This window comes from Flavobacterium sp. XS2P24 (assembly GCF_030010285.1).
GTDB classification, from domain to species: domain Bacteria; phylum Bacteroidota; class Bacteroidia; order Flavobacteriales; family Flavobacteriaceae; genus Flavobacterium; species Flavobacterium algoritolerans.
Map to the genome: position 1 here is coordinate 115,343 of NZ_JASCRU010000006.1, position 46,912 is coordinate 162,254.

Sequence of the window (46,912 nt, forward strand, 5' to 3'; positions counted from 1 at the left end):
CACCCAAAATACAGATCGTTGCATAAATTTCCCTTCGAAAAATAACGGGGATTTCAGTACACAAAATATCTCGAATAACACCTCCAAAACAAGCTGTCATGGTTCCTAAAGCCACACAAATAACTGGATGAAGTCCAATATTTATTCCTTTTTCGAGACCTATCAAAGTAAAAACACCCAACCCAATAGTATCAAATAAAAACAAAGAAGTTCGTAATCTGTCGAATTTTTTTCTAAAAATAATGGCCAATATAAATCCGATGATTATTACATAAACGTATTTTAAGTCCAGCATCCATCCCACTGGCGTCCTGCCAATCATTATGTCTCGCAAGGTTCCGCCACCCACGGCAGTTACAAATGCAATAATAAATACACCAAAAGGATCCATTTTTTTATTCATTGCCGTCAAAGCGCCAGACATGGCAAAAGCCATCGTACCGATGATGTCTAATAAATGGAACATACTGTTTTTTTGGATTTAAAAATGGATAAAAAGAATGCTTTTAATTGAATCTAATTCAGGCAAAATTAAAGAAAATACTCGTGTAACCAACTCCTATTGGCTACATTTAATCAACGTGTATTACAGCAGATAAATATTCGAATCCAAATATAGAAAACTGAATTTTCTCTATGTATCTTTGTTTTCTATAAATTAAATAGTTGTACCTCTTGAAACAAATCACTTCGATACAAAATCCATACATAAAATCTTTAGTGCAATTGCAGGAAAAAGCAAAAGCGCGCAAACAATACGGAACCTTTTTAATTGAGGGAAAACGCGAAATTTCTATTGCCATCAAGGGCGGTTACGAAATGGAAACGCTGTTATTTTTACCTGAAATTTGTTCGGAAAACGAAGCCCGTCAATTATCTAAAAATGCCGAACTGATAGAAATCAATAAAGAAATCTATCAAAAACTCGCTTACAGAGATACCACTGAAGGCATTTTGGCTGTAGCCAAAACCAAATCGATGCAATTATCTGATTTGAAATTATCTGAAAACCCATTGATTCTTATTGCCGAAGCGCCGGAAAAACCAGGAAATATTGGAGCTTTGCTTCGTACTGCCGATGCTGCTAATCTTGATGCGGTACTAATTGCCAATCCAAAAAGCGATTTATACAATCCAAATATTGTGCGTTCCAGCGTGGGTTGTTTGTTTACCAACCAAATTGCAACCGGAACAACATCCGAAATTATTGCGTTTTTGAAAGAAAGAAAAATCAATTTTTATTGTGCGACTTTACAAAACTCGACTTCGTATCACACACAGGATTATACTACGTCAACAGCACTGGTTGTAGGAACAGAAGCCACCGGATTGACGGAGGAATGGCGAAAAGAAGCAACCCAAAATATTATCATTCCAATGCAAGGCGAGATCGACTCCATGAATGTTTCGGTTGCAGCAGCCATCTTGATTTTTGAAGCCAAAAGACAGAGAGGGTTTTAGATTAACAATTTTTGATTGCATATTTTAAAACAATAAAATATAAATACTATGAAAAATAAACTCTTACTTGTAATCACTTTAATTACTACGACACTTTCTTTCGCGCAAATCAGTTCCACTCAAGTCGATGAATTAGTAAATCGCACCTTAAAAACATTTGATGTACCTGGAATTGCTGTCGCCATTGTAAAGGACGGAAAAATCATTCATGCCAAAGGATATGGCGTAAAATCAATTTTAACAAACGAAAAAGTGGATGCAAATACGCTTTTTGGAGTTGCATCCAATAGTAAAGCGTTTACGAGTGCCGCTTTGGCAATATTAGTAGATGAAGGAAAAGTGAAATGGGATGATAAAGTAATCAAATACCTTCCTAATTTCAAGATGTATAATGAGTACGTAACGAATGAATTTACGATTCGAGATTTATTGACACACCGTAGCGGATTGGGGCTTGGTGCAGGCGATTTAATGATGTGGCCTGGAGGCGGTAACTTTACACCAACAGATATTATTGAGAATTTACAATATTTGAAACCAACTTCGGCTTTTAGAACCAAATATGATTATGATAATTTACTTTATATCGTTGCCGGAGAAGTAATACAATCGGCAAGTGGAAAAAGCTGGTGCGATTTTATAGAAGAGCGTATTATAAAACCATTGGAAATGAATAATAGTGCCGCTTCTTTTGTTCGATTGAAAGACACGACAAATGTAATTGCACCGCATGTACCTCTTGATGGGAAACTGCATGTGATAAAACGCTATAAAGATCCAATTTTAGATGCAGCCGGCGGTATTTATTCCAGCGTTAACGACATGAGCAAATGGGTAATCATGCAAATGAACAGTGGAAAATATGGCTCTGCTAATAAGCAACTATTTTCAGAAAAAGAACACAATGAGATGTGGCAATTGCAAACTATAATTCCTGTAACTACGAGAGCACCATACAATACTCATTTTAGCGGATACGGATTAGGCTGGTTTTTGAGTGATGTAAAAGGCTACAAACAAGTAAGTCATACTGGAGGATTAGAGGGTATTGTTACCCAAGTAACACTTTTACCTGAATTAAACCTTGGAATTATTGTTCTAACCAATCAACAATCAGGAGCTGCATTTTCAGCGATTACCAACACTATAAAAGACAGTTTTTTAGGAATACAATCAGAAGATTATGTGACTAAATACAGCACTAGTTTAAAAGAATATGAAACCTCTGCTGATAAAGTAACCGATGATGTTTGGGCTACTGTATCAAAAAATAAAAAAGAGAAAATCAAAATTGATTTCAAAAGTTTCATTGGAACATACAAAGACAATTGGCTAGGTGAAGTAGTACTTTCAGAAAGAAAAGGAAGATTGTATTTTGTTTCAAAACGATCTCCACAACTTACTGGTGAAGTTTTTTTCTACAAAGACACAAATTATGTAGTAAAATGGGATAATACCTATTTTCATGCAGATGCACATTTGTTTTTTGAATGCGACACAACCGGAAAAGCAATTATGATAAAAATGAAGCCCATTTCTGAATTGACTGATTTTAGTTATGATTTTCAAGATTTAGATTTAAAAAGAATAAATTAGAGAGAAACCTTGTTTCTTTAGCCTTAAATTCAAATATACATTTGCATATCTCCCAACTTATTCTTATTTTTAGGAAATGAACAATGCCGTTATGACAGAAATAGATTTAGAAAAAGAAAACAAGGCAATTGCCCAAGAATATAAAGAATTGCTTCGCATAAGTTACCAAACTTTAACACCTGAAGACAAAAAATTAATCCGGAAAGCATTTGATGTTTCCGTAGAAGCTCATAAAGAGCAACGCAGAAAATCAGGTGAAGCCTATATCTTCCACCCAATTGCTGTGGCAAAAATTGTTGCTTCCGAAATAGGTTTGGGAGCTACATCCATTGCTGCTGCATTATTGCATGATGTGGTTGAAGATACACCAACTACTATTCAAGATATCGAACGTTTGTTTAATCCTAAAGTGGCTCAAATCGTTGAGGGATTAACCAAAATATCCATGGTTCAAAAGGATTTGAATGCATCATTACAAGCCGAGAATTTCAGGAAAATGATTCTTACACTGAATGATGATGTTCGAGTGATTTTGATTAAACTAGCCGATCGTTTGCACAATATGCAGACTATGGAATCGATGCAGGAGGACAAACAAACCAAAATTGCATCGGAGACTTTATACATATACGCACCATTAGCGCATCGACTGGGGTTATACAACATAAAAACGAAGCTTGAAGATTTAGGATTAAAGTACACTGAACCTGCAGTTTACAACGACATTGTAAGTAAGATAAAAGAAACCAAAGAAGAACAAGATGCTTACATCGCTGATATTACTGCCGTTCTAAAAACCGCTTTAGATGAAGAAGGGATTGAGTACATTATAAAAGGTCGTCCAAAATCTATTTATTCTATTCGTCGAAAAATGAAGGCGCAAAACGTAAGCTTCGATGAAGTGTATGATAAGTTTGCCTTGCGAATCGTTTACAAATCAAATCCCCACGACGAAAAATTTCTCGCCTGGAAGATTTATTCTATCGTAACGGATCATTACAGACCAAGCCCAAGTCGTTTACGCGACTGGATTTCGTCACCAAAATCTACTGGCTACGAAGCATTACATATTACAGTAATGGGACCAAAAGGACGCTGGGTTGAAGTTCAGGTTCGAAGTGAACGCATGGATGAAATTGCCGAAAAAGGATACGCAGCGCACTACAAATATAAAAATGGCGCTACTGAAGAAAGCGGTCTGGATGTATGGCTTAATTTACTAAAAGAAGCTCTGGAAAATTCAGAAACGAATGCAGTAGATTTTGTGGAAGATTTCAAAATGAATTTATATTCTAAAGAAATCTTTGTGTTTACCCCAAAAGGAGAAATAAAATCATTGCCAAAAGGCGCCACTTCACTTGATTTTGCTTTCAGCATTCATTCCGAAATAGGAATTAGAACCAGAGGAACACGCGTTAATGGAAAATTAGTTCCTTTGAATTTCGAATTAAAAAGTGGTGACCAAATTGAAGTCATTACTTCGCAACATCAAAAACCTACTGTCAACTGGCTGGATTACGTAACTACATCCAGAGCCAAAACGAAAATAAAAAATGTTTTAAACGAAAACACCAAGAAAATTGGCGAAGAAGGAAAAGAACTCCTAACTCGAAAACTAAAGCATTTAAAAATAACATTGAACGAATCAGTGGTTAACGAATTGGTTAACTTTTTCAAACTAAAAACCAGTTTAGATTTATTTTATAGAGTGGGAATTGGTGCCATTGAAAACCAACAACTCAAGGATTACGCAGCCCAAAAAAGCAATACTTTCATTAATTTTTTCAAAAATAAAATGAAACGTTCGCCAAGCACCGCTGACGAAGACATCCATAAACCAATCATTAGCAGCAGTTACGACATGCTTGTTTTTGGTAAAGAACACGACAAACTGGATTACAAATTATCGCCTTGTTGCAACCCAATACCTGGTGATGATGTATTTGGATTTGTAACCATCAACGAAGGAATAAAAGTGCATAAAAAAGATTGCCCGAACGCCATTGGGATGCAATCCAACTATGCCTACCGAATAATGACAGCTAAATGGATTGACTCTTCGCAAGAAGAATTCAAAGCCATCATAAACATAACCGGAATGGATGTTTTAGGACTCACAAACCAGCTAACAAAGGTAATTTCCAACAATATGCATGTTAATATTCAGAGTATTTCTTTGAGTACCGATGCAGGAATTTTTCATGGTCAAGTTGCGGTAATTGTTCAAAACAATACTATTTTGAAAAAAATGATTAACAACATCAAAAAAATTGACGGAATCGATAAAGTAACAAGGGTTTATAAAACATAGAAAAAAATCCGGTTTTTAGTTTCAAATCTCAATTTGTTCAAGGCGAAACTAAAAAACTTGAAACTAAACAAACCTTAAACTTTATACTTTAAACTAAAAAATTTATCTTTGCCCGCATATGACACTCATTTCCACAGATAACACCAAAAACCAAGAAATTGTAAAAAATGTTTTTACAATGTATCTTGAAAAAAAAGGACATCGCAAAACTCCTGAACGTTATGCTATCCTTCAGGAAATTTACGATAGCGAAGAACATTTTGATGTAGAGAACCTTTATATCAAAATGAAAAATAAAAACTATCGTGTGAGTAGAGCAACTCTTTACAATACGATTGAATTGCTATTGGATTGTGCTTTAGTGCGTAAACACCAATTTGGACAAAATCAAGCACATTATGAAAAATCATATTTTGACAAACAGCACGATCATATTATAATGACGGATACTGGCGAAGTAATTGAGTTTTGTGATCCAAGAATTCAAAGTATCAAAAAAACAATCGAAGAAATATTCGACATAGAGATTACCAACCATTCCTTATATTTATATGGAATAAAAAAACAAAAATAGTACGGATAACTTACTAGTTGTCCCTTCAATATATCACTAACTACAAAATAACAGATAGAATGACCGTAGATTTATTACTAGGATTACAATGGGGAGATGAAGGAAAAGGAAAAATTGTTGATGTTCTAACTTCAAATTATGATATTATTGCTCGTTTTCAAGGAGGTCCAAATGCAGGACACACTTTGGAATTTGACGGAATAAAACATGTTCTTAGAACTATTCCTTCTGGTATTTTTCATAAAACTGCTGTAAACATCATTGGAAATGGAGTAGTAATTGATCCTGTTGTTTTTCAAAAAGAAATTGAAGGTCTTGAAAAATTTAATTTAGACATCAAAAGCAAATTAATCATTTCAAGAAAAGCACATTTAATATTACCAACACACCGTTTATTAGACGCTGCTTCTGAGGCTTCTAAAGGAAAAGCAAAAATTGGTTCTACATTAAAAGGAATTGGCCCTACTTACATGGACAAAACCGGAAGAAACGGTCTTCGTGTAGGTGATATTGAATTAGAAGATTTTGCAGATCGTTACAGAGCTTTGGCTGACAAGCATGAAGCAATGATTAAATTCTACGATGTTGCTATCCAATACAATTTAGAGGAATTAGAAAAAGAATTTTTTGAAGCTATCGAAGAACTAAAAAAATTAGATTTCATCGATAGTGAAGAATATTTACACCAAGCTCAAAAAGCAGGTAAATCAATATTATGTGAAGGAGCTCAAGGTTCATTATTGGACGTTGATTTTGGAACGTATCCATTTGTAACTTCGTCTAACACAACTGCTGCAGGTGCATGTACCGGTTTAGGGATTGCCCCAAACAAAATCAAGGAAGTATACGGAATTTTCAAAGCGTATGTAACACGCGTAGGAAGTGGTCCATTCCCTACTGAACTTTTTGACGAAGATGGTGCAACTATGGCACGTGTAGGAAATGAATTTGGATCGGTAACCGGAAGACAAAGACGTTGTGGCTGGTTAGACTTAGTAGCACTTAAATATGCTGTTCAGGTTAATGGTGTAACGCAACTGATGATGATGAAAGGCGATGTACTTTCAGGATTTGAAACGTTGAAAGTATGTACGGAATACAATTATAAAGGAGAGAAAATTTCTCACTTCCCTTATAACATCGAACCAGAAAATGTAACTCCGGTTTATCAGGATTTCAAAGGTTGGAAACAAGATTTGACTGGTATGACTACGTATGATGAATTACCGACAGAGTTAAAAGAATACATTGCATTCATTGAAAAAGAAGTGGAAGTTCCTATCAAAATAGTTTCTGTAGGTCCAGACAGAAAGCAAACTATTCTAAAATAAGATTACTAAACGCTCTGAAATTCAGAGCGTTTTTTTATACTTTAGTAATCGAATAGCTAACCCATTTTCAGCTCACCATGATACCAAAACAAGAAAAATTTTTACAGTACGCAATTCTATTTGCTTGTTTTAGTATGCTTTTGTCTTGTAGGGAGGAGCAAGATATCACTTTAAACACTGTCAATCAGAAATATAGTGTCAAAGGAAATAAAATTTTGAAAGACAACCAACCCATTCAGTTGATTGGAACAAATTCATTTCAAGTTTTTGGGGCAAATGACCTAAAAATGAGTAGTTGGAATATGGACATAGCGCGGGAATTTATAGCTAATGTTCAAGAACAACCCTTAACCGGTATTCCTATAAAAGACAGTAATGGTTCTTTTTTACATTCATTACAAAGTATTGTGGATGGAAATCGAAAAAATAACAGAATTACTATTTTATGCGGTTTTGGTTGGGACGGAAAAACAGAAACAGAATTTACAGGCAAAAGTCCTTCAAAAACCATTTGGTGGAAAGCGTACAAAGAAAAACTACAAGAATGGGCGTTGCATTTTAAAAATCAACCAGATGTATGGATCGAAGTATGGAATGAACCCTACAGATTTGACAGAGCTGATGGTTATACTGATGAAGTCTGGGAAAAAGACATGACAGAACTTGTTGCCATTATTAGAATTACAGGCAATCCCTCTATCATTCTTGTACCTTGTGCTGAACAAGGACAAGACGAAAGTGTTTTGCTAAAAAAAGGGAATTCTTTTCTACAAAAAAATTCTAATATTGTCTTTGATATTCACGCTTATGAAAAATGGCTATTAGATAATGAAACTGCAATAGACAATAGGCTGGATTTATTAAAACAGCAAAATTTACCAGTCCTTTTTGGAGAAACAGCACCTATGAATGCAGGGATTTTAATGAATCCTCGTTATTTTCTTAATGCTGTATACAATAGAGGATTTTCTGTATGTGCATGGGTATGGAAATACGATAAAAATGACCAAGATGCACTGCTCACTGCTGATGGCGCTCCTAATGATACCAACAATAACAACTGGGGCTCCACGTATAAAAACCTAGCTGCTAAACCTCGAAATCCTTAAAAATATTTTTACAAAATAAAATGAAAAATCCAGCTATTAAAATCCAAAAAACCGAATTGCTATCAGACAATTGGTACATCTTAAACAAAGTAACTTTTGACTATCAAAAAAAAGACGAGTCCTGGATTACCCAAAGAAGAGAAGTTTACGATAGAGGAAATGGCGCCGCTATTTTGCTTTATAACACACAACAAAAAACAGTTATTCTAACACGACAGTTTCGCCTCCCAACCTATCTTAACGGAAATGAAACCGGAATGATGATTGAGGTTTGTGCCGGACTTTTGGACGCAGACAATCCGGAGCAATGCATCATTAGAGAAACCGAAGAAGAAACAGGATACCGCATTTCTAAAGTAAAGAAGGTAATGGAAACGTATATGTCTCCGGGTGCAGTAACAGAAATTTTATATTTATTTGTAGGTGAGTACGATGAATCCATGAAAGTGAGTGACGGTGGCGGAGTAGCACATGAAGAAGAAAATATAGATGTAATGGAAATGTCTTTTGACGAAGCCTATGCTATGATTGAATCCGGTAAAATGCAAGATGCAAAGACCATTATGTTGTTACAATATGCCAAAATAAACAGTCTTATTTAATGAACAACACCACTAAAGGGGTTTTATTTGCCCTATTAGCTACCTTTCTTTGGTCCGTAAATATGGTAATCGCCAGTGGGATAAAAGGTCATATTCCTCCTGTTGGATTGGCTTTTTGGCGCTGGACAGTTGCTTGTATTGTTTTGGCTCCATTTGCTATAAAAAGCACTTATGAAAGTTTCAAAATTGTAAAGAAACACATTCGCTATCTTACACTTACCGCTGTATTAGGTATCACTATTTTTAACACGCTGATTTATTTTGCAGGAAAAACAACAAGTGCAGTTAATTTATCATTAATCGCCATTTCGATTCCGTTATTTATTGTTGTACTCTCGAGAATTATTTTTAAAGAGAAAGTTTCCAATGTAAAAATAGTGGGAATTGCAACCATAATCACAGGAGTTTTAGTGCTTATTTCCAAAGGTTCCTTACAAGCATTACTCCATATCAACTTCACCATTGGGGATGTATTGATGCTAGTGGCTTGCTTCTTTTTTGCTTATTACACGATATTAGTTCGACAAAAACCAGATGAATTAAGTCCAAAAGTATTTTTGTTCAGTGTTTTTGTAATTGGTACAATTTTACTGTTCCCTTTTTATCTGTATGAACATATCTATTATAAAAAAGTGATTTTTGACACTAAAACAGTCTTGGTAACCACATACGTTGGCGTTTGCGCTTCCTTAATTTCTTTTTATTTATGGAACGAAGCCATTCGATTAATTGGAACCTCAAAAACAGCATTGATTTATTATTTGATTCCTGTATTCAGTGGGATTCTGGCGTATTTTTTTCTAAATCAAGCTATTTTGATAACCCAAATCATCAGTATGGGAATCATTATTTCCGGGTTATTAATTACCAATAAAAAATAAAAATCATGCTTTTTACAAAATAAAAAAGCAGAATAAAAATAAATTCATTCTGCTTTTCTATTTAAAAAATATTCTAAAAACCACTATTTATTAGGCTGCGGTGTCATTCTTAAATACGGTTTTACCCTCTCGTAGCCTTTTGGAAATTTAGCCGCAATATCTTCATCTTTAACTGCAGTCGAGATTACTACTTTATCACCATCTTTCCAGTTGGCCGGCGTTGCAACGCTGTAATTAGCCGTCAATTGCAAACTATCAACTACACGCAAAAGTTCATCAAAATTTCTACCGGTTGATGCAGGATAGGTCATCATTAATTTTATTTTCTTGTCTGGTCCAATTATAAAAACCGAACGAACCGTAAAACTCTCACTTGCGTTGGGATGAATCATATCGTATAATTCAGCAATACGCTTGTCTTCATCGGCAATTATAGGGAAATTTACAGTTGTATTTTGAGTTTCGTTGATGTCTTTGATCCACTCCATGTGCGAATCTACTCCATCAACACTCAATGCGATTACTTTTACATTTCGTTTTTCAAATTCAGGATAATAATTTGCAACTGTTCCTAACTCCGTGGTACAAACAGGTGTGAAATCAGCTGGATGAGAGAACAAAATACCCCAAGAATCTCCCAACCAATCATGAAATTTTATTTTTCCTTGTGACGTTTCTGCTTCAAAATCAGGAGCATTATCGCCTAATCGTAATGTTGCCATAGTAGTTTATTTTATTGATTAGTAACACTGTAAGTTATTGAAATAAAAGCAATAAAGGAGAAAACTAATCTTAAAATTCTACTAATTTTTGTAAAACCCAGAAAGCAATACTTCAAAAAAATGTCATTATGAAAACAAATGCCCAAGCCCTGATCGCCCCGAAATTTTGGGAGCAATCCTTTTGTTTTTTTCTTAAAAAAACAAAAGATATAGTGTAGAGCAGGACACGAGCGAAGCGAACTGACGAAGTAAAAAGCTCCCCTGAAAAGACGTCTTATTTTTTCTTTAAATTTGGTAAAAAGAGTGCTATAATCCCTATCAAAGGCAAATACGCACAAAGATAATACACATACGTTATGCTGGTGTGATCTGCAAGATTCCCTAATAAAGCAGAACCTAAACCGCCCATTCCAAAGGCAAAACCATAGAAAAGGCCAGAGACCATTCCGAGTTTTTTAGGCAATAATTCTTGTGCATAAACTAAGATTGACGGAAATGCAGAGGAGATTATGATTCCTATTAAGACTGATAAAACGCCTGTCCAAAACAAATCGACATACGGCAACAATAAAGTAAAAGGTGCGGCTCCCAACACCGAAAACCAAATTACATATTTTCTTCCAAATTTATCGCCTAACGGTCCTCCGATTAAGGTTCCAATGGCACAAGAAGCCAAAAATAAAACCAAATGAAATTGCGCTTCCTGAACCGATAATCCAAATTTTTCGATTAAATAAAACGTAAAATAGCTGGACATACTGGCCATGTAAAAGAATTTTGAAAATATCAGAACCAACAAAATTCCCACTGAGATTACTATCTTTTTTTGGGATAAATTAGGCAAATCGATTACAGCTTTCTTGGCACTTCTTAAACTTAAATGGTTTTGATACCAAAGTGCGATTCTACTCAAAACTATCAATCCGATAATGGCAACAACCACAAACCAAATGATGTAATATTGTGAATTAGGAACCACAATTAAGGCGACTAATAAAGGACCGATAGCCGTTCCTGCATTGCCTCCCAACTGAAAAATGGATTGTGCCAAACCACGCTTTCCACCAGATGCCAAAAAGGAGATTCGGGAAGCTTCAGGATGAAAAATCGAAGAACCAATACCAACCAAAACAACCGAAATTATAATCATTGAAAAACTGGAAGCATACGATAAACACACAATTCCGGATAAGGTAAACAGCATTCCGAAAATTTGAGAAAAAGGCTTTGGTCTTTTGTCCGTATACAAACCAACCAAAGGCTGTAATATAGAAGCCGCCAACTGATATGCCAAGGTGATTAACCCGATTTGTGTGAAGGTTAAATTGAAATTTTCTTTTAAAATAGGATACGCTGCCGGAATTACGGCTTGTAATAAATCATTCAATAAATGGGCGAATGCAATAGAAAATAATATAGAGTAAACGGTTTGCTGAGCAATAGGAGTTGTATCAATTTTTGATACAGTATCAAGAGATGAATTCATATTTTTAAAAAACTATATTACTAATTATTGATCCATATTCGATTAAAAAAAATTAAACAAACTGAACCACAAAATACCAAAATAACAAGGTGATAAACGACAATGGGATTCCAAAACCTATCATCATACTGCTTAAACGAGGTTTTAAACCGTGAGTAGAAGCTAAAATACAAGCGGTAATCATGGGCGCCATCGCTGACTCTAATATGGCAACTTGAATAATTTTAGAATGCTGCTGCAAAATTACGACATACAACACGTAAATGAGAGCCGGAGTCAATATTAATTTATACAAAAGTCCCAGTCCTAAAAACTTCCAATGCTGGCTTTTCCGGTCAAAACGCAGTTGCAAACCAACAGAAAGCAAAGCCAAAGGTGTCACTCCACTTCCCAGTTTTTGCAATAAAAGCTGAACGTAATCCTGAAAATCGAAATTAAAAACATTCATCAAACAGGCTATCAAAAAAGTTATAAATGGAGGAAAAAGAAGAATCTTTTTGGCGATTTGAAAACCGCTTGGGTTGCCACTGGAATATAACGTTGCAACCAGAATTCCTAAGGTAGAAAGTACCACAAAAGAACCGGGCTGATCGACTAAAATAGCCGTTTTCAAACCTTCTTCTCCGTATAATGCTTCAATTATTGGGTAACCTAAAAAGGAAGTATTGCCCAAACCGGCCGTTAAAATTAAGCAACCAATGAGTTTTCTAGACCAGCCAAATTTACTGCCTAAAAAACTAAAAAATAGATAGGATACAACAAATCCAATCCAAGCAACTCCAAGTGGGAATAACAATTCATTACTCCATTTTATTTTTGGAATGTAATATAAGGCCAGCGCTGGGAGACAGATATAAATAACAATCTTGTTTAATAGCTTATAAACAGTTACAGGAAACCCTTTTATATTTTGGAATACAATACCTAGGAATAAAAAAACAAAGATTAGGATGAAATTAGTCATAGCTTAATTTGATTACAAAAATACCATTTAAATTTATCTTGAGAAGTAGAAAAAACTGCTTTAGATGCTACAATATGTTAAAAAAAGCAACAATAATTGGAAATTACAATTTTAGACGTATATTTGTAATATATTTTATTACAGTATGATTTCAGGTAAATTTGCAATAACATTACATATCCTCACCTTACTCACTAAATTCCCAGATGAATATTTATCTTCAGAGTTTATAGCGGGAAGCATGAACTTACATCCCGTTTTGGTAAGAAAAGAAATTGCAAACCTAAAAAAAAATAATATTGTAGAAAGTAAAGAAGGCAAAAACGGCGGTACAAAATTATTAAAATCGGCATCAAATATTTCGTTAGACACTATTTTCAAAATGACTTTTGACACAGTTACTTTGGGATTTTCAAAAAACACACCCAATCCAAATTGTCCTGTCGGAAAAAAAATAAATGAAAATTTAGAAGATTTATATGAAAATATCAATGAAAAAATTAGCTTACAATTAAGCGGTATTACATTGGAAAATTTTTCTAATCAATTTTAAAACTATTTTTTTAAACTAAACTGTAACATTTTTTATTACTTTTAAATACATATAATTATGAAAATCGCAATTATCGGAGCCACAGGATTTGTAGGTTCAGCAATTTTAAATGAATTGGCAAATCGCAATCACCAAATTACAGCAATAGCCAGAAATCCAAAAAAAGATGAAAACACAGCTGTCAAATGGGAAAAAGCAGATATCAATAACGTTGATGAACTGTCTAAAATTATTGCAGGAAATGATGTGATTGTAAATGCTTTCAGCGCAGGTTGGACTAATCCAAATTTATATACCGATTTCCTTGAAGGTTCAAAAGCGATTCAAGAAGCTGTTAAAAAATCTGGTGTAAAACGATTCATCACCATTGGCGGCGGCGGAAGTTTGTTTATAGGTCCAAATCTACAAGCAGTAGACACTCCGGATTTTCCAAAGGAATATTATGCAGGAGCAACTGCAGCAAGAGATTATTTGAATATTATTAGAGAAGAAAAAGAATTGGATTGGGCATTTTTCAGTCCGGCTTTTTTAATGCATCAAGGCATCACAACAGGAAGAACAGGTAAATACCGTCTAGGGTTAGAAAACCCGGTTTTTGATGAAAATCAGAGAAGTATTTTATCCGTTGAAGATTTAGCAGTTGTTATTGCTGATGAAATTGAAACTCCAAAACACCATCAAGTGCGTTTTACAGCAGCGTATTAATTCCGCATGTTTTCTAAAATAAAACAGTTTCATAAGGCAGTTGCTTTTTGAAACTGTTTTTGTTTTCACTACTTTTACTATTCTAAAAAATAGTTTTGCCAAATAAAAAACACCATCCAAGCGCGTTAAACGAAAAACCCGGAATTTCTGCTCCAGAAATTATCAGCACCGTTGCTGTTGGGCATATTCAGCAATTTAGAAAGATACAACCTTCGGCAAAAGAACTCGTTAAGGGAATTTTAGAGGAAAATATAACTGCGCTGAGTCGTGCGATTACTTTAGTGGAAAGTACGAATGTAAGTCATTTGGCGAAAGCCAATGAAGTGATAAATGCTTGTTTGCCTTATGCCAACAAATCAGTTAGAATTGGCATTACAGGAGTTCCCGGCGTTGGAAAAAGTACCTTCATTGAAGCTTTTGGAAAATATTTGACTGGTTTAGGAAAAAAAGTAGCGGTGCTTGCCGTTGATCCCAGCAGTACAATTTCGCATGGAAGTATTTTGGGTGATAAAACCCGAATGGAAGAACTCGTTAAAGATGAAAATGCTTTTATACGACCTTCAGCTTCAGGGGAAACATTAGGTGGTGTGGCTCGAAAAACCCGTGAAACCATTACACTTTGTGAGGCTGCCGGTTTTGATACCATCATCATAGAAACGGTTGGCGTAGGCCAAAGTGAAACCGCCGTTCACAGCATGGTAGATTTTTTTCTTCTATTAAAAATTTCTGGTGCAGGTGATGAATTGCAAGGCATCAAACGCGGCATTATGGAAATGGCCGATGCTATTGTCATCAATAAAGCGGATGGTGACAATATAAAAAGAGCTCATCTTGCTAAACTGGAATTTAATAGAGCATTGCATCTTTTCCCTGCCAAAAAATCAGGTTGGACGCCCACAACTGCTGCCTGCAGCGCTATTACCCATGAAGGAATACCTGATGTTTGGGAAACCATTCAAAAATTCCTGGAACTGACTAAAGGCAATAATTACTTTTTTGAAAAGCGAAAAGAACAGAATCAATATTGGATGCTGGAAACCATCAACGAGCAATTGAAAACCAATTTTTACAGCAATGCTGAAATTCAAAAATCATTGGATTCAACTAAAAAAGCGGTGCGAAATGATGAAATTTCACCCTTTGCAGCCGCTCAAAAATTATTAGAAAAGTATTTTAAAAAAGACTAATCTATTCTGTTCTTCTTTTCCCTTCTAAATAAGTTTGGTATCCATACTTTATCATTAAAACACCAAGAGCAATCTTACCAAATTTACCAATAACATATCCTACAATATGTCCAGAATTATAGGCTTCACTTTCGTTTATATTTGATTTAATTTCAAACGGAAAAAAGTTAAAAACCCCTTTAATTATGAGTATTGTGCCAAAAATAAACATGAAATACATAAATAAATTTTTCATTTGGATATAGATTAGGTAAGACAATTTAACTACTCCTCGTAAAGTTTAATTTCTCTATCATAAAACTCATTGGCAAGAACTATTAATCCTTCCATTTCTGCATTTAATTCTGCTTCGTCAAGATCCTCCGCTTCTTCCATAAACTCTACCTCATCATCTTTCAGATTGATTATAAATCTAGGGTAATCAAGGTGTATGATGAAAATATCCTCAGGGAAATCAGTATTATCGCCTAGTAAAAATTTTGGTAATTCCATGAATTTAATATTTAAGTATTTATTATTTTATTTGTTATGATTTTGTAACACCAACTTTCTTGTTAATCTCGCAAAGCGAATATACAAAAATAAAGCGGCAGCAGTTAATCCCGCCAAAAGTCCTATCCAGATTCCAACGGCTTTAAGTTCCGTATATTTTCCTAAATAATAGGAAATAGGAAAACCAATAACCCAATACGCCACAAAGGTAATGTACATAGGGATTTTTACATCTTGCAAACCACGTAATGCTCCCAAAACAACGACTTGAATTCCATCCGAGATTTGGAAAATAGCTGCAATCAATAGTAATTTTGAAGTGATTATGATGATTTCTTCGTTGTCCAGCATTTGAGCTGAATCGGTCATATTCAAGAATAAATGCGGTAAAAAATTATGGAATACCACAAATATTATCGCAAAAAAAGTTTCAAGTATAATCGCCAATAGAAAAATAGATCGTGCAACAACAATCAACTTTTTAAAATCATTCATTCCTTTAGTATGACTCACTCGAATCATTGCCGTAACACTTAAACCCATTGCAACCATAAACGTGGAGGATGCCAAAATAAGTGCAATCTGATTGGCAGCCTGACTATTTTTACCCAAAGAGCCTGAAAGCCAAATTGCAGCGGTAAACAAAGTTACTTCAAACAACATTTGCATAGCTGAAGGCATACCCAGATTGATAATCTTTTTCAAAATTGATTTTCTGATTTCTTTAAAACTGAAATTCTTAAAATATTTTTTCAATGCCGAATTCTTTTTCATCAGGTAATGCATAAAAACCACCATCATTATCCTTGACAAGACCGTTCCCAATGCAGCTCCCAGAATTCCTAATTTTGGAAAAAACCAAATTCCGTAAATCAGTACATAATTAAAAAAGACATGCACTACGTTAGCCATAAATATGGCGTACATGGAATATTTTGTTTTAGACAATCCATCGGCAAATTGTTTGTAACCCTGATACATAATCACCGGAATTAAAGAAAATGCAACCCAATCAATATAAGGAGCAGCCATTTCAGCCACTTCCTTGGGTTGGTGCATGAAATACATAATTTGTTTAGACAACACGGTCAAAATAAATAATGCAACTCCTAAAATCGTACATAAAAGCAATCCGTGATGAAAAGTAGTACGGATTTTTTGATCATTTTTTTCGGCATCAGCCTCAGCCACTAATGGAGTTATTGCAGTAGAAAAACCTATCCCTAAAGACAAAGCAATGAATATAAAGCTATTACCCAATGAAACTGCCGCCAATTCAGTTGAACCCAATTTCCCAACCATGAAATTATCAACGATTCCTATTAATGTATGTCCTAGCATTCCCAGAACTACAGGATACGCTAATTTAATATTATAAGAAAACTCTTTGAAGTATTGAGATAAATTCACTTTTGCTTTTTTTTGATGGCAAAGATAATTAGAAGCTTTCAATTGCATCAATACTATTACATATATAACACTTCTTTTTTAGTGCATAATTTCACCCAACAAGGAATTCTATAACAAAACCAAGTAATTCTATAACAAAACAGGCTTATGAGGGCCATACATTTGTAACGTTGTTTAGAATTAAATAAAATCAAGACAACACCAAAAAAAATTATTAATAAAAAATATTACAATTATGAAAACGACAGGAAAAATCAAAATGTTATTTGTATTCGCAATAGCAATGATGTTTGCTAACAATGTACAAGCACAAGAAACAACAACTACAGCTACAAATTACGATCAAGGATTCCGTTTAGGATTTGGTGCAAATGCAGGATATTCAACTAGCGACCCATACAAATTAGCACTAGGAGCTGATGTAAGAGGACAATATGATTTATCAAAAAGATACTCTTTAACTTTAACAACTGGTTACACTAATTTATTTGTAAGCAAAGCTGATGGGTTTGCTGGTCAAACAGAAGGAAAAGATTTAGGTATTATCCCAGCTAAAGCAGGTTTTAAAGCTTTCGTATGGAATGACCAATTTTACCTAATGGGAGAAGCTGGTGCAGCATTTGCAACAAGTAATGTAGAAAATACCAGAGATAAAACTTCTTTATTGTTATCTCCAAGTATAGGTTATGCAACGAAATACATAGATATTTCTTTGAACTATACACACTACAATCATTTTGATCGTTTAAACAGTAACGGTTCTCTTGGTAGAGGAGTAGGACAAGTTGGTGTACGTTTAGCTTATGGTTTTCAACTATAAAAAAATATTGAGTTAGTTATGAAAAATGCGCTGAAATTCAGCGCATTTTTTGTTTACTATCGGGAGTACTTTTTATCTGTCAACGTTTTCATAAAGGCGATAAGCTGTTTTTTTTCCAGTTCTGTAAGGTTCAATTTGTCTTCGGGTAACGTTTGATTTTGTAAATTAAACCCCAATCCTTTTCCACCGCCGTCATTGTAAAAATCAATCACTTCTTCCAGTGTTTTAAAAACACCATTGTGCATGTAAGGCGCCGTCAATTCTACATTTCTTATGGTTGGTGTTTTGAAAGAATTTCGATGAATTTCGGCTTTCGTTAATTCAAATTTACCCAAATCAGCATCTAATTTTTTATATTTATCAGGAACGCCCAGTACTTCACTTTCTGATTTCATAAAACTTGGTGGTACGGTTCCGTTTGTTAATGGAATAAAATGACACGTAGCACATTTTCCTTTTCCGGTGAATAAATTAAACCCTGCAACTTCATCTAAATCAAATTTTTCCTCTCCCTGCATAAATCCATCAAACTTTGAATCATAATTACTCAATGATCTTATGTAGGATGCTAATGCATTTTTTATTCCAAATTCATCTATTGCTGTTTTAGGGAATGCCTTTTTGAACTTGGCAACATAACTCGCATCTTTTTTTAAAGCTGCTACTGATTTTGCTAAAGAACCGTGCATTTCATTTTCATTGATAATTACCGCTACAGCCTGATCTTCTAGATAATTGACTCTGGAATCTGAGAAGAAAGCACGCTGAAACGCAATATGGGTAAGCGTAGGCGTATTTCTTTTTACCAAAGATTTACCATCCAATGAAACTGATTTCTCCAGACCATCCGTAAATGCTTTATCTGAATGGTGACAAGAAGCACAAGAACGAGCATTATTTCCCGATAAAACAGGATCATTAAATAATAACTTTCCCAATTCTATTTTTTCAGGCGTTGTTTCATAATCTGGAAATGCGGAGAAAGCTTCGGCATCAAAAGCGTTTTTATCAAAAAGTGTCCGTGCAGTTGTTTTCAGTCCTCTTGTTTCTTTTATAAAAGGAATCTTCAAGCTGACTTGTGTTTTATGCAAACCGATACTTAACGGATTGGCGATTTCTCGAATAAAAAAAGCACGGTCAAATGCATTAAAGTTGATATTTGTTTTTAAATATTCCTTGCCTTTTTTAATCGTTTTTAAAACTTTCTGAAAAGATTCATCGGCTGAATTATCCGCATAGATTTTATAATATTTCTCGATACTTTCTAATGCTGATGCTGCTTCCGGAATAGATTTTTGAGCAATCGGGGAATCAAATCCGGTTATCCCCAAGGTTATGATTCTAAAAACTTCCAAACGCATGGCATCAAAAACATGGGAATCTGTGAATTCATTTGTCTGCGACACTTTGTCCAAACGCTTTAAATTTGCCGATAAAATACCCATTTCTTTCAGTAATTCCGCTTTTGATTTTGGATTATATCCCGGAAAAATAAATTCTTCAATCACTTGAAATCCTTCTGGAGACAAAGTCTTTCCATCATTTTCTTCAAATTCTGCTAAGGCTGGACCATTTATAGCTTTAGAAACTACAGGAAAATAATATTCACTGATCGTTTCCACTTGTTTGTAACTGCTGTGCGCCAGTAAAAATTGTTTCTGGAGCTGAACTGTTGAGGAATTTAACTTTATTAAATGCTCCAGTTTAGAAACCTCATCTATGACTTTTAGAATATCTGATTTGAATATATTATTTACTGTTTCATGCTTAGGAATAGCATTTTGGCAAGAGAACAATACAATTAGAACCAATAAAATGAAACTGTTTTTCATGATAAATGCGAGTAACTTTAAAAAATTGTAAAAAACAAAAACCACGGTTCCTACTAAGAAACCGTGGATATTTGTAACTATTTGATTGGGTTTATTATCGTGCTAATCCTTTGATTAAAACAATTTGGCTTGCCTGATCTTCATTTGGACGATTTGTTCCTCCATCAACGCCTTTGTATTTTGTCCCTCTCCAAGTATGAGGTTGAACACTTAGTAAAAAGGTATCATCAATCCCTAATTGCTCTGAAACATCAATCATGGCTCCGTATTCCCAATCCCCTAATTTACTTGTTCCTCCTACATTATATTTAGTAGCATCTGTAGCCGTACGACGGTGGTCTAACTCAACAACCACTTTCAATTGTTTTGTCGCTATATTGTATTGGTAGATGTAAGCATCATGCGTTTCATCACCATATCCATTCGCATCTTCCTGAACATAAACGTAGTTTTTTGTCACACAGATGTTATCCGGATTTTGGAATTTCCCTGCAATTCCGGTACGGTCATCTCCGTCAAGAATTACTTCAAGAGTACCAGCCAAAGGATTATTTACATCTAAGTTCAATTTGTAAACTCTACCGTATTTTGTTCTTGAAGCATCTGCATTTGCACCAGAAGTATTTTGCCCTGTAACATTAAAATAAATTTCTCTTGCTCCGGCATCTGTACCTTTTTTATAATCCAAATCCTCTACTCTTCCAAATTTGATTCCTTTCAATGTATTCACAGATGCATTTATAGCCGCTCCTGTCATTGTAGTATGGTTCTCAATTTTTACAAAAGAAACACCATACGATTGATTGACAACCATATCTTTCTCTCTCTGATTGTTATCCGTTCTTTTCATCATGTACAAAGAACCGTTCGTTAAATCACCAACAGTGTTTGAAACATACATAAATACCTGACCACCATACGTTCCTGAATCATCATCTCCAATCACAACCACCGTTTTTCCTGCAAATGCAGACGCTTTTAACGGTAAAGCATTTTCAGCACTTATTCTTCCTAAAGCAGGTAATTCTTTAGAAACTGAAGCAGAAGCAACATCTCCAAAAGGATTTATGGCATGAGTACGCGATTCTTCACCAGATTCTCCACAAGTCAAATACAATGGACCAAAACCATTTTCGGCAACTGTTGCCATTGTAGCACCACATAACCTCCAAGTTCCACCATTAGAATTCAATAAATATTCTCCTTTTGTAGGTTTGAATGTTTTGTCAAAAGTTACTCTTGATACCGCAAAATTATCTTCGTGATTCACCAAAAAAGTAAAAGTACCATCAGCATTTTTCAATAATCCTGATCCATCTGCAGATCCTCCAAAAACAAAATTTGGGCTTCCTGCCAAAACATCGTCAGAACCAATCAATGAAAAAAGCTCTAAGCTTTCAAAACCAGCTTGCTTTTTCAATAACACTGGAGTCGCTGATTGATTCACTAAAACAACACTCGTTGTTTCATTAGAAGATTTAGCATCATTCTCACATGAGATTAAGGATACTAAAAATAACATTGGTAAAATAATTCTTTTCATCTGGGTTGATTGTTTAAATTTCAAGCAAAGTAATGCCGTGAATTTAAACTCTGAATGAATTGAATATTAACAAAAAGCCAAGAGTTGGCTTTATTTTAAAGGCGAGAAAAACAATAATTTTACATACTAACAGTACCGTAATGCAATGATAAACTTCAAGTAACTTTCGCAAGAAAATCTATTACATTAATTCTCTTTCTTCAACATCTCTTTATACATTTCAAAATTAGCTTTAACTTTTTCGTCTAACTGCGGTTCTTTAATATCAGTACGTTTTTGCATTTCTTCCCAAATAATTTTGGCAACAATATAACGTGCCATTTCCTTATCATCCGCAGGAATAATATACCAAGGTGCATTTTCGGTAGCAGTTTTATTAATTGCCTCTTCATAATACTGCATGTATTTCTCCCAATGCTCGCGCTCTTTCAAATCTCCGGGCGAAAATTTCCAATGGTGCTCCACTTCTTCCAGTCGGCGCAGTAACCGTTTGCGTTGTTCTTCCTTACTCATGTGAAAGTAAAACTTCAAAACAATCGTTCCGTTTTGCGTGATGTGTTTTTCAAAATTATTGATTTGCTCCATCCTATTTTCCCAAAACTGTGGTGTTATATCAGCCACTTTTTCGATTCCCGGCAAATTTTCATTCATAATATATTCCGGATGCACACGAGTAACCAAGACATTCTCATAATGCGTTCTGTTAAAAACAGCAAATTTCCCTTTTTCAGGCAAAGCCAAATAATGTCTCCACAAGTAATCATGCTCCAGCTCCGTAGAATTGGGTGTTTTAAAACTATGCACCACAACCCCACGCGGATTAAATTCCTTAAAAACTTCCCGAATCAGGCTATCCTTCCCTGATGTGTCCATGCCTTGCAAACAAATCAAAACGCCGTATCGATTATGCGCATACATAACATCCTGCAACTCGCTCAATTTCGTCTGAACTTTATCCAGTTTTTCCTCTTTATCATCCTCACTGGCTCCATTAAACAAGTTCGTAGGGATTTTAGACAAATCAATTTTGCCAATCACTTTAAAATCATCGGGATTTATAGACTTCATAAGAAATATTTTATCTTTGTAAACTCAAATATAACAAATAATGAGGATTAATCCTGATGAATTTCAGGAGCATTTTCCAGCTATTCGTTGCAATCTTTCTAGTCCTGAACTTGTTTCAGGATCCTGAAACAAGTTCAGGACTAGAAAGGATTTCCACTGCTATCTGGGCTAGGCACTCGTTTTCAAAACAAAAACAATGGAAAAATTCACACTCGAATTACTATTTCAAATCATCGGCATTGGTTCAGCATCAGGACTTATTTACAAAGACAATTCCCTACTGATTATTGGTGACAACAGCGGTTTCCTTTATGAATATCAAATGGATTCCAAAGATTTAAAACGCCATCCATTACTGGAAAACCCAACAGAAAACACGCTAAAAAAAGACAAAGCTGATTTTGAAGCCATAACACATTTTGGGGATAGTTTGTATGTTTTTGGTTCCGGTTCCACCGATAAAAGGAATAAAATGATACAAGTCAATTCTACTGATAAAAAGATAATCGCCACAAATAATCTCACCGATTTGTATTAAGGGCTACTAAACAATAGTTCTAAGTTAATACATTATAAAAAAGGTCGAAAAGTTCAATAAAATCAATACTTCACATCAAAAAAGGTCGAAAATTTAATAAAAACAAAATTTCCAATTAAATGATAATAATTGCCTTTTAAATACCTTTTAAATATACGCTAATTACAGACTATAGAAAAGAATTACCGAATTAGGGACAAATATACTTAAAAACGCCAATTAGTAAGCGTTTAAACCATTTTTAAACACAATTTAAGCCTTCTATATGGGGGCTTTTTTTATGCTATAAAGTGGCAGATTGTAAAAAAGCGAAAAAGTTAATTTTTATTTAGGATGGACAGTTGGGTGGACAGTTGGGTGGACAAAGTTAATTTAATATAAACTTGTTTACATCGCTAATTTTGTAATTTGCATAGTGTTTTTGTATAAAAACAATAAACTCACGACACTTAATAACATTATTAAATTGATTAAAAAACGAGATATATTGTTAATAATCAATTAGTTACTATTAAATAAAAGATTTGATATTTAAAAAAAATCATACTATTCAAGTCTTATCACGCCAATCACTATTGCAATTGATCTAATATCCGACCTATGTAGCTCGAAAGGATCGTAGCTTTTATTGTCACTTACGATAGTTACGTATTCCTCTTTTATTGCCTTGCAAACACGTTTTATTATAACTCCTTGGATGGTATCTAAAACATAAACCTTATTCCATTGAAAGAAAGTATCTAACGGTAAATGTTTACACGCCACAATATCCCCGCTATTATATTTCGGATACATTGAACTACCTCTTACGCTAATTAAATAATCAGAACCTTTGAAAGTGGGAACTATAAAACGCTCTGCCTCGTATTCCATAACTTGAACATCTCCTGCTCCATAACCCGCCATCGCATCAACGGGAATAAGTGGTATTCCTTTTTCTTTGAAATAATCAATTTCATTTTGCTTTTCATCTTTATAAACTTGTTTAGGGTTGTCAATATTTCCCAAAATATTTCCTTCTCCAGAAATAATCCATTTTTTTTCTAAACGATTATCTAGTTTACAAAGCTTATCCACGAAACCTGATGGTATAGGTACTTTATTCGTCAGTATTTGTGAAAATGATGATTTGCTTTTATATCCCATCAAAGTTCCTATTTCCTCCTGATTCTTACCAATTCCCAAACTAATTAAGGTTTTGACAGCTATTTTAATTCTCTCTAATTCAGACATATAAAAGATTTTATGTAAAAAAGTTTATATTTTATATTGATTAATGTAAACAAGTTTATATATTTGTTTCAATATTTAAAACAAATAAGACAATGAGCAAAAGTATGACAAAAAAATATAATTCCTACGATTCAAATATTTTAGATGCTTTGTTTTTAAAATATGGCCTTTCAAAATATTACATCCGTCAAAGTATTAGTGGAACTGCCAAAGGATTAACTCCTGACTCAATTAAAAAGGATTATGATAAAATGGTAAAAGCCAATGAACAAACTGTTCAGAATCTGATTGATAAAACATTAGAGTAATATGCCGTATCAATATTCAAATAACATCATTGCGGTTGAAGCTGACGAGCTAGTTCCAAGTTTTTGGAACAATCTCGGGTCGCTGCAAAAAGAAATACAACGCTACCAAGAAAAACCTTTCGGAATCAAACGCCTGCAACTAGGTGGCAACGGCAGAAAGTTACTTATTGACTTCGATAGCCTAAAACCACAAATTCAAGAAGCACTTGGAGACCCAAGACGCACCGATAACCCTTTAGAAAATTTCTTTGAGTTTGACGCTGATGCCGTTCGTTATTACGGACGTTTCAAACGCTCAGGAAACAAACTGGAAGCCGACGAACAGGAGCGATACATTATTAACGCATCCGTTATGAAAGCTGCAATCAAGTTAGAGCAAGCTCGCACACAGGAGCGCATCAAACTAAAAGGATCACTTCGTGGAATTACCGCAACGGTAGTTAAGGATGTCGAAAATTTCAACAATACACTAAAAATTAAGCACGAAGTAACTCATAACCTTCCCGCTAGCGAAAAGCAGTTTAAAAAGCTTTTAAATGAGTGTAAAGACGATTTGTATTTCCCGCTGATAAAAGACCCCGAAGGCAACAAAGCTAAAAACGCTCGTAAGGTGGACGATAAAACCGAAATGATTTTTAACGGTTTATTCAAAAATCAATTACACAAGCCTACACCAACGGAAGTCGCCAAAAGTTACGACGCTTTCCTTAACAACTATGCGGAAGTCTATAATGAAGACACGGGAGAAATGTTTGATCCTAAAGACTTCAAAGCATTGTCAAGAGGTTGCATTATAAGCTACATCAACAAATGGGAAAACAAGTTAGCAACCCATAAGGCCAGAAGCGGCGACCGTCAGGTGTATATGGGAAACTTCAAACCGCACCATCAAATGGACTTACCCGCATTAGCAGGTTCTATAATTTCGATTGATGACCGTCAACCGCCATTTGTTTACAACACCAAAGGCGATAGAGCTTGGTTTTACCTAGGTGTTGATATTGCATCCCGAGCCATTACTACGGTAGTTTGGGGCAAAACTAAAGAGGGAATCATAGTTGATTTTTATCGCCAAATGGTTCGAAATTATACCGATTGGGGATTTTGTTTGCCCTATGAGCTAGAATGCGAAAGCTCATTGAATAGCAGTTTTAAAGATAATTTACTTAGACCTGGTGCAATGTTTCAAGAAGTAAAAATCGAAGCCAACAACGCACGAGGAAAGTACATTGAGCGCATCAATGGAAAGCTTCGCTACGAAATGGAAAAGGGAGCATCGGGATGGTTAGCCAGACCTACAGCAAAAAGCGAAGCGAACCAATTGAGTGCCGCCAAAAAAGAGATTATTCCTTATGAAATATTGATAAATGAGCGATTGCTAGAAATAGAGCAATACAATAATATGGCACATCCTGACAATGATAAAATAAGCAAATGGGATTATTTCGAGCAGAAACAAGATCCCAATCTAAAACCAACTAACTGGGAAGCAATTTTACCAGTAATAGGTCATAAAACAACCACTTCCTGCAATGTTGGTTATATCCGACTCCAAGGACAAAAAAGAGCAATAGCGGAAGATGGAAAAATTTTAACAGGCGAAGCTCTTATTCAAAAAATGAGAATCATCGAGGGCAAAGAGTTTGAGGTGTATTGGCTTGATGGTAATGACGGTCAAGTCTTGAAAGCTTTGGTTTACTTAAACAAGCGTGTGATTTGTGAAGTAATGGAAATGCCAAGATACAACAGAGCCAAAAACGAAAGAACTGGAGACCATCAAGACGAAGCTCTCAAATTACAATCGGCTTATGTTGCCTCGGTAGATGCCTTTGAAAAACGCCAAAGAAGCAAAATAGAGAAAATCGGAATCATTGATAACAGTCCGAAAACGGTTAACTCTAATTTCAGAATGCCAAACCTCAAACGATTTGAAGTTAGCGAAGAGCCAGTCGAAGTATTCGCAGATGAAGACCAAGACGATGAGTTAGTTTACATACCAAAACCAACAGCCACCGCAGGATGGCGATCTAATTTCTAACCTATAACAAGCCCAAAATGAACCTGACAAACGTATTTAAAGAAAAAGTAAGATTAGCAGTATTAGAAAAAAGGGAAACTTACGGCGGTTCAGATGCCGATTTTTCTAAAAGTTTAGGCATAAACAATGCCATTTTTAGCCGATTAAAAAAAGGGGAGATAGAAAAAGTATTGAGCGATACCGCTTGGATTACCCTCGGACGTCAACACCAAGTAAAAGTATTTGAAGACAACTGGAAAGTGGCTCGAACCTCGGTTTATACTGAAATCGAAGACAATTTAAGCTTTTGCAAAGAGTTGAGCCGTTCAATGGTATTGGTTGACGATTGTGGGATCGGGAAAACCTTTTGCACCAAGCACATCATCCGAAAAATGAAAAACACTTTTTATGTTGATTGCTCTCAAGCCAAATCAAAACAGCAATTCATCAAACTTTTAGCCAGAACCATCGGAATAGATAACAATGGCAAGTACAATGAAATTTTAGAGAATGTAAAGTACTACATCACAACCCTAGAAAAGCCTTTAATCATTCTAGACGAGGCAGGTGATTTACAATATGATGCCTTTTTAGAGTTGAAAGGGATTTGGAACGGAACAGACGGTTCTTGCGGATGGTATATGATGGGAGCAGATGGCTTGAAACGAAAAATAAACAAAGGATTGAGTGCTCAAAAGGTAGGTTATGCCGAAATATTCAGCCGTTTCTCTGACGAGTTTATCAAGTTAGTACCGAATGGAAAAGCCGACCGTCAAGCCTATTACACGGAACTTATCGGAGCAGTAGCCACGGCAAACGTAAGCGATAAATCGAAAATAAAGCCGCTAATAAACAAGTGCATTTCCAAAGAAACTACACTACGCTATTTAGAAACCTTGATAAAAATAGGCGCATAAATGGCTAGAGGAATCACAGCGAAAACACTCTTAAACAAAAAGTTTAAAACGTTCAAGTTTAGTGGGATTTGGCAAAAGGTGCTAGGTGAACAGGAACGAGGTGGGATTTGGGTTATTTACGGCAACGAAAAGAACGGAAAAACCACACTGGCATTATTGCTCTCAGAATACTTGACTGAATTTGAAAACTTGAATTATGTATCGGCTGAGGAAGGCACGGGGTTTACATTTCAACAGAACCTCACAAGAGCTAAAATTGATTTTAAGAATACTAAAATTAAGTTTTACGATTACTTGGAAATTGAGGAACTGGATGCAATGCTAACCAAAAGACAATGTGCCAAAATAATGGTTATCGACAACTCTACCGCATACGTTGACGACTTTAAAACAGCTGTTTTAAGAAGATTGAAAAGAGAATTTCCGGATACGCTATTCATCATAATGGCACACGAGGAAAAAAATGAACCAACCACGGCAATGGCAAAGCTCGCAAAAAAGCTATGCAATGTTTACATCAGAGTCGAGGGCTTAACGGCATTTGTCGGTGGCAGATGTCCAGGGGGAGAAATAATAATAAACGAAGAGAAGGCAATGCTATATCACGGTAGCGAAATAAAAAATTAGTTATGAAAACAACCATCACCAACGAATCAACACAAGATTATTTAATGAGTAATCTAGAAGTATGTGAAACCAAAGAGGACTTGATCCTTGTGTTTTGGGAATATTGGGTATCGAGTGTAACACTAAACGAAAGGGAGTTTCAGCAAGTATTCGCCAATTCATCTGTAAACAAATGGTTTATGATGGAATTTACGAAAGAGGAAAATGAATTTAAAGCATTGATTTCACGCTATCCCGACACCAAAGGAAAAGACAAAGATTGGCTTTGGTGTAAATGTGTTAGCAAACTAATGTCACGCTTCCCGCTAAGTTTATTGCAAAATGCAAAAAAACGAATTGAGAAACCTCAAAGAACCAAAGTGGCGGGAATTAAAATAGAAACATCAATCCTAAATCAAAACTAGCCAATGAAAGAATTCCAACCGCCCCAACGTCTTGAAGATTTGCTTACCGTTTTAGAACACTGCTCCACAATCGATAAAAAAAGCTTTGGAAAAAGCAAGGTTTTTACAATAGGCGAACGCATCGCCATCAATCAGGAGCGAGGTTCAATATTTAGCCAATTAGCTTATGAATCTGGAGAAATCCAAATCAACGAAACCAGAAATTACCAAGTACCACAACACATTGAAAACAAAATAAAATTCACTTTAAATAAAATCAATAATCAATTATGAATACAACAGCAGAACAACCAGTAATTAGTTTAGATCAAGCAACGCCAGAACAACTAAAAGCCGCTTTGGCAAAAGTAGAAGCTAAAAAAGATCAAGACCGTGAAACTTACAAAGAATTAGTCTTGGAAACTGTGCCAAAAGCAATGTTTCAACTTTGCGCAGCTTCGGAAGTAATTAGCGCAGCCAAAACCGCTACTTTCAAATACTTCGAGGATATTCTTGACTTAAAAAACAAAGTCTATGGTTTGAAAGAAAAACAGCAATCGCATACTTTTTCGACCGACAAAGAAGAAATCCAAATCGGTTACCGTATCAACGAAGGTTGGGACGATACCGTAACAGCAGGAATACAGAAAGTAGAAAATTACATTTCTTCACTTTCTAAAACGCCCGAAACGGCAACCTTGGTTTCAATGCTTTTCAATATGCTAAAAAAAGATGCTAAAGGAAACTTGAAAGGCTCACGAGTTTTGGAACTGCAAAAAGCTGCAGCCGATTCTAAAAACGATGAATTTATAGACGGTGTTGCAATCATTGCTAGTGCGTATAAGCCTGTTCGCTCGTCTTGGTTTATAGAAGCCTCATTGATTAACGATGACGGAACTAAAACACCAGTACCCTTGTCTATGTCTTCAGTAGGTTTTTCAGCCAATTATAAGTTTGATTTTTTTAGCGAAAAAATACCCGCAGACGATGCAGTCGAGTAACGGAATTATAGTACTGCTGGTAATCCTACTGGCAGTACTTAACGGAAAAGATATAGTCGATTATTTAGAGTGGCTACGCTTTAAAATTAGGACTTACTTTAAACAGATGCAAGATTATGGCAACAACTAAAACAAAGCCCCCAGTAATTTACGGCGATGATTTGCCCATCACAACCTATCAAATTAACACCATTAACCGCAATTGTCAATGGAATGTCGAGATAAAAGAAGAATGGGTACAATGGGTAACGGGTGATAGCTCCAGAACCTCACTAAAAAGTATTACTCAAGGCGAAGCAGTCAGGATTATAAAACAACAAACAGGAGCTGCGGATATTCCAAAAACTGAAAGCGACAATTGGGGCTATTTTGACAACAATAATCCACAGCATAAGCGAATTCAAGCTGATTTAAGAACCGCAAACATTGTTGTTAAAAATGAAAAATGGGGCGAAGTTGGGGATATGTTAGGCTGGTTTAACCGATTTTTAAAGAGCAAATATAGCCCCGTTAAAAAGCCTTTAAAGCAAATGACCCCGCAAGAGGTTTCAAAGATAATAGTAGCTCTGGATGGTGTGGCACTTTGGAAAAATTCAATTTAAAAATAGATAATTATGTTAGAAAATATAATAATAGTAGTAGTGGCTTTAATGTTTTTGAGTGCTTCTTTTTTAATAGGTCTTTTTGTTGGCATTGGTAGCGCATTAGATATAGTTGATGCAGATCATCAATGTGACATTGATGGTGTTGATTATGATGACTTATATTGTTTTCAGTGCGAAATGGAAATGTCTGTCAAAGAGATAGAAGGACAACTTCACTGCGGGAATTGCGGATTACGTCATTAAAATGGAAGCTTACAGTATCATCGAGGTTTGCCCTCACGACATAGCCGAAATTAGAACCCTAACCGCCGTATGTGGATGCGAAACCACACAGCTCTTGTGTACTCAATGCGGGGAAGCATTACAACCACCAAAAACCGAATGTTAAAATGAAAACAATCAAAACTAAAGTCACTCCCGACCAAATAATGGCACTCGAAAAGTTGATGGAACAATTAGTTGATTTTAAGCCGCCAGCAATAAGTAACAAAGTGGTTAAATCAGTATTGGAAGATGTTGCCGATAAAATTCACGTTAGGTATCGAAAAATCATAAAAAGTGCTGATTTATTTAACGCTAAAAAAACAATTGGTTTAGAGCTGAAATATCACGAAGCCGCATCAATATACACGTTTATTCAAATGTCATTGTGCAACATTCATAAAGAAGAAAAAGCATACAACGATTTGTTGAAATTAAGCAATTATTTACATCAAAAGTTAATCTAATGCCCAGAAACAAGAAACGAATAAATCCTCCCTCAAAACGAGAAACGATATTCCAAACCGAAACCCGCTTGAAAAAAGAAGCCATCGAAATAGCTCAAAATCACACTCACACCAAACCCATTAAATACCTTTTAAAAAGATGAAACTAAAAAAAATATACATCGCTGGGAAGGTTACAGGATTACCAGCACGAGAAACTTATTTAAAATTTAAGAAAGCAGAACTATCTATTGCTGCTTCGGGATTTTCCGCAGTAAATCCTATCGAGGTGGTCAATGATGAAAACGCTCGTTGGGATGTCGCAATGAAAGTGTGCATCAAGGCATTACTGGATTGTGATGCAGTACTCATTTTACCAGATTGGATGCGAAGTAAAGGTGCAAAACTTGAAGTCGAGATTTGCGATCAATTAAAGATACCAACTTTTAATAACCTCGAAGACTTGAAGCGATGGAAGAGTTTACAACCTATAAAGTAATATTTAAAGAAACTGCCGACGAGTGGCTCTTTCAGTATCGGAAAGATGGAACGATTCACAGTTTTACAAATATAAAAGGCAATAGAATTTTAACCTTATTGGACAACAATCAATTCCCTGGTCTAAAAAAAAGAGTTGAAGAATGGGCAGAAAAATACAAGAAGCAAATAACGGTTGAATTGATGCTCGAAGATTATTCATTTGAAGCTTTTTGGGTAAAATACAACCTTAAAGTAAAGAAGGAACACTCACAAAAAGCCTTTGAAAAATTGAATTTAGTAGATAAGATTTTGTGTTTTGCAAAGCTTCCAAAATACGATGAATCACTTTTAAAAACAGGTCAAGCCAAAGCGCATCTTGTCACTTGGCTAAATCAAAAAAGATACAACGACGAATATTAATAATTAAACAACAAATAAAAATGAATGACACATTAACAGTCCCAAAGGACAAAGTATTAGCGGCTTATTTTAAAGCCAAATCGCCACGAAAAGTGATGTTAGAAAACCTTTTCGGCATCAAAACCTTTCAACCTGAAATCAAAGAGAGAATCAAATCTTTCGATGATGTTTTGAGAGAAAACGGAATCGTCAAACTTGATTTTGAAAAATCTTGTCAAGGCTTAACCACGGATGAAGTGGCATACAAACAAGTCAAAGAAATAGTAAAAGCCTTTAATGAAGGTTGGACTCCAGACTGGACAAATTCAAATGAGGGTAAATATTATCCTTGGTTCAAAATGGGTTCTCCTTCGGGTGGCGGTTTTTCGTCCGACGGCTACGTGCGCTGGCGCACGGGTTCGTTTGTCGGCTCTCACCTTTGCTTCAAAAGTTCAGATTTAGCCAAACACGCAGGACAATTATTTGAGAGTATTTACAAAGATTTTCTAACCCTTAATTCATAAACAATGTACACAAACATTAAAACATTCGAAGACGCTTGCAAGGTTCTTAATTTAGATGCTGCCACAGTAATTCCAGACTTTTCTTTATTTCCAGAAGCAGACAAAGAGGCGATGATCGCCCACGCTAAACTAATCATAATCGCCAAAGCCATAAACGGTGATTGGACACCAGATTGGACAAATGGAAAATGGGACAAATATTATCCTTGGTTCGTTATGGGTTCTCCTTCGGGTGGCGGTTTTTCGTACGACGGCTACGTTGACTGGCGCGCGGTTTCGGGTGTCGGCTCTCGCCTTTGCTTTGAATCAAGTGAAAAGGCAAAATATGCAGGAAATCAATTTGAAGACCTGTACAAAGCCTATTTTGTAAAAGCATAATAAATGAGGTTGTGTGGTGTCGTTGCTGTAGTTCTCCTTCAGGTGGCAGTTTTTCGTACAACGACTACGATAACTGGAACACGAATTCGAATGTCAGCTCTCACCTGAGCTAAAAAATTTTAAGCGCCACAGACCTTGCCAACACGGCAAAAAATCACAAAATTAATAGGTTCGCTAGTAGAGCAATCGAAAGCGAGCCAATCAAGCAAAGGCTATGAAAAGATTAAATAATTTATATCAACAAATCATTTCCATTGAAAATTTAACCCTTGCCGAAACGAAAGCTCGCAAAGGAAAATCTAAACAATATGGTGTACAGGTTTTCGATAAGAACCCAAAAGAGAAACTTGCAGAACTTCATAAAACGTTATTTGAAAGGCGATACCAAACATCGGAATACACCACTTTTACGGTGTATGAACCAAAGGAGAGGCTTGTTTTTCGACTTCCTTACTTCCCAGACCGAATCACCCATCACGCAGTAATGAATATCCTAGAGCCAATATTTACCAAGGCTTTCACAAACGATACTTACAGTTGTATAAAAGGAAAAGGAATTCACGCTGCAGCTCGTAATTTAAAAACGGCATTACAAGACCAGGATAATACAAGGTATTGTTTAAAGTTGGATATAGTCAAGTTTTATCCTAATGTAAATCACGATATACTAAAAGCGTTACTTCGAAGAAAGTTCAAAGATAACGACCTGCTATGGCTTCTTGATGAAATTATTGATAGCGCAGACGGTTTGCCCATTGGCAACTATTTAAGTCAGTACTTCGCTAATTTTTACCTTACTTATTTTGATCATTGGATCAAGGAACAAAAAGAGATAAAACATTACTTCAGATATGCCGATGACATCGTAATTCTATCGAGCAATAAACCCCATTTACACGAAATTTTAGCGGAGATTAAACAGTATTTAAACGATAATTTAAAATTGCAGGTAAAAGATAACTTTCAAGTGTTCCCAGTTGAAGCTCGTGGAATTGATTTTATTGGATATGTATTCTACCACACGCACACGAAGCTTCGGAAATCAATTAAAAAACGATTTGCAAAGGCAGTTTCAAAAACAAAAAACAAAGCCACCATATCCGCTTATTATGGCTGGGCAAAACATTGTGATTCCAAACACTTATTAAAAAAATTAATCCCTAATGACAGCATTTAAAGATTTAAACATACAAGCCGAAACCAACAACTTTACAGGCGACAAAGTCAGAATTAAAACCATTCTTAACGTAGAAATTAAAGTTTTAGATTTCAATATTAAAAAATCGAAAGTCAAAGAGAACACGGAAGTATTGACCATTCACTTTGAAAGAAATGGCATTAAAAACATTGTATTTACTGGTTCGACAATTTTAATGAAAATGATACAGCAAGTACCAAAAGACAAATTTCCATTTACAACAACAATCATTCAAGATAACGAATATTTTGAATTCACTTAAATGACAAAAATATGATACTAGGATTTACACAAGAATTAAATAACAAGCCTACTTATTTTGTAGAGCGTATTTGGGAAGGACTACTCCGATTCCATTTTGATACTGACAAAGAATATGATGCCTTTATGAATGAGCATAAAGAGAAATTTGGAAAGCATTGGGATTGGTTTCCAGAGGAACACGAACGGCTAATAAACACAAAAGCCCACACCATCCGAGAAGATAAAAATGACCGTTGGAAAGTTGGAACAATGATTGATTTTTTTATTAATGTACGTCAAAAAAGTATGTTTCGCTTTGCGCCAGTTCTACCTGTAATCAGCGCTCAAAAAGTTATAATTGTATGGTTTGAACTGTTTGGAAAGCGAATGGTAAGAGTTTTTATTGACGGTAAAAGTTTTGCAATGGTTAAGTTTGCCGATGAATTAATAATAACGGGCAATATGCTAGAACTAGCTCAAAACGACGGCTTCGACACCATTGAAGATTTCTTTGCGTATTTCAACGAAGATTTCAAAGGAAAAATTATTCACTGGACGGATTTAAGGTATTAAAACATACTGACCAAACAACACAATGGAAATGTAAACAACACTCATTGCCAAAGCAATCAACAATAAAATACTTATTTCTTTAAAAAATTGCTTCATAATTCAAAGATATTAAATAAAGCCTTTGTAACTCAAGCGGTTTTCTTACTTTTGAAACGTTAACATAAACTATAAATTATGAAAAAATTACTATTATTACTCTCAGCCATTTTACTAACATCTTGCTCCGAAAGCAAAGTTGACGAATTAGCGTCATATGAAATTGATGGTGCCTGGTATTGGGCAATTCAATTAAAGGAAGGAGCAACAAAGCAAGATGCTATAGAATATGTAAATATGTGGGCAAGCCCCAATCAAACATCCTTTTTTTATGTGTTTGACAATAGCTTTGATTTATCATTTTTTAAAAACGAAAAATTTACACCAAATGAATTTAAACATAATATATTAGTAAATAAGCCAAAGTACGGTTTTTATAAGATGATGCCCGCAGACGATAAATTATATGATGATGGTGTTTGGCTATTAGAACAATCACTTAAAAAATAACAAAAAAAGCCCAGCTAAAAACTGGGCTTTTTTTGTAATAAAAAGTTTTATATTTTTGTCTTATGACACGTAAGGAACGCCTAACCGAAAGAAATAACCAAGTGCGAAAATTATTCTATGAGCTTCACGCCAAGAATAAGAAGTGGCGCATTGATGCCGTTATTGATGAAGTGGCAAACAAAATGTTTCTTGCCAGCAGAACTGTTGAAGCGATCTTAAATTATGAGGGTATTTATGGCGATACCCCACCACCTCAAAACATTCAATTACAATTACTTTAAACTTTTTTTAAATGGTATTTAAAAAAGTTTGTATATTTGCATAGTCAGACCTGCGTAGTCGGGCAACGCTAAGGCGTATGATGTTTTAACATTATACGCCTTTTCTATTGAATACAATTAACTTCCCTGCTTTTAAAAACACCACTTCGTTAAACTTGTAGTTTTCATCTTTAAAAATGTGAATAGCCCTATTTTTCATTATTACATCGGTCAAAGGTTTATTCAATTGACTATCACTAATAACGGCAATTGCTCCCTGTTTTGATGCTCCATTGGCATTTCCTAAAATGTTTTTTATTGCCTTTGGGCGTTTAATATCATAATAGGAATTACCTACTCGCAAATCGGGATTTGAAGTTTTGGAGATTAAATTTGGAAAAATCATATTTCTAATTGTTTTTTCGTCTTTATAAATTTCAGGCATTAATTCTGCTACTTTTCCTTTTTTGGCAAACTCTTTGGCAGCGGTTAGTATGTCATTATAATCATTGCCTTTTTTAATTAATAAATGCTCACGAACTATCCCTTTTTTAGTTTCTAATATTGTTTTAAACTGCTCTTTTCTATCCTTTTGTAAAACCTTGTTATAGGCGAATTTTGTAGCATTGGTTTTAGAATCTTTGATTTGCTCATTGGTCATTGCGCTAGCATAAGGCATTTCGCCAAACACTTTTCCGCTCAAAGCAGCATTATTTTTGAAAATGCCTTTTACTAGAATATCAGGAACTGTCTTTGTTGGCTCTTCGTCTGTTTGTTCCAATTTGCAACGACATCCCCAATCTAACGGTACGTTGTGGGTTTTCCAAAATACGTGATTGATGGGTAGAATCAAGCCATCTAATGCTTGGTGTTTTTCACGTGTCCTGGCATCGTTTACGGCGTTGTATCTTAGGTTTGGATATAAGTCTGCATCAGCTTCAAAACTTTTCCATTGTTCCACGCTATTGGCAGTTGCTACAGTGTGGTGGTATTCTGTTTTTAGCCAACGTTGGTTGTATTCTACGTTTAATTCGGTAGCTTTCTTTTTGAAATCTGACCACGATACTACTTTGCCATCTTCGGTCAATGCGCTTTCGAGTTGTGCTCTAAAACTAGTCTCTTTGAAAGCCGAAAATTTCGCAATGTCATTTTTTAAAGATTGTGCTAAATCTGCATCGTAAAACTCGGAATCACTATTGTATCCCAAATCAAATGCTTTGCCTAAATGGGTATTGTAATACTCCCAAAGAGCTTGTTTGTTTTCTTCAGAAACATTCCTGTCATCAAACAATTGCCTAAAATAATTGTCAATAAGCCCGCTTAAAATGTCGTCCTGTTTGTCTAACTGTACAACTTTGTGGTCGTGGTCGCAACAATGAGAACGATATGCTAATTTAAGCAGGCTTAACGCTTTTTTGCATTGTCGGGTTTTGTTGGTGGCGGTGTCTGACTGGATGGCATTGTCTCAATTTCAACACCATAAACCTCCTCGACATATTGCTGTTTTAAGATGTAACCGTTTGTCATTAACTGGCTATCGATTTTAATTTGCTTTTCTGGGTCTTTAGTTTTTTCAATTGTAATTTTGGCATTGTCAGGAATCGAATAACCTAGCTTACGCATCGCAGGAACTAAACGTTTATTTAGGAAAGAAAGCATTTTCTTTTTATCACTTTTAATTACCTCTTCCAAAGTGTTTTCGTGTACATTTCCTTGTGCTTTAGATGCTCCGTTTTCCGTGGTCATCGTTTGGTGCAAAATTAACTTCGAAAGCTCTTTATCTAGAGCTTGAATTTTCATATAGAAAACATTGAAAGAATCTGATTTGCTGTTTTCTTTAATATCAATTTCAGTACCTAACGGAAATACTCCATAAGGTGCGCTTCCCATTTCCTCCAACCAACCCGCAACCTCATTTTTTACGGTTTCACTTTGACTGGCTACTTTGGCGATACGAATCGGAACACCAAATAACTCTTCAAATTCATCCCACGAACCCCACGAATGACGTTTCAAAATGGTGTAAACGGCTGCCTTTTCTAATATCCCTATATTACTGTAAAACTTAGCATACAGTAAAATATCATCTACTTCGGAAACATCTAAACCTTTATTACCGTTGATGTCATACAATAATATTTTTTGTCCAGGAACAAGCAAGCCACGGTCAATCATTTCAACCTCTTTTATATTGCCTTTTTCAAAATCTTTAATCCATAAAAGACCTTCGCCCTTGTAGGTGGTTTTATGCGCTTCCTCTAAAGTATAATCGAACCACTCTTGGTCTTCAATTAAAGCGGTCAATTTATCGTCCTTAATACCATCAATCGAAAAAATGTAATCTTCGTTAATGGTTCTCAAGGTTCTATCCTCGGTTACGGCAGTCAAATGTCCATCGAGCATAATATCGTCATAGACTTCCTGCATCGGAAAGAAGCGAGGGATTTCCGACTGATAATAAGCATATCTTGCCGCTTGCCAATCGTTGATTTCTTTCCGCCATAATCTACGTTGACGGCGAATGACGTCCACCATCAAATTGGTAATTTTGGTAATGTCTCCAGCATCTACATTGGATAAACTTACTTTTTTGCCAATGGCATTTCCTGAAAGATTGACTTTGCTCACTTGCCTTTTTGCGTTTGCTATGTTTCTATTTTTTATACTCATTTTATCGTAGCGTTTTATCTAATTCTCTTTTTATTTTGTCGGCAATTTGTCGGTTTAAATACTCTGATTTTCCAATAAATTGACGTTTCGGCATTCCATCTAGTCCTTCATTGTGTCGTGCGGCATAAGATTTGTAGGTTCTAAAAACTACTCTTTGACTTCCTTGGCTTACGCTGTATTTAAAGGAGTTTTTAAGTTTGTCGCCCCCTGTGTTGAAACCTACTAATATGGCACGGTCTGCGTTTCGACTACCGTATCGGTTTAGGCTTCCTTCACGTCCTACACGGTTTGTTTTATATCGGGTAATGTCGTTGCCAAAGCTGTCGGTTGTTTTTCGAGCATCCCACTTTTTGGTAGAAGTATCAGTAAAGCCCTGGTCTCTGAAATTTTTATCAATAAACTTTTTGCCTTCCACTCCCATAACTCGCAAAGCTTTGTCGGGAATATCTTTGGAAGCTCGAATTAAAAGCCTTTGTAAATTATTGAAACTACCAGCCATTTTGGTAGGTTTTGCGACTTCCGAGCTTCATAAACGGCACTTCGCTGTCGGGCGTTCCGTCACCATCCGAGTCAATCAATTTAGGTGGCAAATCGGGTTTTATTTTGCCCGTCGAAACCTTTTCGAGCCATAACATTGCTTCATCATATCGAAGCTTCGCAACCTCATTCAGTTGCTTGGTTCTACGGGTGTAAATTTCAAATAAGACAATCCCTTTAAGGTGTTTTAATACTGTAAGATTTCGTGCGTCTCCTGTAGCTCCAAAAACAGTTGCAGTATCAAAATATTGAAATAGATAGCCACCCATTACATCGATACTTTCAGCAATGATTTCCTCGACAATAGAATCATCATTATTGATTATTTTATTGATGATTTCGTCAAGTCCTACGGTTTTTAATTCTGATTTTTCTAAAAACATATCTATGGTGTTTGAGTTTGAAAGCCTATTTTTTGTTTTGTGTATTTTCCGTTGATGGGGCGATATATGAGAGTTGAAAATGAAATCTTGTAACTCATCATTTCGTCGGCTTCGTCAACGGTTTCCTCATTGGATAAGTCCAATTGTTTGAAAGTATCGCCTCTTAATCCTTGTAATTTTTCTACAATAGAATCAATTACATCAATTTCCATTAATCCGTGTTCAGGGTCGGTAGTTCCATTATGCTGATCCATCCATCCATCTTTACAATAAAAAGTAATATCGACTGTGGCTTTTCCTTCCTGCTTTTGTTCTACCATTGTTTGCCACGTTATCGCTTTGATTTCAATTAAAGCCGCTGTAAAATAACTAGGATAGTTTTCCTTTGGATTAGTAAATTGTTTGCGCTGTAAATCGACCAACTCCAAGACTGGTAATTCGGCTAAAGCTTCTTTTACTTTTATAAATAGTTCTTTTCTGGGCGTCATACTCTTCGGGTGGTTTTACGTTTCCCGATTACGGGTTTTTGGTTGCTTTCCTCTTTTTGGCTGTAGCCAAATAATAGCCGTCCTTTTCGAACACATTGTTCTAAAACGTCCAAAATGTCATCGGGTGTTTTGCACCCTTTTTCAAAAGCGACAATATGCTCAATGGCTTTGTCCATATCCATAGTATCTTTTAATCGCTCGTCAAATGTGATTAAACCACGCATAAACGTACTGGTCAAAGTGGCATCAATTCGGTCGTGTTTGTCTCCTGATGCGTGGTCAGGAAATGGAATGTCAACCGCATTGTTTTCTTCACAGGCAATTAGCCAATCGGTTTCATAAACAATTTCTTGTGCCGCTGTCGCATCGTAATAAGAGATAATTGACATTCCTTTGGCGTTATATTTTTTCTGCCATTCGTAGTGCATATTCATTGCCGTTGGTCGGTCAATTTGTTGGTTGAAGATTTCTAAAACGTGCGCTCTTCCTTTTTCGATAGAAACAACTCCACCCGCTTTATAATCGCCGCCGTCCTTATATGATAAATCCCAAAACTCAATCAATCCTTCAAAGATTTGATTGCCGTGTGTTTTCTTGAACCTGATCCATTCTGCTTTTATACGTTTTCCCTCCTCAACAGGGTTATTAAAATCCTCTCTTTGGCTGGTGTGATAATCGGTATCGGCAATGATGTCTTTACAATCCTGTACGCTGTATCGTTCTGGCCAACTCGGTTTAAAGTTGGCATCGCAAAGGTTAACCGTACTAATTTTAAGGTTTGGCGACTTCTTATTTTTTTCGGCATAGCCGTCAACGATTCCGTTTTTTACGATGTAGTTGTTTGCCATCACTTGGCGAAAGCGTCCTTTTTGTCCTGCCTTACCTAAATCGCCCGTGAGCTTCTGAACGTTCTCTTTGGTAATATCAATGTTCTTGGCTTGTTTTCGGTCTTCTAAGTCGTCCATTGACGCAAAGTCTGGACGGTTGGCATTGTTCCGCAAACCTCTAAAAGGTTGGTTCAATCCCAAGGCTTTAAACATTTTTTTGTCGTTGGTTTCAAACTGACCGTCTGCCCAAGAACCGTATTGCATTTGCATTCCAAAATCTTTGATGTACCGCTCATTACTTTCCAAATGCAGTTGCACATCCGAAAGTAAAAGTTTGCCAGCATCTAGCGTGCGCCCGATGATTAAACCAAAATTAACCTCATTGTTTTCTTTGAGGTGGCACAAGTTCCCTACATTAGTATGTATCGACTTGGCAGCACCACGAAACCAACGGCGTTGCTGTTTGATTAAAGGATTTTTAAATAGTTCGATATAACTCGTTAAATGAAACTTGGCACAAGGCGCATCTGCTAAAGCTAAAAGAGAATTCACACCATAGTAATATTCAAAAAACTCCAAATAATTTTCGGGTTTTAAAAGGCGTTTAATTCGGGCTTCCTGTTCGGCTGTGGTTTCCTTAAATAAGGATGCACTCGAAAGCAACTGGATTCTTTTGGATTCCAAGTTGTATTTTTCAAGGGCTTGTTTGAGTTCCGTTTTAGTCATTACTTACGAGTTCGTTGATATATTTGTCAAAATGTATCCTAATGGTCTGCAATAGTTCTAAAATTTCATCACGCTTTTTGCCCGTGTTGTTACCCGCTTGCACGACCATAAATTGGCTAAAGCTGTCAAAACTTTCCATTGTGTGAACTGCCTTTTTTCGGTCATCATCCATACGGTCAAAAGCGGCTGATATTTTAGCTAAATCATCGGCTTTGTGCGCTGGTTTTTTACCGTCACGAATATCAAGAACATACTGAAGGATCAATTTTTTAATTTCGCTAGGACGTATGGCAAAAAGTTCTTTTTCATTATCCCAACAATGAAGCTCACGCCAGTTCCCGAGTGTTTTGACACCAACACCCAGTATTTCAGAAATGTTGGTTAATGAAAATCCTTTTACAAACAAATCTTTTGCCTGTAATTTTTTGTAGTCGCTTTGAGCGGCAGTCATTCTGCCTTTGACTTTACTTGTAGTATCCATCGATGTTCAGGTTTCCGTTTTCCTCAAACTTTATGTTATTGATTTTCATTCCATCATACTCTAGGTTCTTTTTGGCATCAATCAAAAAAGGTGTGAAGTCGTCGTCGCTTAACATTCGATTAATACCCACACCCAGTTCAGGGAATTCTTTGAATTCGCCTTTAGTTGCCATTAAGATGTGTTCTTGGTGTTGGTTGTCAGAATACCCCAAAGCGAAGTCACCATTTTGCAACTTCAAATCGCCGTTGTTGTCTAAAATTATATCCGTCATAAGGGCAAAGTTCTACATATAAAGCGCATTGAAAAAAAGCAATACCAAAGCTTGTATTTATTTAATACAAAGCTTGTAGTTATTGAGTACAAGGCTTGGAAACTGGTTTTTTTTTACTTCAAAACCTCCCCAATTTTGCCTTCGAAACGTTACCAAAACCAAATTAAAAACAGCCAATGCAACACGACTTCATTATTAATACCGAAAACGTAAACGGCTATAATTACCGCATTTTGACGGACGGTATTGACTACACTCAATATGAGCGCAACCCTGTTGTCTTATACCTACACGATAGGGATAGTTACAGAAATAAAGGCACTGAGGTTATTGGTCGTTGTTTGAAGTTGTTTAAAAAAGACAGCCAATTAATAGCGACAATTGAATTTGACGAAAACGAACCTTTTGCCAAAACAATAGCCGATAAGGTAGCTGGCGGATTCATTAGAATGGCATCTATGTATGCGGAAGTAATAGCCGCATCCTCAGAACCCGAATTGGTATTACCTGGACAACTCTATGAAACGGTGACCAAATGTAAACTAGTGGAAATTTCGATAGTTCCCATAGGCGGAAATGATGATGCTTTGAAATTATCCAAAAATGATGGAAACGTGAAACTGAATAAATTGAACATAAAAAAAGAAGATATGTCTGAATTAAAAACAATTGCCCTAGCCTTAGGAAAATCGGCGGATGCGTCCGAAAGTGTGTTACTTGACACGATTACCCAAGTAAAATTGGAAGCTTCAGAAGCGGCGACTGCCAAAGCGAAGGTTTTAGAACTGGAAGCAGAAATTAAAGGAATTCGTTTGAGCGGTGCAACGGTATTGGTGGATCAAGCCATTAAATTAGGATTGATTCCAGAAGCTTTGAAAGCCTCACAATTGGGTGCTTTTGAAAATGACTTTAAAGGTCAAACCGCCATTTTATCTAAATTGATTACGGATAAAGAAACGGCAAACGGTGGCACGCAACACAAAGTGAAAGAAGTGGTTTTGGCTGGTAAATCGACAACTGGTGTTGTTGAAGCTGATGTCAAAGAATCGTTTGATTATTTGCAAAAACACGACACCGTGAAACTGGCAAAAATCCGAGAAGAAGATCCGACAAAATATGCGGAATTAGCCAAGGCATACGCTAACGGTGTACGATACACTAAGTAATAATAAAAATTAATCCCAAAAAATAGATTATGGCAGGTTTACAAAAAGAAGTATGGATTGCAGGTATTCAGGAAAACCCAATCCCAGATAACAGTTTTGTTTTTGCATCTACGGACAAATCCGAGTATGTAGAAAACAACAAATTACACCTAGCGGAAGCGGGTATCGAACCAGGAGTTCACGAGAACTACTTTGCAGGTTCTGAAACGGATTTGCCATTGGCAACCATCACAGACATTCCTAATGAAGTGGTTTTGAATACCTACTCTACGGATAGAACTCGTCATAGAGATTTGCAGGAAGTGGAATTGCAGTACAACAAACGTGCTTCAGTTACCAATCGTCACAAAACGGCTTTGGCTAAAAATATGGGTATTCGTGCCGCATTCGCCTGGTCTCCAGCTACGGACGATACAAACAACAAAATTGTGGTTGTTGGTGGTGGAAAGTTCTTAGATGCTATCATCGATATGCAAGCATTTTACAATGGTTTGGACATCTACGATGGTTTGAACATCTGTTTGACTGCCGAGCATATGGCGATTATCAAAAAAGAGGACAAAGTCTTGTACAAAGAAATCTTGAACACGTCAGAAATGTACGGTTTCAAAGTGTACCGTTACAACAAAACGGCTCTTTACACGTCTGCTAACGCTAAAAAACCTTTTGGTACAGTAAAAGCAGCGGGTGACAAAAATTGTTCTTTTACTTGGTGTACTAACGAAGTGTTCAGATGTTTTGGTGATACTGAAATGTATGAAACGATTCGTTCTGCAGCTTCACAAGCTGACGAAATATCTTTTGCTCAAAGAGCTCTTGTTGGTAACATTCGTGCAACCAATCCTAAGTATTTAGGAGCAATATTGAGCTAGTATGGCAAAAGCAAAAGAAGTAGCAACGGCATCCCAAGCGGATGCCATTGCTAAAACCGTATCGGACTATTTTGACCAAGTAGGCTCAAAAGATGAAGTCTATTCTACAGCAGACGGAAATGTGTTTGAAAACTTCGGTTTTGCACAAAATCACGCCACGACTTTGGAGGATAAGAACGTAACGCCACATACTAAAGCAACTGCGATAGAAGTGATTGACGAAGAAGAAGTAAAAGAGTAATGAGAGCAATAAAGTACATAGCCATTCATTGCACAGCCACTTCTCAAAATACGAGCATTAGCGCAATTCAAAGCTATTGGAAAAATCAGTTGGGCTGGAAAATGCCAGGCTATCACTTTATTGTCAAGCCTGATGGTGAGGCGGTTAATTTATTACCAATAGAGCAAGTTTCTAACGGTGTAAAAGGCTTTAATAGCCAAACAATCAATATTTCTTATATAGGAGGAATTGATTTGAATAACGCACCTAAAGACACACGCACACCAGCACAAAAGGCTTCTATTTTGAAATTGCTAAAAGACTTCAAACAAAAATTTCCAACCGCAACAATTCAAGGGCATCGGGATTTTCCTAATGTGCATAAAGCTTGCCCGAGTTTTGACGCTAAAAAAGAGTACAAAGATGTATAAAACACTAGTTCTTTTAGTTTGTTTTTGTTGTTTTTTGACTTCCTGTCGTACTACACGGCAGGACGTTCAAAAAAGCACATCAACAACTGAAAGTATCGTTCAGGAGAAAGAAACGTATCGTGATACGATTCTTTACACTCCAAAGGCTGAAACCAGTCTAAAAATTCCCGTCGCTGAATTGGTAATTAAATCGGGTTTAAATACGGTTTCAAAGCCTAAAATATTTAGCCAAAAAAACGGCAACGCTACCGCTAAAATTATAATTCAACACGACACAATAACGGTATCGGCAATCTGCGATAGTCTCGCAATGGTAGCCAAAATAAAAAAAGAAATTTACAGATCAGTGAGTGAAACTGCTCGATCTGATGTCGAGAATAACAAGAGTAAAACTGGATATACGGTTTTTGATATTGTTCTCTGGTTTATTGTCGGTTTATTCATTGGAGCTGTAGTGGCTTTCATTTTAAAAACATTGAAAATAGTATAGTATGGGTTTACCAAATATTACATTCAACATTTCAAGCAATGGCTTGGGATTGCCACAGGCAGAAATTCAGAAGATACCAGGATTTGTATTATCAGGTGTAACCGTTGCTGGAGCTAATAAAGTAACCGTGGGTACTTCTTATCAAATCTTTTCTTTGGAAGAAGCTGTTAACCTTGGCATTACTGAAGGCGGAACTAATGACTTTGCCTATCAACAAATCGCACAATTTTACGGCGAAGCCAAAAAAGGAGCTGAATTGTGGTTTATGCTTGTTCTTGCGGCGACAACAATGGAAGATCAAGCGGATTTAACTAAAGACTTTGCTCGAAAATTATTGAGTGATGCCAAAGGTAAGATTCGCATTTTAGGACTTTTGAAAAAATCAGGAGCTGGCGAAACAATAACCGAGGGCTTAGATGCCGATGTGCATTTGGCGGTAGTCAAAGCTCAAGCTTTGGCGCAAGATTTTGCAGACCGTTTCTATCCTGTTCGTGTCTTAATTTCGGGTAATAAGTTTAGCGGTGTGGTAGCTGATTTGAAAGATTATGCCACGACAAACTATAACAAAGTGGCTATTATGTTAGCCAATACGGACGGTTCAAAAGAAGCATCTATCGGCTTGGCTTTAGGACGTTTGGCAAGTACACCAACACAAAGAAAATTGAGCCGTGTAAAAGACGGTGCTGTAGAACCTTTTGCAGCTTATTTTACAAATGGAGCTACTGTAGCTACTTTGGACACTGCTTGGGATGCGATCGACAATAAGAACTACACCTTTATGCGAAGCTTTGCCAATTTATCAGGCTTTTACTTCACTGGAGATAAAACCTTGACTTTGCCAACAGACGACTTTAATAGTTTGGCTAGAGGCTTGGTAATGGACGAAGGCGTTTTAATAGCATACACGACTTTGGTACAAGAGCTATCTGACGAAGTTCCAGTAACCGAAGCGGGTACGATTCATCCCGCCATCATCAAAGGTTGGCAAAATGCCATCGAAAGCCAAATTAAATCCAATATGGTAGAGGTTGGCAAACTTTCGGGAGTGAGAGCATTTATTGATGAAAATCAAAATGTTCTGCAAACAAATAACGTCAATGTGGCTTTGCAATTATTGCCTGTTGGCTATTCTGATTTCATAACGGTAAACATTGGTTTTACCACAACACTAGAATAGTATGAGCGATTATAGTAGTAAAAATTACTCTTGGAATGACATTTCGATTGCCATAGGTGGTCGCATCATCGAGGGAATTGAAGACGTAGAATACTCAGCTAAACAAGAAAAATCTGTTTTGCGTGGTCGTGGCGGGAAAGGTCATAAGATTACTAGAGGAAACAAGGACTTTGAGGGCAAAATTAATTTGTGGCAATCCGAAGTGGAAGCGATGATTAAGGACGCACCAAACAAAGATATTTTAGCCTTGAGCTTTGATATTATTTGGTCTTTTATTCCAGACGATGGCGGTGCAACCGTTACGGACGTGCTAACAACTTGTGAAATTACCGAGTACAAAAAAGCAATGAAACAAGGCGATAAGAATATGCTTGTAGAGCTACCTTTTATTTTCTTGGACGTTAAAAACCAACAATAGTCCTTCGACTCCGTTCAGGGTGACAAAAAGAATGTAAAAGCCATCCAGCTGATGTAGACTGCACCCAAAAGTTTAGACAAATTTATAATTAATTTTGATAATAATGAGCTCGATATTGTATCGGGCTCATTTTGTTTAAATTAGACTTGATTCTATCGTTATTGTAATAAA

The 46,912-nt window shown here is 36.0% G+C and carries 58 protein-coding genes (1 of these 58 only partly in view); 39 read left to right on the forward strand and 19 right to left on the reverse strand.

Annotated features, from left to right (window positions below; all coding sequences use genetic code 11):
• On the reverse strand, positions 1–466 hold the 5' portion of the coding sequence (locus QLS31_RS06890; protein ID WP_099714626.1) for a trimeric intracellular cation channel family protein. It extends 137 nt beyond the left edge of the window; the window shows 466 of its 603 coding nt (coding positions 1–466); the start codon lies at positions 464–466; its stop codon lies off the left edge, out of view.
• A gap of 209 nt (positions 467–675) precedes the next feature.
• On the opposite strand from QLS31_RS06890, the gene QLS31_RS06895 reads away from it, so the two are divergent.
• The 8 genes from QLS31_RS06895 (at position 676) to QLS31_RS06930 (ending at position 9,865) form a co-directional block, all read left to right on the forward strand.
• Complete coding sequence (locus QLS31_RS06895) at positions 676–1,461, forward strand: RNA methyltransferase (protein ID WP_282743246.1); 786 nt, start codon at positions 676–678, stop codon at positions 1,459–1,461.
• Between the two features lie 48 nt (positions 1,462–1,509).
• The gene (locus QLS31_RS06900) at positions 1,510–3,057 is read left to right on the forward strand and encodes a serine hydrolase (RefSeq protein WP_282743247.1); all 1,548 of its coding nucleotides are present in this window, start codon (positions 1,510–1,512) and stop codon (positions 3,055–3,057) included.
• A gap of 91 nt (positions 3,058–3,148) precedes the next feature.
• Positions 3,149–5,368: a RelA/SpoT family protein gene (locus QLS31_RS06905; protein WP_099716282.1), complete on the forward strand. Its 2,220-nt coding sequence runs from the start codon at positions 3,149–3,151 to the stop codon at positions 5,366–5,368.
• A gap of 118 nt (positions 5,369–5,486) precedes the next feature.
• On the forward strand, positions 5,487–5,942 hold the full coding sequence (locus QLS31_RS06910) for a transcriptional repressor (protein ID WP_035670620.1): 456 nt from the start codon (positions 5,487–5,489) through the stop codon (positions 5,940–5,942).
• A gap of 59 nt (positions 5,943–6,001) precedes the next feature.
• Positions 6,002–7,273, forward strand: coding sequence for an adenylosuccinate synthase (locus QLS31_RS06915; RefSeq protein WP_121364626.1), 1,272 nt, complete (start codon positions 6,002–6,004; stop codon positions 7,271–7,273).
• Positions 7,274–7,350: 77 nt separating this feature from the next.
• On the forward strand, positions 7,351–8,382 hold the full coding sequence (locus QLS31_RS06920) for a cellulase family glycosylhydrolase (protein WP_282743248.1): 1,032 nt from the start codon (positions 7,351–7,353) through the stop codon (positions 8,380–8,382).
• A gap of 20 nt (positions 8,383–8,402) precedes the next feature.
• Positions 8,403–8,984, forward strand: coding sequence for a GDP-mannose pyrophosphatase NudK (gene nudK / locus QLS31_RS06925; RefSeq protein WP_282743249.1), 582 nt, complete (start codon positions 8,403–8,405; stop codon positions 8,982–8,984).
• A complete protein-coding gene (locus tag QLS31_RS06930) occupies positions 8,984–9,865 on the forward strand; it encodes a DMT family transporter (protein WP_282743250.1) in 882 nt (293 codons plus the stop codon). Before nudK ends, QLS31_RS06930 begins: the two co-directional genes overlap by 1 nt.
• An 83-nt stretch (positions 9,866–9,948) precedes the next feature.
• Here the strand turns inward: QLS31_RS06930 and QLS31_RS06935 are convergent, their stop codons facing one another.
• From QLS31_RS06935 to QLS31_RS06945, 3 genes are all read right to left on the reverse strand, one after another.
• The gene (locus QLS31_RS06935; RefSeq protein ID WP_282710395.1) at positions 9,949–10,587 is read right to left on the reverse strand and encodes a peroxiredoxin; all 639 of its coding nucleotides are present in this window, start codon (positions 10,585–10,587) and stop codon (positions 9,949–9,951) included.
• 274 nt (positions 10,588–10,861) lie between these two features.
• The gene (locus QLS31_RS06940; RefSeq protein ID WP_282743251.1) at positions 10,862–12,073 is read right to left on the reverse strand and encodes an MFS transporter; all 1,212 of its coding nucleotides are present in this window, start codon (positions 12,071–12,073) and stop codon (positions 10,862–10,864) included.
• Positions 12,074–12,125: 52 nt separating this feature from the next.
• Complete coding sequence (locus tag QLS31_RS06945; protein ID WP_282743252.1) at positions 12,126–13,037, reverse strand: AEC family transporter; 912 nt, start codon at positions 13,035–13,037, stop codon at positions 12,126–12,128.
• A gap of 145 nt (positions 13,038–13,182) precedes the next feature.
• Between QLS31_RS06945 and QLS31_RS06950 the strand changes: the two genes are divergently transcribed.
• From QLS31_RS06950 to meaB, 3 genes are all read left to right on the forward strand, one after another.
• Positions 13,183–13,590: an Rrf2 family transcriptional regulator gene (locus QLS31_RS06950; RefSeq protein ID WP_282714573.1), complete on the forward strand. Its 408-nt coding sequence runs from the start codon at positions 13,183–13,185 to the stop codon at positions 13,588–13,590.
• Positions 13,591–13,647: 57 nt separating this feature from the next.
• Positions 13,648–14,295, forward strand: coding sequence for an NAD(P)H-binding protein (locus tag QLS31_RS06955; RefSeq protein WP_282743253.1), 648 nt, complete (start codon positions 13,648–13,650; stop codon positions 14,293–14,295).
• Positions 14,296–14,390: 95 nt separating this feature from the next.
• Entirely contained in the window at positions 14,391–15,482 is a 1,092-nt protein-coding gene (meaB, locus tag QLS31_RS06960; RefSeq protein WP_282743254.1) for a methylmalonyl Co-A mutase-associated GTPase MeaB, read from the forward strand.
• 1 nt (position 15,483) lies between these two features.
• Here meaB and QLS31_RS06965 read toward each other — a convergent pair whose 3' ends face one another.
• The 3 genes from QLS31_RS06965 to QLS31_RS06975 are packed head-to-tail and all read right to left on the reverse strand — an operon-like array spanning position 15,484 to position 17,384.
• Entirely contained in the window at positions 15,484–15,717 is a 234-nt protein-coding gene (locus QLS31_RS06965; protein ID WP_282743255.1) for a hypothetical protein, read from the reverse strand.
• A gap of 29 nt (positions 15,718–15,746) precedes the next feature.
• A complete protein-coding gene (locus QLS31_RS06970) occupies positions 15,747–15,974 on the reverse strand; it encodes a hypothetical protein (protein ID WP_091204000.1) in 228 nt (75 codons plus the stop codon).
• 27 nt (positions 15,975–16,001) lie between these two features.
• Entirely contained in the window at positions 16,002–17,384 is a 1,383-nt protein-coding gene (locus QLS31_RS06975; protein ID WP_099716281.1) for an MATE family efflux transporter, read from the reverse strand.
• Positions 17,385–17,619: 235 nt separating this feature from the next.
• On the opposite strand from QLS31_RS06975, the gene QLS31_RS06980 reads away from it, so the two are divergent.
• A complete protein-coding gene (locus QLS31_RS06980) occupies positions 17,620–18,204 on the forward strand; it encodes a hypothetical protein (RefSeq protein WP_282714581.1) in 585 nt (194 codons plus the stop codon).
• A 56-nt stretch (positions 18,205–18,260) separates the two neighbouring features.
• Here QLS31_RS06980 and QLS31_RS06985 read toward each other — a convergent pair whose 3' ends face one another.
• The 3 genes from QLS31_RS06985 to QLS31_RS06995 form a co-directional block, all read right to left on the reverse strand.
• Entirely contained in the window at positions 18,261–20,036 is a 1,776-nt protein-coding gene (locus tag QLS31_RS06985; RefSeq protein ID WP_282743256.1) for a cytochrome c peroxidase, read from the reverse strand.
• 94 nt (positions 20,037–20,130) lie between these two features.
• Entirely contained in the window at positions 20,131–21,579 is a 1,449-nt protein-coding gene (locus QLS31_RS06990; protein ID WP_282743257.1) for a hypothetical protein, read from the reverse strand.
• A gap of 186 nt (positions 21,580–21,765) precedes the next feature.
• Positions 21,766–22,647: a PPK2 family polyphosphate kinase gene (locus QLS31_RS06995; protein WP_282743258.1), complete on the reverse strand. Its 882-nt coding sequence runs from the start codon at positions 22,645–22,647 to the stop codon at positions 21,766–21,768.
• A gap of 196 nt (positions 22,648–22,843) precedes the next feature.
• Here QLS31_RS06995 and QLS31_RS07000 point away from each other — a divergent pair, with 196 nt between their 5' ends.
• Entirely contained in the window at positions 22,844–23,185 is a 342-nt protein-coding gene (locus tag QLS31_RS07000) for a hypothetical protein (RefSeq protein WP_282743259.1), read from the forward strand.
• A gap of 546 nt (positions 23,186–23,731) precedes the next feature.
• On the opposite strand, the gene QLS31_RS07005 is transcribed toward QLS31_RS07000, so the two are convergent.
• Positions 23,732–24,418 carry a S24 family peptidase gene (locus tag QLS31_RS07005; RefSeq protein ID WP_282743260.1) on the reverse strand — a complete coding sequence of 229 codons (687 nt, stop codon included), beginning with the start codon at positions 24,416–24,418 and terminating at the stop codon, positions 23,732–23,734.
• A 92-nt stretch (positions 24,419–24,510) separates the two neighbouring features.
• On the opposite strand from QLS31_RS07005, the gene QLS31_RS07010 reads away from it, so the two are divergent.
• The 19 genes from QLS31_RS07010 (at position 24,511) to QLS31_RS07100 (ending at position 35,605) form a co-directional block, all read left to right on the forward strand.
• Positions 24,511–24,726 carry a hypothetical protein gene (locus tag QLS31_RS07010; protein ID WP_282743261.1) on the forward strand — a complete coding sequence of 72 codons (216 nt, stop codon included), beginning with the start codon at positions 24,511–24,513 and terminating at the stop codon, positions 24,724–24,726.
• Position 24,727: 1 nt separating this feature from the next.
• Positions 24,728–26,764: a hypothetical protein gene (locus tag QLS31_RS07015; RefSeq protein ID WP_282743262.1), complete on the forward strand. Its 2,037-nt coding sequence runs from the start codon at positions 24,728–24,730 to the stop codon at positions 26,762–26,764.
• A 17-nt stretch (positions 26,765–26,781) separates the two neighbouring features.
• Positions 26,782–27,660 (forward strand): ATP-binding protein, encoded by an 879-nt coding sequence (locus tag QLS31_RS07020; RefSeq protein WP_282743264.1) that lies wholly within the window; start codon positions 26,782–26,784, stop codon positions 27,658–27,660.
• The gene (locus tag QLS31_RS07025; protein ID WP_282743265.1) at positions 27,661–28,287 is read left to right on the forward strand and encodes a hypothetical protein; all 627 of its coding nucleotides are present in this window, start codon (positions 27,661–27,663) and stop codon (positions 28,285–28,287) included. It abuts the gene before it with no gap.
• A 2-nt stretch (positions 28,288–28,289) separates the two neighbouring features.
• Positions 28,290–28,691 carry a hypothetical protein gene (locus QLS31_RS07030; RefSeq protein ID WP_282743266.1) on the forward strand — a complete coding sequence of 134 codons (402 nt, stop codon included), beginning with the start codon at positions 28,290–28,292 and terminating at the stop codon, positions 28,689–28,691.
• Positions 28,692–28,694: 3 nt separating this feature from the next.
• The gene (locus QLS31_RS07035; protein ID WP_282743267.1) at positions 28,695–28,964 is read left to right on the forward strand and encodes a hypothetical protein; all 270 of its coding nucleotides are present in this window, start codon (positions 28,695–28,697) and stop codon (positions 28,962–28,964) included.
• On the forward strand, positions 28,961–29,671 hold the full coding sequence (locus QLS31_RS07040) for a hypothetical protein (protein WP_282743268.1): 711 nt from the start codon (positions 28,961–28,963) through the stop codon (positions 29,669–29,671). The genes QLS31_RS07035 and QLS31_RS07040 overlap by 4 nt, the downstream gene beginning before the upstream one ends.
• 116 nt (positions 29,672–29,787) lie before the next feature.
• Complete coding sequence (locus QLS31_RS07045) at positions 29,788–30,273, forward strand: hypothetical protein (protein WP_282743269.1); 486 nt, start codon at positions 29,788–29,790, stop codon at positions 30,271–30,273.
• A gap of 12 nt (positions 30,274–30,285) precedes the next feature.
• On the forward strand, positions 30,286–30,519 hold the full coding sequence (locus QLS31_RS07050; protein ID WP_282743270.1) for a hypothetical protein: 234 nt from the start codon (positions 30,286–30,288) through the stop codon (positions 30,517–30,519).
• Positions 30,520–30,665: 146 nt separating this feature from the next.
• Positions 30,666–31,004, forward strand: coding sequence for a hypothetical protein (locus tag QLS31_RS07055; protein WP_282743271.1), 339 nt, complete (start codon positions 30,666–30,668; stop codon positions 31,002–31,004).
• A gap of 139 nt (positions 31,005–31,143) precedes the next feature.
• A complete protein-coding gene (locus tag QLS31_RS07060) occupies positions 31,144–31,482 on the forward strand; it encodes a DUF4406 domain-containing protein (protein WP_282743272.1) in 339 nt (112 codons plus the stop codon).
• On the forward strand, positions 31,455–31,883 hold the full coding sequence (locus QLS31_RS07065) for a hypothetical protein (protein ID WP_282743273.1): 429 nt from the start codon (positions 31,455–31,457) through the stop codon (positions 31,881–31,883). The genes QLS31_RS07060 and QLS31_RS07065 overlap by 28 nt, the downstream gene beginning before the upstream one ends.
• Before the next feature lie 20 nt (positions 31,884–31,903).
• A complete protein-coding gene (locus QLS31_RS07070) occupies positions 31,904–32,386 on the forward strand; it encodes a hypothetical protein (protein WP_282743274.1) in 483 nt (160 codons plus the stop codon).
• A gap of 3 nt (positions 32,387–32,389) precedes the next feature.
• A complete protein-coding gene (locus tag QLS31_RS07075; RefSeq protein ID WP_282743275.1) occupies positions 32,390–32,764 on the forward strand; it encodes a hypothetical protein in 375 nt (124 codons plus the stop codon).
• A 214-nt stretch (positions 32,765–32,978) separates the two neighbouring features.
• On the forward strand, positions 32,979–33,941 hold the full coding sequence (locus QLS31_RS07080; protein WP_282743276.1) for an RNA-directed DNA polymerase: 963 nt from the start codon (positions 32,979–32,981) through the stop codon (positions 33,939–33,941).
• A complete protein-coding gene (locus tag QLS31_RS07085; protein WP_282743277.1) occupies positions 33,928–34,224 on the forward strand; it encodes a hypothetical protein in 297 nt (98 codons plus the stop codon). Before QLS31_RS07080 ends, QLS31_RS07085 begins: the two co-directional genes overlap by 14 nt.
• 11 nt (positions 34,225–34,235) lie before the next feature.
• Positions 34,236–34,778 (forward strand): hypothetical protein, encoded by a 543-nt coding sequence (locus QLS31_RS07090; protein WP_282743278.1) that lies wholly within the window; start codon positions 34,236–34,238, stop codon positions 34,776–34,778.
• 174 nt (positions 34,779–34,952) lie between these two features.
• Entirely contained in the window at positions 34,953–35,324 is a 372-nt protein-coding gene (locus QLS31_RS07095) for a hypothetical protein (protein WP_282743280.1), read from the forward strand.
• A gap of 62 nt (positions 35,325–35,386) precedes the next feature.
• A complete protein-coding gene (locus tag QLS31_RS07100) occupies positions 35,387–35,605 on the forward strand; it encodes a hypothetical protein (RefSeq protein ID WP_282743281.1) in 219 nt (72 codons plus the stop codon).
• Between the two features lie 91 nt (positions 35,606–35,696).
• On the opposite strand, the gene QLS31_RS07105 is transcribed toward QLS31_RS07100, so the two are convergent.
• The 8 genes from QLS31_RS07105 to QLS31_RS07140 form a co-directional block, all read right to left on the reverse strand.
• Positions 35,697–36,875 (reverse strand): phage minor head protein, encoded by a 1,179-nt coding sequence (locus QLS31_RS07105; protein WP_282743282.1) that lies wholly within the window; start codon positions 36,873–36,875, stop codon positions 35,697–35,699.
• Between the two features lie 113 nt (positions 36,876–36,988).
• Entirely contained in the window at positions 36,989–38,254 is a 1,266-nt protein-coding gene (locus QLS31_RS07110; protein ID WP_282743283.1) for a DUF935 family protein, read from the reverse strand.
• 1 nt (position 38,255) lies between these two features.
• Entirely contained in the window at positions 38,256–38,753 is a 498-nt protein-coding gene (locus QLS31_RS07115; protein ID WP_282743284.1) for a phage morphogenesis protein, read from the reverse strand.
• Positions 38,743–39,174, reverse strand: coding sequence for a phage protein Gp36 family protein (locus QLS31_RS07120; protein WP_282743285.1), 432 nt, complete (start codon positions 39,172–39,174; stop codon positions 38,743–38,745). The genes QLS31_RS07115 and QLS31_RS07120 overlap by 11 nt, the downstream gene beginning before the upstream one ends.
• Positions 39,175–39,176: 2 nt before the next feature.
• Positions 39,177–39,662: a hypothetical protein gene (locus tag QLS31_RS07125; RefSeq protein WP_194310781.1), complete on the reverse strand. Its 486-nt coding sequence runs from the start codon at positions 39,660–39,662 to the stop codon at positions 39,177–39,179.
• A complete protein-coding gene (locus QLS31_RS07130) occupies positions 39,659–41,215 on the reverse strand; it encodes a hypothetical protein (protein ID WP_194310782.1) in 1,557 nt (518 codons plus the stop codon). The genes QLS31_RS07125 and QLS31_RS07130 overlap by 4 nt, the downstream gene beginning before the upstream one ends.
• The gene (locus QLS31_RS07135; protein WP_228479072.1) at positions 41,208–41,696 is read right to left on the reverse strand and encodes a hypothetical protein; all 489 of its coding nucleotides are present in this window, start codon (positions 41,694–41,696) and stop codon (positions 41,208–41,210) included. Before QLS31_RS07135 ends, QLS31_RS07130 begins: the two co-directional genes overlap by 8 nt.
• Complete coding sequence (locus QLS31_RS07140) at positions 41,680–41,967, reverse strand: oxidase (protein ID WP_282743287.1); 288 nt, start codon at positions 41,965–41,967, stop codon at positions 41,680–41,682. The genes QLS31_RS07135 and QLS31_RS07140 overlap by 17 nt, the downstream gene beginning before the upstream one ends.
• A gap of 176 nt (positions 41,968–42,143) precedes the next feature.
• Here QLS31_RS07140 and QLS31_RS07145 point away from each other — a divergent pair, with 176 nt between their 5' ends.
• Genes QLS31_RS07145 through QLS31_RS07175 form a run of 7 tightly spaced genes read left to right on the forward strand, consistent with a single transcriptional unit; the run spans position 42,144 to position 46,741 of the window.
• Entirely contained in the window at positions 42,144–43,133 is a 990-nt protein-coding gene (locus QLS31_RS07145) for an HK97 family phage prohead protease (RefSeq protein ID WP_282743288.1), read from the forward strand.
• 29 nt (positions 43,134–43,162) lie between these two features.
• Entirely contained in the window at positions 43,163–44,005 is an 843-nt protein-coding gene (locus QLS31_RS07150; RefSeq protein ID WP_282743289.1) for a hypothetical protein, read from the forward strand.
• Position 44,006: 1 nt separating this feature from the next.
• The gene (locus QLS31_RS07155) at positions 44,007–44,246 is read left to right on the forward strand and encodes a hypothetical protein (RefSeq protein ID WP_194310786.1); all 240 of its coding nucleotides are present in this window, start codon (positions 44,007–44,009) and stop codon (positions 44,244–44,246) included.
• Positions 44,246–44,656 carry an N-acetylmuramoyl-L-alanine amidase gene (locus QLS31_RS07160; protein WP_282743290.1) on the forward strand — a complete coding sequence of 137 codons (411 nt, stop codon included), beginning with the start codon at positions 44,246–44,248 and terminating at the stop codon, positions 44,654–44,656. Before QLS31_RS07155 ends, QLS31_RS07160 begins: the two co-directional genes overlap by 1 nt.
• On the forward strand, positions 44,649–45,146 hold the full coding sequence (locus tag QLS31_RS07165) for a hypothetical protein (protein ID WP_282743291.1): 498 nt from the start codon (positions 44,649–44,651) through the stop codon (positions 45,144–45,146). Before QLS31_RS07160 ends, QLS31_RS07165 begins: the two co-directional genes overlap by 8 nt.
• Position 45,147: 1 nt before the next feature.
• A complete protein-coding gene (locus QLS31_RS07170; protein WP_282743292.1) occupies positions 45,148–46,323 on the forward strand; it encodes a DUF2586 family protein in 1,176 nt (391 codons plus the stop codon).
• Position 46,324: 1 nt separating this feature from the next.
• Positions 46,325–46,741 (forward strand): hypothetical protein, encoded by a 417-nt coding sequence (locus QLS31_RS07175; protein WP_194310790.1) that lies wholly within the window; start codon positions 46,325–46,327, stop codon positions 46,739–46,741.
• Positions 46,742–46,912: the final 171 nt, after the last annotated feature.

What these genes read in the sequence shown, in the direction of transcription:
- QLS31_RS06930 (WP_282743250.1), top strand. Translation starts at nt 8,984, where the DNA reads ATGAACAACACCACTAAAGGGGTTTTATTTGCCCTATTAGCTACCTTT.
- QLS31_RS07075 (WP_282743275.1), top strand. Translation starts at nt 32,390, where the DNA reads ATGTACACAAACATTAAAACATTCGAAGACGCTTGCAAGGTTCTTAAT.
- QLS31_RS07095 (WP_282743280.1), top strand. Translation starts at nt 34,953, where the DNA reads ATGAAAAAATTACTATTATTACTCTCAGCCATTTTACTAACATCTTGC.
- QLS31_RS07125 (WP_194310781.1), bottom strand. Translation starts at nt 39,662, where the DNA reads ATGACGCCCAGAAAAGAACTATTTATAAAAGTAAAAGAAGCTTTAGCC.
- QLS31_RS06935 (WP_282710395.1), bottom strand. Translation starts at nt 10,587, where the DNA reads ATGGCAACATTACGATTAGGCGATAATGCTCCTGATTTTGAAGCAGAA.
- QLS31_RS07055 (WP_282743271.1), top strand. Translation starts at nt 30,666, where the DNA reads ATGAAAACAATCAAAACTAAAGTCACTCCCGACCAAATAATGGCACTC.
- QLS31_RS07045 (WP_282743269.1), top strand. Translation starts at nt 29,788, where the DNA reads ATGGCAACAACTAAAACAAAGCCCCCAGTAATTTACGGCGATGATTTG.
- QLS31_RS07005 (WP_282743260.1), bottom strand. Translation starts at nt 24,418, where the DNA reads ATGTCTGAATTAGAGAGAATTAAAATAGCTGTCAAAACCTTAATTAGT.
- QLS31_RS07175 (WP_194310790.1), top strand. Translation starts at nt 46,325, where the DNA reads ATGAGCGATTATAGTAGTAAAAATTACTCTTGGAATGACATTTCGATT.
- QLS31_RS07135 (WP_228479072.1), bottom strand. Translation starts at nt 41,696, where the DNA reads ATGGATACTACAAGTAAAGTCAAAGGCAGAATGACTGCCGCTCAAAGC.
- QLS31_RS07120 (WP_282743285.1), bottom strand. Translation starts at nt 39,174, where the DNA reads ATGTTTTTAGAAAAATCAGAATTAAAAACCGTAGGACTTGACGAAATC.
- QLS31_RS07015 (WP_282743262.1), top strand. Translation starts at nt 24,728, where the DNA reads ATGCCGTATCAATATTCAAATAACATCATTGCGGTTGAAGCTGACGAG.
- QLS31_RS06940 (WP_282743251.1), bottom strand. Translation starts at nt 12,073, where the DNA reads ATGAATTCATCTCTTGATACTGTATCAAAAATTGATACAACTCCTATT.
- QLS31_RS07110 (WP_282743283.1), bottom strand. Translation starts at nt 38,254, where the DNA reads ATGAGTATAAAAAATAGAAACATAGCAAACGCAAAAAGGCAAGTGAGC.
- QLS31_RS06910 (WP_035670620.1), top strand. Translation starts at nt 5,487, where the DNA reads ATGACACTCATTTCCACAGATAACACCAAAAACCAAGAAATTGTAAAA.
- QLS31_RS06985 (WP_282743256.1), bottom strand. Translation starts at nt 20,036, where the DNA reads ATGAAAAACAGTTTCATTTTATTGGTTCTAATTGTATTGTTCTCTTGC.
- QLS31_RS06980 (WP_282714581.1), top strand. Translation starts at nt 17,620, where the DNA reads ATGAAAACGACAGGAAAAATCAAAATGTTATTTGTATTCGCAATAGCA.
- QLS31_RS07090 (WP_282743278.1), top strand. Translation starts at nt 34,236, where the DNA reads ATGATACTAGGATTTACACAAGAATTAAATAACAAGCCTACTTATTTT.
- QLS31_RS07070 (WP_282743274.1), top strand. Translation starts at nt 31,904, where the DNA reads ATGAATGACACATTAACAGTCCCAAAGGACAAAGTATTAGCGGCTTAT.
- QLS31_RS07020 (WP_282743264.1), top strand. Translation starts at nt 26,782, where the DNA reads ATGAACCTGACAAACGTATTTAAAGAAAAAGTAAGATTAGCAGTATTA.
- QLS31_RS07035 (WP_282743267.1), top strand. Translation starts at nt 28,695, where the DNA reads ATGAAAGAATTCCAACCGCCCCAACGTCTTGAAGATTTGCTTACCGTT.
- QLS31_RS06900 (WP_282743247.1), top strand. Translation starts at nt 1,510, where the DNA reads ATGAAAAATAAACTCTTACTTGTAATCACTTTAATTACTACGACACTT.
- QLS31_RS07130 (WP_194310782.1), bottom strand. Translation starts at nt 41,215, where the DNA reads ATGACTAAAACGGAACTCAAACAAGCCCTTGAAAAATACAACTTGGAA.
- QLS31_RS06950 (WP_282714573.1), top strand. Translation starts at nt 13,183, where the DNA reads ATGATTTCAGGTAAATTTGCAATAACATTACATATCCTCACCTTACTC.
- QLS31_RS07155 (WP_194310786.1), top strand. Translation starts at nt 44,007, where the DNA reads ATGGCAAAAGCAAAAGAAGTAGCAACGGCATCCCAAGCGGATGCCATT.
- QLS31_RS07040 (WP_282743268.1), top strand. Translation starts at nt 28,961, where the DNA reads ATGAATACAACAGCAGAACAACCAGTAATTAGTTTAGATCAAGCAACG.
- QLS31_RS06945 (WP_282743252.1), bottom strand. Translation starts at nt 13,037, where the DNA reads ATGACTAATTTCATCCTAATCTTTGTTTTTTTATTCCTAGGTATTGTA.
- QLS31_RS07030 (WP_282743266.1), top strand. Translation starts at nt 28,290, where the DNA reads ATGAAAACAACCATCACCAACGAATCAACACAAGATTATTTAATGAGT.
- QLS31_RS06915 (WP_121364626.1), top strand. Translation starts at nt 6,002, where the DNA reads ATGACCGTAGATTTATTACTAGGATTACAATGGGGAGATGAAGGAAAA.
- QLS31_RS07065 (WP_282743273.1), top strand. Translation starts at nt 31,455, where the DNA reads ATGGAAGAGTTTACAACCTATAAAGTAATATTTAAAGAAACTGCCGAC.
- QLS31_RS07150 (WP_282743289.1), top strand. Translation starts at nt 43,163, where the DNA reads ATGGCAGGTTTACAAAAAGAAGTATGGATTGCAGGTATTCAGGAAAAC.
- QLS31_RS06920 (WP_282743248.1), top strand. Translation starts at nt 7,351, where the DNA reads ATGATACCAAAACAAGAAAAATTTTTACAGTACGCAATTCTATTTGCT.
- QLS31_RS07025 (WP_282743265.1), top strand. Translation starts at nt 27,661, where the DNA reads ATGGCTAGAGGAATCACAGCGAAAACACTCTTAAACAAAAAGTTTAAA.
- QLS31_RS07115 (WP_282743284.1), bottom strand. Translation starts at nt 38,753, where the DNA reads ATGGCTGGTAGTTTCAATAATTTACAAAGGCTTTTAATTCGAGCTTCC.
- QLS31_RS07100 (WP_282743281.1), top strand. Translation starts at nt 35,387, where the DNA reads ATGACACGTAAGGAACGCCTAACCGAAAGAAATAACCAAGTGCGAAAA.
- QLS31_RS07145 (WP_282743288.1), top strand. Translation starts at nt 42,144, where the DNA reads ATGCAACACGACTTCATTATTAATACCGAAAACGTAAACGGCTATAAT.
- QLS31_RS07000 (WP_282743259.1), top strand. Translation starts at nt 22,844, where the DNA reads ATGGAAAAATTCACACTCGAATTACTATTTCAAATCATCGGCATTGGT.
- QLS31_RS06965 (WP_282743255.1), bottom strand. Translation starts at nt 15,717, where the DNA reads ATGAAAAATTTATTTATGTATTTCATGTTTATTTTTGGCACAATACTC.
- QLS31_RS07050 (WP_282743270.1), top strand. Translation starts at nt 30,286, where the DNA reads ATGTTAGAAAATATAATAATAGTAGTAGTGGCTTTAATGTTTTTGAGT.
- QLS31_RS06990 (WP_282743257.1), bottom strand. Translation starts at nt 21,579, where the DNA reads ATGAAAAGAATTATTTTACCAATGTTATTTTTAGTATCCTTAATCTCA.
- nudK (WP_282743249.1), top strand. Translation starts at nt 8,403, where the DNA reads ATGAAAAATCCAGCTATTAAAATCCAAAAAACCGAATTGCTATCAGAC.
- QLS31_RS07085 (WP_282743277.1), top strand. Translation starts at nt 33,928, where the DNA reads ATGACAGCATTTAAAGATTTAAACATACAAGCCGAAACCAACAACTTT.
- QLS31_RS07140 (WP_282743287.1), bottom strand. Translation starts at nt 41,967, where the DNA reads ATGACGGATATAATTTTAGACAACAACGGCGATTTGAAGTTGCAAAAT.
- QLS31_RS06970 (WP_091204000.1), bottom strand. Translation starts at nt 15,974, where the DNA reads ATGGAATTACCAAAATTTTTACTAGGCGATAATACTGATTTCCCTGAG.
- QLS31_RS06955 (WP_282743253.1), top strand. Translation starts at nt 13,648, where the DNA reads ATGAAAATCGCAATTATCGGAGCCACAGGATTTGTAGGTTCAGCAATT.
- QLS31_RS06995 (WP_282743258.1), bottom strand. Translation starts at nt 22,647, where the DNA reads ATGAAGTCTATAAATCCCGATGATTTTAAAGTGATTGGCAAAATTGAT.
- QLS31_RS07160 (WP_282743290.1), top strand. Translation starts at nt 44,246, where the DNA reads ATGAGAGCAATAAAGTACATAGCCATTCATTGCACAGCCACTTCTCAA.
- QLS31_RS07060 (WP_282743272.1), top strand. Translation starts at nt 31,144, where the DNA reads ATGAAACTAAAAAAAATATACATCGCTGGGAAGGTTACAGGATTACCA.
- QLS31_RS07010 (WP_282743261.1), top strand. Translation starts at nt 24,511, where the DNA reads ATGAGCAAAAGTATGACAAAAAAATATAATTCCTACGATTCAAATATT.
- QLS31_RS06905 (WP_099716282.1), top strand. Translation starts at nt 3,149, where the DNA reads ATGACAGAAATAGATTTAGAAAAAGAAAACAAGGCAATTGCCCAAGAA.
- QLS31_RS07080 (WP_282743276.1), top strand. Translation starts at nt 32,979, where the DNA reads ATGAAAAGATTAAATAATTTATATCAACAAATCATTTCCATTGAAAAT.
- QLS31_RS07170 (WP_282743292.1), top strand. Translation starts at nt 45,148, where the DNA reads ATGGGTTTACCAAATATTACATTCAACATTTCAAGCAATGGCTTGGGA.
- QLS31_RS07165 (WP_282743291.1), top strand. Translation starts at nt 44,649, where the DNA reads ATGTATAAAACACTAGTTCTTTTAGTTTGTTTTTGTTGTTTTTTGACT.